The organism is Ruegeria sp. C9, assembly GCF_056537585.1.
On the sequence record NZ_JBQFRU010000004.1, the window covers coordinates 339,907 to 396,381 of the forward strand.

A 56,475-nucleotide genomic window follows, 5' to 3' on the forward strand; every position below is an offset into this window, starting at 1 on the left:
GGAATCTTGGGTTATGTTGTGCGCTGGATTGATCAGGGTGTTGGCTGCTCGAAAGTTCCGGATATCAACGACATAGGACTGATGGAGGACCGCGCAACCTGTCGGATTTCTTCGCAGGCGCTGGCCAACTGGTTGCATCACGATGTGGTCAGTCAGGAACAGGTGATGGCGGCTATGCAGAAAATGGCCGCGGTAGTGGACCGTCAGAACGAAGGAGACCCGGCCTACAGGCCCATGGCACCGGGTTTTGACGGGGTGGCGTTTCAGGCGGCTTGTGATCTGGTGTTCCGGGGGCGGGTGCAGCCCTCGGGTTATACCGAGCCTGTGCTGCACGCCCGTCGCCTGGAACTGAAGGCAAGTTTGAGCTAGGGGCAAGGGCAGGAACGAGGGGGCTGTCTGCCCCCTCGTGCTCCCCCGAAGGTATTTTTGGCCAGATGAAAAGGATCGGGCATGAACATTTCATTGCGCAAAGCGCGGACCATCATTCGGAAAGCTCTGGAAAAAGGGCGCGAGATGGAGCTGAAACCGCTCTCGGTTGTTGTCCTGGACGCCGGAGGCCACGTGATCTCGTTCGAACGCGAAGATGGCGCCGCGCCGGGGCGTTTTGCAATCGCACATGGCAAGGCTTACGGATCGGTAATGCTAGGTATGGCGGGGACCGCGCAGATGCAGCGGGCCGAAGGGCAGGCCTATTTCATGGCGGCCGTGAACGGGGTTTATGGCGGTCAGGTTGTTCCGGTTCCTGGCGGTGTGCTGCTGCGTGACCGCAAGGGCGCGGTGATCGGTGCCGTGGGTGTAACCGGCGACACTTCGGATAATGACGCAGCGGCCGCGTTGGCAGGTATCGAAGCCGCTGGGTTGACGGGCGAGATCTGACCCCTTTGCCGAACTTTATCGGGGATGTGCGTCGCTGAACACGCGCTTGCGCTACCATGCAGGGTCTGTGCCGTTGCGCGCGGCCAAACCTGCCGATAGGTTTTGCAGGAAATGAGCGATACAAGGGACTTGGAATGGCGCGCCCCGTCGTTGGAATAATCGGCAACTCTTATCTGATGAATGATCAGTATCCGACCCATGCGGGCGGAACGATGAATTCCGAGGCGGTCTCGAACGTGTCTGACTGTCTGCCGCTACTGATCCCCGCCGACCCGCGTTATGTTGCGGTTGATGAGTTGCTCGAGGTTTGCGACGGCTTCCTGTTGACCGGCGGCCGTCCGAACGTTCACCCCGAAGAATATGGCGAGCCCGCGACCGAGGCGCATGGTGAGTTTGACCGCGCGCGGGATGCAATCACGCTGCCTTTAATCCGGGCTTGTGCTGAGCGGGGCCAGCCGTTCTTTGGGATTTGTCGCGGGTTTCAAGAAGTAAACGTCGCCTTGGGTGGTACGCTCTACCCTGAGATTCGTGACCTTCCAGGGCGTCAGAACCACCGGATGCCACCAGACGGCACTTTGGAGGAGAAGTTTGCTCTGCGCCATATCGTGTCGCTAACCGAAGGTGGTGTGTTCCACCGCCTGCTGGGCGCGGCCGAAGTTATGACCAATACGTTACACGGACAAGGGATCAAGACGCTGGGCGAGAATGTGGTGATCGATGGCCACGCGCCTGATGGCACGCCCGAGGCGATCTATGTCAAGGATGCCCCCGGCTTTACCCTTTCGGTCCAATGGCACCCTGAATGGGACGCGGCGAATGACCCGGTCTCGCGGCCATTGTTCAAGGAATTTGGTCGCGCCGTATGCGATTGGAGAAACGCGAAAACGGTCGGGGCGATCCGACAGTCTGCTTAGTCACGCTAATCTGTCGATGGATCGTTCTAAGGTTTGCCGGCAACATTCGAATAAAAAGATAATTGGATATCTTCCCTGAACCGCGAATTTGCGCCGAGATACCCTTGGCAATATTCAAATCTGACTGGGTTCGGAGCAGTTCGTGCACAGCTTTTCAGGAAAGTACCCTCGCGGTTTAAGAGAATTCGTTCCTGCGGCACTTTTTTTGGCGGTCCTGGGAACTGCTGGGCATGCGCAACAATGCAGCTCGGCCGGAGACCTGCTTTACATCGGGCGCACACCTGACTCTTCATCCTCATTGTGGTTATCGCAGACGGAAAGCGGTGCTTTTCGTCTGGAAGCTGCACAGGGCAACACGACCGTTGATACCTGGAGCCGATCTCGGCCTGGAGTTCATCTAAGCTTGTCTCCCTTCGTATCTAATGGATCAGGGGGCGTTCATCGTCTGTTCAAACGCGGAGGGGCACCAAATGGGCGCGACTGTCTGATCGATACGCAAAACCAAAAAAGAGATTGGACGCTGCCGGGTTGGGGTGGTGGCAATGGTGGCGGCGGGGGAGGAAACGGAGGCGGCTCGGGTGGATCCGGCGGTGGCTCTGGGGGCGGCGGCTCGGGTGGATCAGGTGGCGGATTCGGAGGCGGGGGCGGCTTTGGAGGCGGCGGTTCCGGGGGTGGCTTCGGCGGTGGCGGCGGCTCGGGCGGATCCGGTGGTGGCTCTGGTGGCGGATCCGGAGGGTCGGGCGGTGGAATTGGCAACATAGGCGAGACAGGTCGACCCGTTAATCCGCTCTACGTAAGTGGGCGACCTTCGGGCGATGACCAAGCCTGCGTGGCGGATGCGACGGGTAAGCTTGACCCTGCCTTGTGCGATCCGGTTGTCGGCCCTCCGCTGACGGAGGGGCGCGAGTTTGGGCCAGAATCTGTTTGGAATGTATGGACCAATTTCACCTACACAGACATTGAAGACACCCGTGGAAACAGCGAACTGGATGTGAACGACAGCTTTTTCGAAATTGGGATCGACCGTCTTGTCCAAGAAAACCTCGTGCTTGGTTTGCAGCTTGAATACGAAAACACTCAGCTGGACGGCTTTCAGGGGCAGTTTTCTCAGGATACTTCGGGATTCGCGATCGGACCCTATTTCGCCTGGCGGATGTCTGAGAGGTGGGTTCTAAACGGTCTCGCCACGATCGGTCGCTTCTCCACGGATGTGGATGTGCTGGAGCTGAGCGGTGATTTTGATCGCACCCGTTGGCGCGCGAATCTCGAGGCAATCGGACAATATGAGGCTGGAGCTTACTTAATTCGTCCGTCGATCTCGTTTGATTACTATCATTACAGTGCCGAGGATTACGATCTCACCGGGACGTATCTGGGAAATCCAGCCGAGTTTATTGGTGAAATCCAAGAAGCAAAATACAGTGCCCTAACGCCCGAGGTCGAAGTAAGTCGTCCGTTCTTCAATGGCAGCTCTGTCATTTCACCTTATGCATCGCTCAGCGCGACCTATTGGTTTGAACGCGAGAACTTAGGGGGTGGAACAGTTGCAAACACTGACAATGATGTTGTTTGGTCAACCCGTTTGGGTGTGAGAGGACGCACAAGCAAGACGGTGTTTCTGGAGGCTTCAATCGGATATCTCGACATGTTCGAAAGTGATTTTGAAGCGACGGAAGCTGCAATCTTTCTTTCTGTCAACTTCTAAGGCCATCAGGAAGAGCGAGCGCCGACCCAGAACCGGGTCGGCGCAAATTGATCATACGAGCAAGTCGAACTGCTTGTTCAGCGGCAAGCTGCGCGCGCGTTGGCCGGTCAGGTCGAACAGCGCGTTGCCCAAAGCGGGCATCGACGGCGGTGTTCCCGGTTCACCGACACCGCCCAGATGTTTGTTGGTCTCGAGTATCCGGACTTCCGTGATCGGTGTGCTTTGCATCCGTAACGCATCATAATCCGGGAAATTATACTGTTCGACCTCGCCATCGGCAAAGGTGATTTCTTCTTGAGCGGCGGCAGACAATCCGTAGATCATGCCGCCGATCATCTGCGCCTCGACCGTCGCCGGATCCAAAGCCAAGCCGACATCGCAGGCGATCCAGGCCTTGTTGATGCGGATGGTGCCGTCATCGTCAACCACTTCGATCACCTGTGCGACCGGAGTGCCAAAGCTGTAGGCCATTGCCACGCCACGTCCGACACCATCGGGGGTTTTGCCGGTCCAGCCTGACATCTCTTTCACGGCCTCCAGGCACCCCGCAGCCGGGGCGAACTCGGACCTCGCCAACTCCAGCCGGAACTCCAGCGGGTCGCGCGCGGCGGCATGGGCCATTTCATCCAGGAAGGTCTCGTGGAAGAAGGCATTGTGGCTGTTGCCGACCGAGCGCCAGAAACCAACCGGTACAGCAAAATCGGCAACGTGACCACTCATTCTGTAGTTCGGCACCGCGTAGGGCTGGTTGAAAAAGCCTTCGACCAGAACCTTGTCGGGGCCGCCGCCAGAGAAACCCGTCACACGTTCGACCGCTTGGTGGGTCGGGGATTGCGAAGCAACCTTGCCGTCGATCAGAACGGCCTTGCCATCCTTCACTGCCCCTCGCATGCGCGCCATCGCGCCGGGGCGGTAGAAATCGTGACGCATATCCTCTTCGCGGCTCCACGTCGTTTGCACAGGGGTGCCTGGAATGGCCATGGCAACCTTTGTGGCGATCTCGCCGAAATCCAACTCGCCCCGGCGGCCGAAACCGCCGCCCAGATAGGTGGTGTGAATCTCGACGGCTTCGGTGTCCAGACCGGCGGTGTTGGCTGCGCGGATTTGGATGAGAGTCGGGGCCTGATTGCCGCACCACAGGTCCAGCTTGTTACTGGTATAGAGCGCCGTGGCGTTCATCGGTTCCATCGTGGCATGGGCCAGATAGGGCACAGTATATTCGGCCGTGATCTCAGTTGCACCTTCGGGTAGGGATTCGACATCGCCATCATCGCGCATTGTCGAGTTCGGCGCGTCATCAAACGCCTTGGCAATTTGCGCGAATATCGCATCACTTTCGGGCGGATAGGGGGCATCGCCCCAATCCACGTCAATCGCCTCGACCGCCTGCATGGCAAGCCAAGTGTTGTTGGCAATCACCGCGACGCCCGTGCCCAGATCGACGATCTTTTCAACGCCGGGCATGGTTTCTGCAGCACTGGCGTCAAAGCCGTTCATTGCCCCGCCCAGCTTGGGGTTCATGCGGACCGAGGCGAATTTCAGGCCCTCGGGGCGCACGTCGATGCCAAAGGTGGCGGTGCCGGTGGATTTGCCCGGAATGTCGACGCGGGGCAGGGATTTGCCGATCAAACGCCATTCGGACGGATCACGCAGGGAAACCTCGGGCGGTTCGATCTGGCCTGCGGCCTCGGCCAGTTCGCTATAGGGAATGCGCGTGCCATCCGGGGCAACCACAGCACCATTTTCGGTCATGAGTTGATCGCGATCGACCCCCAGTTGGTCCGCGGCAGCCTGCTTCAAGGTTTCTCGCGCAGTAGCGCCGGCCATCCGCATCCGTTCGAACCCGTCTTTCATCGAGGTTGAGCCGCCGGTAACCTGCAGGCTTAACGTTTTGCCCAGAACACCCAGTGCCTCACCCAGATTGTGCTGGAAATCCGAGATGTCATAGCCCTTGCCTGGCAGGCTTTCCCCCATAAGAGCATGGTTGTAATAGGCGGCAGCAGCAGGTCCGTGCAGCACACGGATTTCGTCCAGCTCAACATCCAGCTCCTCGGCGATCAGTGCTGCCCAGGTGGTCATAACGCCCTGACCCATTTCAGCGCGGGGGGCGAACAGGGTCACGCCCTGCTGGTCGATCAGAACAAAAGGGCTAAGCGCGGTTTCCCCGTCACGCGGTTTCAGCGGGTTCGCAGCTGGACGCGTGACGTAGTAGGCACCGAAGGCCACTCCACCTACGATGGCGGCAGATCCGATCAGGAATGTGCGGCGAACGATTTTACCGATACGTCCCATGGCTCAAGCCTCCTTCAACTTGGCAGCGGCATCATGGATGGCCGCGCGGATGCGAGGATAGGTGCCACAGCGGCAAAGGTTGCCTTGCATCGCATCGTCGATGTCTTCGTCCGTTGGGGCCGGGTTTTCAGCCAGTAGCGATGCGGCCTGCATGATCTGGCCCGACTGGCAGTAACCACATTGGGCCACTTGGTGGTCAACCCAGGCCTTCTGGATCGTTGCCATGGCGTCAGGCGTGCCAAGCCCCTCGATCGTGGTGACATCACCCCAAACATCCGAGAGCGCTACCTGGCAGGACCGCACGGCCTCACCATCAATATGAACGGTGCAGGCACCGCAGGCAGCCACACCACAGCCGAACTTGGTACCGGTTAGTCCAACCTCATCACGCAGAACCCATAACAAGGGCACATCATCAGGCAGATCAACCTGATGGGTCTTTCCGTTGATCTTAAGGGCCGTCGCCATGGCGCACCTCTCTTAGCTTTGGCTGGTTTCTGACATAATTAATGAAATGTGTCAGCTTGTCAATTGACAAAATGAACAAGAAGTGTCAGAGGTTCTCGCATGACGAGTGTAAGTGAAGATTCCAAGACAGCGGCCATTCTGAAATCGGCATTTCAGGCCTTTGCGACCTATGGGTTTAAGAAAACTTCGATGGATGACATTGCCAAAGGGGCAGGGATGTCCCGGCCTGCGGTCTATCTGCATTTCAAGAATAAAGAGGCCATCGTTCGCGAACTGACGCAGTTTTATTATGGCGAGAAAGTTACCCTAGTCGCTGAAGCCTTGGCCAGCGAAGGTCCTTTGCCTCAGATCCTCGCTCAGGCGATCGAGGCGCAATCAAACGGGATGGCTGAAATTTTGGCCTCACCTCATGGGCTTGAAATGCTGGACGCAACCAAATCCATGTCGACGGATATCGTTCAGGAGGGCGAGGCCAAATTGACGCGACTTTACGCCGAATGGTTACGGCGCGAGGATGCGGCAGGTCGCGCGCATTTGCCTGTCGGCCCGGATGAGGCCGCAAAGACAATCACCACATCGCTGAAGGGCGTCAAGATGACAGCCTCCAGCGCTGAAGAGTTCGAACAAGGCATTTCGCAATTGGCCACGCTTTTGGGCGCGGCGCTTGAGGTCAGGTGACGCGCTGACGGATTTTGTATTCCGGTTTGTCCCACAGCTTGTTGGTTATGATATCGGCCAGAATTTGGGCGGCCTGTTCTACATCCCCTTCATCGACATATAGCGGTGTGAAGCCAAACCGCATGATATCGGGCGCTCGGAAATCGCCGATCACGCCACGCGCGATCAAAGCCTGCATGGCAGCGTATCCTTCATCAAAATGAAACGATACTTGACTTCCGCGCTGGGCTGGATCGCGGGGGCTTGCGAGTGTCAATCCCGGGCAGGTAGCCTCAACCCGGGTAATGAATAATTCGGTCAATTCGATTGACTTGGCGCGCACATCGGCCATTTCAGCCATGTCCCAGATATCCATCGCTGCCGACAGCGCTGCCATCTGAATGACCGGAGGGGTTCCGACCCGCATCCTCTCGATTCCCGCGCCGGGGCGATAGTCGAGATCGAAGGCAAAGGGGGCTTCATGCCCCAACCAGCCCGAAAGCGCCGGGCGCACGCGATCCGACAGACGCGGAGCGACATAGACGAACGCTGGCGCGCCGGGACCGCCATTGAGGTACTTATACGTGCAGCCAACAGCGAAATCCGCGTTGCAACCGGACAGATCGACCGGGATTGCCCCCGCAGAATGGGCAAGGTCCCAGACGGTCACGACACCGTTCGCGTGGGCCAGTTCGGTCAAAGCCTTCATGTCATGCATACGGCCGGAGCGATAATCGACCTCGGTCAGCATCAGAACGGCGACCTCTTCGGTGATATGTGCAGCGACGTTTTCGGGATCGACCACGCGCAGTTCGTAATCCGTCCCCAGTGATCGCAACAGCCCATCTGCCATGTAAAGATCCGACGGGAAGTTGCCGTTGTCCGACAGGACCACCTTGCGGGTCGGGTTCAGCTCCAGCGCTGAGGCGACCGCCTGATAAACCTTGATCGACAGAGTATCGCCCACCACGACGCTGCCGGGCTCTGCCCCGATCAGCCGTCCGATCCGATCCCCCAGGCCGGTCGGCATACCCATCCACCCGGCTTTGTTCCAGCCGGTGATCAGCAACTGACCCCATTCGTCCTTCATCATGCTTCCGACACGGTCACCGGCTGATTTCGGCAACGGGCCCAGAGAGTTACCGTCGAGATAAAGAACACCCTCGGGCAGGTGAAACATGGATTTGGTTTTGGCGAAATCGGTCATGGCGAGGCTTTGTCTTTCTGAATCAGTCAGGTTGTAACTGGCTATCTGATACCGTTGTGTCTGTCTATTGGTGCGGGTTGTCCAGCGCCCTGGGTCGATGCGACACCCTGCGCTTTTGCCAATGCGGTCAGAAAACGATAGGAGAGCGATCAGAAGCGACATCTGCCACCATGTGTCGCCGCGTGAAGGGACAGCCATGCGCCTGATCGACATACCACCTGTTTGGCTTGTGGGCTTTGCCTTGCTCGCCTGGGTCCAGGCCCGCGTGTTGCCGCTGGGGTTGTCTCTGGATGGGGCGGTGACAGATCTGCTCAGCGGCATACTAATCGGTGGCGGTATCATTCTGGCCGTGATGGCGGTAATCGAGTTCCGCCGGCACAAAACCACGGTCTTTCCGCACGAAACACCCTCGACCATGGTGCAGACCGGGATTTATAAGCGCAGCCGCAATCCAATCTATGTGGGTGATGTGTTGATCCTGACCGGGCTGATCCTGCGTTTTGACGCGGTGTTGTCGCTGGTGCTGATCCCGGTTTTTGTCTGGGTGCTGGAACGCCGCTTTATCATACCCGAGGAAGACCGTCTGCGCCGCACATTCCGCGCCGATTTCGCCCGGTATGAACGCAAGACCAGACGATGGATATAAGGGTGTGGTCATCATGACACAGCGTCATAATTGCTGCGCTTGCGAAATAATCTTGCGCAGGATACATGTCTGCTTGTCATTCTATGCTGAACACCCACCTGGCCTGAATCAAAAATTAGGGGGAACCGACTGGTGAAAATTGGGACGCCAAAGGAAACGTACAAGGGCGAGAACCGGGTCGCGATGACTCCGGACTCGGCTGTGCAGTTGCAGAAACTGGGCTATGAGTGCCTGATCGAAAAGGGCGCAGGCGCTGCTGCGGGGTTTTCGGACGCCGCTTATGAAGCCGCAGGCGTTGAGGTCATGAAGACCGCCGCCTCGCTTTGGAAGGCGGCGGATATTATTGCCAAGGTGCGTCAGCCCGATGCCACCGAACTGAAGCGTCTGACCAAGGATAAGACCCTGATTTCCTTCTTTAACCCGGCTGGGAATGAAGATGGGATGGAGGCCGCCAAATCCAAGGGCGCGACCGTGATCGCGATGGAGATGGTCCCGCGTATCTCGCGCGCGCAGAAGATGGACGCGCTGTCTTCGATGGCCAATATCGCCGGGTACCGTGCTGTGATCGAGGCAGGCAACAACTTTGGCCGTTTCTTCACCGGTCAGGTGACGGCGGCCGGTAAGGTGCCGCCTGCCAAGGTGCTGATCGTTGGTGCTGGTGTGGCTGGTCTGGCCGCGATTGGGACCTCAACCTCGCTGGGTGCGATCACCTATGCATTCGACGTGCGCCCCGAAGTGGCCGAGCAGGTCGAATCCATGGGGGCTGAGTTCGTCTATCTGGATTTTGAGGAAGAACAGCAGGACGGTGCATCGACTGGTGGCTACGCATCGGTCCAGTCGGAAGAATTCCGCAACGCCCAGCTTGCCAAGTTCCGGGAACTGGCACCCGAGATGGACATCGTCATCACCACGGCGCTGATCCCCAACCGTGAGGCACCTGAGCTTTGGACCAAAGATATGGTCGAGAGCATGAAGCCGGGTTCGGTCATTGTCGACCTTGCAGCGGAAAAGGGCGGTAACTGTAAACTGACGGTGCCGGATGAGAAGATCGTGACCGACAATGGCGTGACCATTATCGGCTATACCGACTTCCCCAGCCGGATGGCGGCGCAGTCATCGTCTCTTTACGCGACCAATATCCGTCACATGATGGCTGACCTGACACCCGAGAAGGACGGCAAGGTCAATCACGACATGGAAGATGACGTGATCCGTGGCGCGACCGTGACCCATGAGGGCGAGATCACCTTCCCGCCACCGCCGCCCAAGGTGCAGGCGATTGCGGCACAGCCTAAGGCCGAGGTCAAGGAACTGACACCGGAAGAGAAAAGGGCGCAGGAAATCGCGGCCTTCAAAGCGCAGACCAAGCAACAGTTCACGTTGCTGGGCGTCGGCGGTGCGTTGATGTTGCTGGTGGGGTTGATCGCTCCGGCCAGCTTCATGCAGCATTTCATCGTTTTTGTGCTGGCGATCTTTGTGGGCTTCCAGGTGATCTGGAATGTCAGCCATAGCTTGCACACACCACTGATGGCGATCACCAACGCGATCTCTTCGATCATTATCGTTGGAGCCTTGATGCAGATCGGATCGGGGTCGTTCCTGGTCATTCTGCTGGCGGCGCTGTCGGTCTTCATGGCCGGAATCAACATCTTCGGCGGCTTCCTCGTAACCCGGCGCATGCTCGCCATGTTCCAGAAATCTTAAGGAGGCCGGGCAAATGGAATTTGGCTTCACTACTGCCGCCTATGTCGTTGCGGCTGTCCTTTTCATCCTGTCTCTGGGTGGATTGTCGAACCAGGAAAGCGCCAAGCGGGCGGTCTGGTATGGCATTGTTGGTATGGCGCTCGCGGTTTTTGCGACGCTGGTTGGTCCGGGTTCAGGCCTGTGGCTGCTGTCGTTGCTGCTGATCGCGGGCGGTGGTCTGATCGGTCAGTACGTGGCGCAACGTGTGCAGATGACCGAGATGCCACAGCTTGTAGCCGCGATGCACTCGCTAGTGGGTCTCGCGGCTGTGTTCGTGGGATTCAATGCCCATTTCGAGATCGGCAATGTGGCGCAAGTCATGGCGATTGCTGACAGTGCGTCTCAGGCAGACCTGTCCGATCTGGGGGCGTTCGCCAAGCTGATCGCGAAGAAGACCGCGGCCGAACTGGCGATCCTGCATGTTGAGCTGTTCCTCGGTATCTTCATCGGTGCGATCACCTTTACTGGATCGGTCGTGGCTTATGGCAAGTTGGCGGGCAAGGTGACCTCGGCGGCGACCAAGCTTCCGGGCGGTCATGCTCTGAACGCGGGTGCGGCTGCTTTGTCGTTCATCTGCCTGATCTGGTACACCAATACGGGCGGTTTCTTCCCGCTGTTCCTGATGACGCTGGCAGCGCTGTTCATCGGCTATCACCTGATCATGGGCATCGGCGGGGCCGACATGCCGGTGGTTGTGTCGATGCTGAACAGCTATTCGGGTTGGGCGGCTGCGGCCATCGGCTTCTCGCTAGGCAACGACCTGCTGATCGTGGTTGGTGCATTGGTGGGCTCGTCTGGTGCGATCCTGTCCTACATCATGTGTAAGGCGATGAACCGTCACTTTGTCAGCGTGATCTTAGGTGGCTTTGGTGGCCCGCAAGGCGAGCAGATGGCTGTTGAGGGCGAGCAGATTGCCATTGAGGCAGATGGCGTAGCTGCAGCGCTGAATGACGCAGATAGTATCGTCATCATCCCCGGCTACGGCATGGCCGTGGCGCAGGCGCAGCAGTCGGTGTCCGAGCTGGTCCGCAAGCTGCGCGCCAAGGGCAAGAACGTGCGCTTTGCGATCCACCCCGTTGCCGGTCGTCTGCCGGGCCACATGAACGTGCTGCTGGCCGAGGCGAAGGTGCCGTATGACATTGTTCTGGAGATGGACGAGATCAACGACGACTTCCCGGATACGGATGTGGCCATCGTGATTGGCTCGAACGATATCGTGAACCCTGCGGCGCAGGAAGACCCGAACAGCCCCATCGCCGGGATGCCGGTGTTGGAATGCTGGAAAGCCAAGCAGGTGTTTGTGTCCAAGCGTGGTCAGGGCACCGGCTATTCGGGCATCGAGAACCCGCTGTTCTTCAAGGAGAACACCCGCATGTTCTATGGCGACGCCAAGGCTTCGCTCGACAAGCTGTTGCCCATGATCGATTGATCAGAAGGGACAATCTGATTGCAAAGGGCGCCTGAGGGCGCCCTTTTCTTTTGTGATGAGATGGGGGCTTGCCTCCAACCCCCTCAAGGTTTTTTAGCCATATGAAGCAAGCGGGCTGTGTTAAACTTGGCGAGTGTTCGGGATAGTCGGAGGCAGACCATGCAGAAGGTAAATGGAATTGGCGGGATATTCTTTCGGGCCCGTGATCCGCAGGCGTTGAGTGCTTGGTATGAGAAGCATTTGGGCGTCAATCACTACGATCCTGTGCCCTGGAAGCAGCGGGAAGGATATACGGTGTTCGCACCCTTTGCGCAGGACACCGAGTATTTTGGCCGCTCCGAGCAGCAGTGGATGATCAATTTTCGAGTTGATGACCTGAACGCGTTGATCGACCAATTAAAGATCGCCGGAATCACCGTCGAGACGAACCCGGAGTGGGACAGCGAGGTCGGGAAATTCGCCCGCATCCACGATCCTGAAGGCAATCCCATCGAGCTATGGGAGCCGAATCAATAAGATAGCGGGATTGTATACCGTTGTATCCTTGTAAGTAATTGAAATAAATAAACAATTGATGTTGTGTCGGTCTGCCTTATAGTGCCGGTGATACACCGGAGCCTTACATGACGCCCATAGACAATCATCCGCTTCGCTATGCGCTGGCCAATGAACTGCATGCACGCCCATTTCCGGTTGCACCCTTACCCAGCACGGTTGTGTTTCTGGCGATCAAGAAGCCCAAAGAAGCGGTTACGCGCGATCGTGGCGAGGATATGGCCCACCTGATCAATCTGCTGGATCGCCACGGCGCGCAGCACCCTCAGCCAGAGGCCACTCACTACGCGGGTCAGATCGGGCGTCATTGGCTGAAATGGGAACAACATACCGAGTTTGTGACCTATACCGCGATCACTCCGAATGTCAGTGAACGTGCATTCAATCCGGCAGACTTTGAGGTGTTTCCTCCAGACTGGTTGAAGGCGAGCCCGGGGCAGCGGGTGACATCGGCCTTAATTCGCGTCGTCGAGTACGAGGGAGATGAGGCGGCAAAGGCTTCGCTGGCTCAGTGGTTCGAGCCGGAAAGCCTAGCAGTGGCGCGGGTGCTGGATGATGCTGCGATCTGCGCTTGTGATTTCCGAATTGATCCGGCGGGGCATATGCGGCTTGCGATGTTTGTCAAGAAAGGCACCGGGCGGCGTCGGACCGGGCGGATCGTTCAGCGGCTGTGCGAGATTGAGACCTACAAGGCAATGTCGATGCTGGGATTTGCACGGGTCAAGCAATTGATGCCGCGCATCGGCGAACTGGATGGTCAATTGACCCGCCTGATGGGGCAGATGTCCGACGAAACAGCCCACCCGGACGAATTGTTGCCGGATCTTCTGTCTACCTCGATCGAGCTTGAGACACTTTCGGCACGGTGTTCTTTTCGGTTCGGCGCCACGGGTGCCTATGAGGCGATTGTCAATCAGCGCATCGAAGTGTTGCGTGAACAAAGATTCAATGGACGTCAGAGTTTTGCCGATTTCATGATGCGTCGTTATGACCCCGCGATGCGGACGGTGAAATCAACCGAGCGACGTTTGCAGGCCTTGTCCGACAGGGCTATTCGCGCCGGCGACCTGTTGCGTACCCGTGTCGATGTCGAACGCAGCGCTCAAAATCAGGCTCTGCTGGAAAGCATGGACCGGCGTGCTGATCTGGCCCTTCGATTGCAGCACACAGTCGAGGGATTATCTGTGGTGGCGATCAGCTACTATGCGGTGTCTCTGGTCAGCTACTTGCTATACCCACTGACGCAGGCCGGGATTAGCAAAGGGATGCTGACGGCAATTGTGACCGTGCCTGTCATCCTTGCCGTTTGGTTCGGGGTGCGCCAGATCCGGAAGCGAATTGAATAAGCGGTCTATGCCGGGCGACGAATGATCTGTAGAACGGGTGGCGTTTGGCAGATTTTATGAGGATTCCCTGTGATCGGTATTGTTGCGGCGTGGCGGGCTGTGGCCGCCATGTTTATCCTGAACGGTGCGCTGTTCGGCATCTGGGCATCGCGCATACCTGCGGTTCGGGACAGGCTGGATCTGACGCACGAGGCGCTAGGGCTTGGTTTGCTGTTCATGGCTGCAGGGGCCGTGTGTTCGTTTCCGATCACAGGCCGTTTGACCGACAAGTTTGGGGCAGTGGCGATCACGCGGGTTATCGCGGTTCTCTATACCTTTTCCCTGATTCTTTTGGCTCTCGCCGGCGGGTTCTGGTCGCTTGCGGCGTTTCTGTTTGTGTTCGGAGCTTTCCATGGCTCGATGGATGTTGCGATGAACGCCTGGGCGGCAGAGGTCGAACAGGCCTATGACAAACCGGTCATGTCGTCCTTTCACGCGATGTGGAGCCTTGGAGCCGGGCTGGGGGCGCTCAGCGGATACGGTGCCGTGCAGATGGGGCTGTCGGTGTTGCAACATTTTCTGCTAGCAGGTGGCGTTGTCGTCGCGCTTGCGCTTGTTTTGTCTTGGGTACGCTGGACTTCGAAACGATCGGCTTCGAAACCTGGATCGGTGTTCGCTTTGCCATCGGGTGCCCTGATCCTTGTGGGTTTCACAGCGCTGTGCGGCGCTTTGGGCGAAGGGGCTGTTGCGGATTGGAGTGCGATCTTCCTGCGCGATGTCACCGGTGCGGCTGAGAGTATCGCGGCGTTGGGCTATGCGGTCTTCTCGGTCACGATGGTTGCGTTCCGGCTTGCGGGCGGGGTGGTGATCGCGCGTTTCGGGCCTGTTGCAACAGCACGATTTGGCGGCGTTTGCGCCGCGCTGGGCGTGTTTGGCGTGGTATCGGCGGGAGGGGCAGGATTGGCTTTGGCAGGTTTTGCTCTGATGGGAGTGGGCTATGCGGTAATCATGCCTCTGGCCTTTAGCCGTGCGGCCAACGACCCGCATGTCCCGCCCGGACAGGCGATCGCAAGCGTCGCGACTTTGGGGTACGGAGGGTTGTTGATCGGGCCGCCTCTGATCGGATTTCTGGCCGAGTTGATGACGCTGAGATTTGCCTTTGCAGTTCTTTTACCGCTGGCCGTTCTGATCATCGTATTGGCCGGCGCGCTGAAGCGCGCCGACTAAGTTCGCTTAACGTCCGCGAATACGTGGATCCAGCGCATCGCGCAGGCCGTCACCCAGATAATTTACACTGAGGACGGTTAGTGAGATCGCCAGTCCGGGCCAGAACACGCGCTCGGGGTATTGCTGCAGATAGTCGACGCCATCGAAGAGCAGCCGACCCCATGTCGGGAAGTCCGGCGGAAATCCGAGGCCGAGGAAGGAAAGCGCGCTTTCGGTGATGATCGCAGTTGCAATCCCCAGCGTGGCCGACACCATGATCGGAGACAGAACATTCGGCAGGATGTGCCGGGTGATGATCTGGCCATTGCTGGTGCCGATGGACCGGGCGGCCAGAACGAACTCACGCTCTTTGATCGCCAGCACATCGCCGCGCACGATCCGCGCTGTGGGCATCCATGAGGTGATGCCGATGGCGCAGACGATCAGGATGAAGATTCCACGCTCTAACCCGAAGGCGGCAGATAGCGGCTCGCGGAAGAGCAGCATCATGACCAGCAGCAGCGGTAGCAACGGCAAGGCCAAGAACAGATCCGTCAGGCGCATCAGTGGGCCATCCAGCCGTTTGAAGAACCCGGCCAGAACACCGATGAACGAGCCCAGAAACAGCGCCAACAGCATCGCGGTGATGCCGACTGACACCGATGTCTGACCGCCTGACATCATGCGAGCTAGGATATCGCGGCCCAACTGGTCGGTGCCAAAGGGATGCGCCCAACTGGGGCCCTGATTGCGCGAACGGATGTCGATCTGAGTGGGGTCGATGCTCCATAAGTATGGGCCCAGATAGACGCCTGCGACGATGAAGATGAACAGAATCGCTCCGATCATCGCGCCTTTGTGGGTCTTGAACTGATCCCAGACATCGCGCCATTGGCTCCGCGGTGGGGTGGCCAGTTCTTCCATCACATCGGTGGTTGGCAGCGCTGTCGAGGCGGGCGCAAGCCCTTCGTCCGGGACCAGTGTATCGGTACGATCATGATCAGTCATAACGAATCCTCGGGTCCAGAATGCCATAGAGAACGTCGGCGATCAGATTGAACAGGACGATCAGCACGGCAAAGATGAAGGTCAGGGTTTGGACCATCGGCAAGTCATTGGCCTGAATAGCCCCGATCAGCAACTGGCCGATTCCGTTCACTTTGAACACCTGCTCGGTAATGATCGCTCCGCCGAAGATGGCCGGAATACCCAGCGCGATAACGGTGACCACAGGGATCATCGAGTTGCGCAGGACGTGGACCATGACGACCGTGTATTCGCTGAGGCCCTTGGCGCGGGCGGTGCGGACATAATCCTGATTAAGGTTGTCCAGCATCGAGGCGCGCATGAATCGGCTGAGCTGTGCGGTGATCTGCAGAGCCAGAACCATGACCGGCATGATCATCTGTTTCAGCTGTACAACAAAGCTGTCCCAGCTATTGACCACATGGGTAGTGTCATAGATCGACGGGAACCACCCAAGCTGGACTGAGAAGATCACGATCACCAATACGCCCGAGAAGAACGGCGGTACCGAGAAGCCGACCATCGACACGAATGTGCCCATTTGGTCGAACCAGGAATACTGGCGATAGGCCGAATAGATACCGATGGGCAGGGCGATCAGGATGGCGACTACATAAGCGGTGCCAACAACCCACAGGGTCTGCGGGATGCGCTGAACGACGATGTCCATGACGGGTGAGCGGGTCTGCCACGAAATCACGCGCAGGTCACCTTCGGAGAAGGTTGTACCAAAGATCGAGTCGACCAGAACCTGCGGTTCGATCCAGAAGAACTGCACGATCCATTTCCAGAACCGGATATGCATCGGCTGACCGAGGCCCAGTGCCTCGCGCATCTTCTCTTTGACTTCGGGGGGGACGGTAAGTGGAACCTGCGCCATCGGATCGCCGGGTGCGAGTTCGAGGAGCAGGAAGATGACGAGGCTGATGAACAGTAGCGTGGGAACGGCCAGCACCAGTCGTCTGATGGTAAAGTTGAGCATTAAGAGGCGCCTTTATATGCGTCTTCTTGTTGGAGTGGTCTGCAAATGACCGCGCCCCGATATGGGTCGGGGCGCGGTTTTGCAAGATTAACGCTTAGGAACCGGTCTTGCGGTACCAGTCCGCAATGTTCCACAGCTCGCTGTCCCAAACGTTCAGGACAACGCCACCCAGCGTGTTGGCGTGTGCCGACAGACGACCACGGTGCACCAGCGGGATCATGCCGCCATTTTCAACCATGATGTCGTTCAGCTGACGCGCGATCTGTGCGCGCTCATCCGCACCTGCGGTTTCGGCCAGCTTGCCATGCAGCTTGTCGAACTCTTCGTTGCAGAAACGGCTGATGTTCTCGCCCTGCCACTGGCTTTCAGGCTTGGGTGCCTTGTCGCACAGGCCGTTGCCCAGATAGGACTGCGGGTCAGTGCCGTTGAAGGTGTTGGCATACATTTCAACGTCGGCATAGAACTTCTGGAAGGTGTCAGGCGAACCCGGATCACCACCAAAGAAGACCGAAGCATTGATGTTGCGCAGCTCAGTTTCGATACCGATTTGGCTCCACCATTCTTTGATCAGCGCCTGGAAGTCCTGGCGAACTGCGTTGGTAGAGGTCTGGTAGACAATCTTCAGCGGTACACCGTCTTTTTCACGGATGCCATCGCCATCGGAATCTACGATACCCGCGTCATCCAGAAGCTTCTTGGCACCTTCGATATCCTGAGTATCGCAGCTGAATGTGTCGGAATTCACCGCGGCAGGCGCAGGTACCCAATTGCAGGTAACCTTACCGGCCTGACCGTAGCCGATTTCAACCAGCAGCGGCCGGTCGATGGCCAGCGACATGGCCTTGTAAACAGCAGGGTCCTGCAGGAACGGGTGCGGATGCTTTGCAGTCGAACGCTCGCCCTCCGGCAGATCTGGCGACGGGTTTGTCTGGTTCAGCATGATGCGTTCCACCAGCGGGCCGAAGCCTGCGACCGGAGTACCTTTGCCGCCTTCCTGCATCTGCGCGATCACTTCAGGCGCAAGCTGCAAGTTCCAGGCATAGTCAAATTCGCCGGTTTCCATGACCGCACGACCAGCAGCAGTTGCATCACCACCACCTTTGAATGTCACCGTTGCGAACGCAGGCTTTGCCGGGTCACGGTAGTTATCATTGGCCTTGAAAGTGATCACGTCATTCGGCTTGAACTCGGTGACAACAAATGGGCCTGTGCCGATCGGGTTAAAGTTCTGCTCGGTGCATTCGGGCGCTTTGGCTCCCATGCAATCCGCGAACTGTGCCGCCTGGATGATCGGGCTCTCACCACCCACGAACGGACCGTAAGGGAACGGGGTCGGCGCATCGAATGTGACTTTGACGGTCAGATCATCGACAGCCTCGACATTGGTGACACCTTCAAATTTGGTCACCTGAGCACAACCGCCTTCTGGGTCCATGCAATAGTTTGCAGTGAACACAACATCAGCGGAGGTGAATGGCGTGCCGTCTGACCAGGTGATTCCCGGCGCGATTTTCCAAGTGATCGAGGTCAGGTCTTCGCTGACGCCACCATTTGCAACTGTCGGAATTTCAGATGCCAGGAACGGAACCATTTCGCCATCTTGATTGTACCGGGCGAGCGGCTCAATCACTAGCGACGCGGACTCCACATCCTTGGTGCCACCCGAAAGGAACGGGTTCAGGATCGATGGGGCTTGCCAGTAAATGATGCTGACATTGCCGTCCGATCCACGCTCGGCCATGGCCATCGGGGCCATTGCCGTGCTTGCAATCGCACCAAGCAAAAGGGTTTTGATTTTCATCATACACTCCATGTTGGACACATACGTGTCTCGATTATCTCCGCGATGCCCGCGGGTTAGGCGTGGCCGTCAAAAGGGATAAGGATTTGGAATCAAACGGAAACGATTGTATCGCCTTCGTGTATTCAGACCTCTCCCCAGAACGGTTACGCGGCGTATCGAAACAGAGTTTTGGAAAATTGCAAGCCTTGCCTTGCGAAATTTGACCTATCGGTTTGACTTTTCACATCTGCCCGCCTTAGCGTTTGGCACCCAATCCGAAAAGCCGCCAAGGGGAGAGCGCGCGTGCTGGATCAGCCAATTGCCCAGATCAAAAAACTGCGGGTCGAATTTCAAACTAAAGATGGCCCGGTGGTGGGCGTCGAGGACGTCTCGTTCGAGGTTAATCCAGGCGAAACCGTCTGTATCGTGGGCGAATCGGGGTCGGGCAAATCAGTCTCATCTCTATCGCTGATGCGCTTGGTCGAGTTCGGCGGCGGTGAAATTGCTGGCGGACAACTGCTTTTTGATCGCCGCGGCGGCGAGGAAATGGATCTGTCCCACGCCGATCAAGATCTGATGAAGCAGATTCGCGGAAATGAGATCGGAATGATCTTTCAGGAGCCGATGACGGCCTTGAACCCGGTTTTCACCGTCGGACGGCAGCTCACCGAAGGATTGCGAATCCACAAGGACATGAACAAAGCGCAGGCCGAAGAGCGCGCGCTGGAACTATTGCGTCAGGTGCGCATCCCCGAGCCCGAGCGACGTTTAAAGCAATATCCGCATGAACTGTCCGGTGGCATGCGCCAGCGTGTGGTGATCGCCATGGCCATGGCGTGTGAGCCTCGCCTGCTGATTGCGGATGAACCCACTACTGCATTGGATGTGACCATCCAGGCCGAGATTCTGGCGCTGATGGACCGCCTCAAACGCGAGACCGGAACGGCGGTGATGTTTATCACCCATGACATGGCTGTGGTCGCGCAGATGGCGGACCGCGTGGTGGTTATGTTCCGCGGCAACAAGGTCGAGGAAGGCACCGTCAAAGAAATCTTCGAAAACCCGCAGCACGATTACACCAAGGCGTTGCTGGCGGCGGTTCCGAAATTGGGCGAGATGCAGGGTAAAGCCGCGCCCGAGCCAATGAAACTGCTGGGTGAGGAAGGCCAGAAGATCGCTCCGATCCCGGGTACGAACGAAGTGTTGCTGACGGTCAAGAACCTGACCACGCGATTTGCGGTGAAAGGCGGATTGCTGCGCCGGACCATCTCGAACGTGCATGCAGTCGAAGATGTCTCGTTCACGCTGAACCGGGGGCAGACTCTCAGCCTCGTTGGCGAATCTGGGTGTGGCAAGTCGTCGGCAGGGCGCTCGATCCTGCGATTGGTGGAGCCGATGGCGGGTGAGGTTGATCTGGACGGTGTCGACATCATGAAGCTGGACCAGGCCGGCCTGCGCAAAGCGCGGCTGGACATGCAGATGATCTTTCAGGATCCGTTCGCCTCGCTGAACCCGCAGATGCAATTGGTTGATCAGGTCGCCGAACCGATGCGGAACTATGGGGTTGCGTCGGGGTCAGAACTGCAGGACCGCGTGGCGCAACTGTTCGACAAAGTGCAACTGCCGCGCAGCTTCATGCGCCGCTTCCCACATGAGATGTCGGGTGGTCAGCGGCAACGGATTGCGATTGCGCGAGCACTGGCGCTGAATCCCAAGCTAATCATCGCGGATGAGGCCGTTTCGGCGCTGGACGTCTCGGTTCAGGCGCAGGTGCTGAACCTGATGATGGAGCTGCAGTCCGAGCTTGGCCTCAGCTATCTGTTCATCAGCCATGACATGGCGGTGGTCGAGAGGGTCAGTCACCATGTCGGTGTGATGTATCTGGGCCGCATTGTCGAACTGGGCCCGCGTGCTCGGGTTTTTGAGAACCCACAGCACCCTTATACGCAGGCACTGATGAAGGCGGTACCAATTGCCGACCCGAACAAGCGCAAGTCGGAAAAAGACTTGAACTTCAAACCGATCCCGTCGCCAATTCATCCGATTGGATACGCGCCCGAACCCTCGCAATACAACGAGGTTGAACCGGGCCATTTTGTTTTGACCACTGACAGCGGATATTGACCCTCATGGCTGAGCGCCTGTCTCCGCTAGAGATCATGACTAAGCTGATCTCATTCCCGACTGTCAGTCGCGATACGAATTTACCGCTGGTGGATTGGGTCGAGGCGTATCTGCAAAGCCACGGGATCGAACCGCATCGTTGGCCTGATCCGGATCAGCCGCATAAGGCGGCTCTGTTCGCGCATGTCGGCCCGTGGGAAGAGGGCGCGATTGTCCTATCAGGTCACACTGATGTTGTTCCCATCGATGGCCAGCCTTGGGACACCGATCCATTTGTCGTGACCGAGAAAGATGGCAAGCATTTCGGGCGTGGCACCTGCGACATGAAGGGCTTTGACGCGCTGGCGATCTGGGCCTTGGTCGAGGCGCATCACGCTGACACCAAACGCCCCCTGCAACTGGCGTTGAGCTTTGATGAAGAGGTTGGCTGCACCGGCGCGCCGCCGATGATCGCCCACATGCAGGAGGTTCTGCCCAAAGGATCAGCCGTGATTGTGGGCGAGCCGTCGATGATGCAGGCCGTCACCGGCCATAAGGGCGGGTTTGGCTTTGACACGCATGTGGTGGGGTTCGAAGTTCACAGCTCAATCATGCACACAGGCGTCAATGCGATCATGGAGGCCGCGCCGCTGATCAATTGGGCCAATGATCGGAACGCCGAGAATATGGCGGCGCAACCTTCAGACATTGCGTCAGTGTTCGATCCGCCTTGGACTACCTGCCATGTTGGTATGATCGAAGGCGGAACCGCGCATAATATCACTGCCAAAGACTGTCGCTTCATGATGGATTTCCGCACCGTTCCGGACGATGAAAAATCGGTCTGGCAGAAGGCCTATTTCGATAAGGTTCGTGAAGTCGAGGCGCGGATGCAAGCGGTTCATCCCGACGCCCGGATCGAGCTGTCCGAGCATTTTTCGATCCCAGGTCTTGTGCCTGAAGAAGATGGCGAGGCTGAGACGCTGGTGCGCGCGCTCACCGGTGACAATGCGACACATGTGGTAAGCTATGGCACCGAGGCGGGGCAGTTTCAGGAAGCTGGTTATTCCGCTGTTATCTGCGGCCCAGGTGATATCGCGCAGGCCCATCAGCCGAATGAGTTCATTACGATTTCTCAATTCAACGCAGGTCAAAAATTTATGGAGCGTCTGGTAAAGAGGCTCTGCGAATAACATCTCAAAGGAGAGGTTAAAGATGCCCGTCAAGAACCGGCTCGCCGAAATGCATGGCGAGATCACCAAATGGCGCCGTCACCTGCATATGCATCCCGAGCTGATGTACGATGTGGAAGAAACGGCAGGGTTTGTGGTCGACCGACTGAAGGAGTTCGGTGTGGATGAGATCACGCCCGGCATCGGCAAGACTGGCGTGGTTGCCGTCATCAAGGGACGTCGGGATACGCTAGGCCGTGTTATCGGGCTGCGTGCCGACATGGATGCGCTGCCCATTCAAGAGGCGACGGGGCTGGACTATGCTTCGACGGTTTCTAGTAAGATGCATGCCTGTGGTCATGACGGTCATACCTCGATGCTGTTGGGCGCCGCGCAGTATCTGGCCGAGACGAGGAATTTTGACGGTACTGTTGTTTTGATTTTCCAGCCTGCCGAAGAAGGCGGGGCAGGTGGTCTGGCCATGTGTCAGGACGGGCTGATGGAGCGCTGGGGTATTCAGGAAGTCTATGGCATGCACAACATGCCGGGAATGCCGGTTGGTGAGTTTGCCATTCGACCAGGCGCATTGCTGGCTTCTTCGGATGAATTCGAAATTGTTGTAACGGGTAAAGGCGGTCATGCTGCCGCCCCGCATGAGGCGGTAGATACAACGCTGATTGCGTCGCACATTGTTGTAGCTTTGCAATCAGTGGTGTCGCGTACCGTGGACCCTATCAAAAGGGTGGTGCTGACCGTCGGGACTTTTGAAACCGATAGTGTGGCCTCGAATGTGATTGCCCATACGGTGCGGTTGCGGGGAACTGTTCGCACACTTGACCCAGAATATCGAAAGGTCGCTGAAGAACGCGTGCGCCGGATCGCCGAAGACACTGCCTCGGCCTTTGGAGCTTCGGCTAAGATGACGTGGACACCGGGCTATCCGGTGACGGTGAATTCGGACGATGAAACCATCTATGCTGCTGAGGCCGCGCAGGCCGTGGCAGGCAAGGTCAATGACAGCACCGATCCAATCATGCCGTCAGAAGATTTTGCTTACATGCTTGAAGAACGGCCCGGAGCCTACATCTTTATCGGAAACGGGGACACGGCCATGTGCCATCACCCGGAATACAACTTCGACGACGACGCCATTCCCGCCGGTTGCAGCTGGTTTGCTGAGCTGGTGGAACGACGATTACCCGTCGCCTGATTTGGGAGGATCAGATGCCAATCAAGAACCGACTTGCCGAAATGCACGAAGAAATCACCGGTTGGCGGCGGGATATTCATCAACACCCTGAGATCCTCTATGACACCCACCGCACCAGCGCCTTGGTGGCTGAAAAGCTGAAAGAGTTCGGTTGCGATGAGGTTGTGACGGGCATTGGCCGCACCGGTGTTGTTGGCGTCATCAAGGGCAAGACCGACACGCAGGGTCGTGTGATCGGCCTGCGTGCCGATATGGACGCGCTGCCGATGCAGGAGCAGACGGGCCTTGATTATGCCTCGAAAACCGATGGCGCCATGCATGCCTGTGGCCATGATGGCCATACGGCGATGGTGTTGGGCGCGGCGAAATACTTGTCTGAGACGCGGAACTTCGACGGCACGGCCATTGTGATTTTCCAACCAGCGGAAGAAGGCGGCAATGGGGCCGAGGCGATGTGCAAAGACGGTCTGATGGATCGGTTCGGCATTCAGGAAGTCTATGCCATGCACAATGTGCCAGGTGTGCCGACGGGGCAGTTCGCGATCCGGTCTGGCCCGCTGCTGGCGGCTGCGGATGAGTTCGACATTCATCTGGAAGGTCGAGGCGGCCACGCGGCGAAACCGCATGAAACAATTGATACTACAGTGATGTTGTCGCAACTGATCGTGGCACTTCAGACCATCGTGTCGCGTAACGCGGACCCTATTTTACAGGCGGTTCTGTCTGTGACTTCGGTCGATACCTCATCCAAAGCGTTCAATGTGATCCCTCAATCGGCGCAGGTGCGCGGTACTGTACGAACGCATTCGAACGAAATGCGCGACCTGATCGAGACGCGGCTAAGCGAGGTGGCTGAGGGTATTGCTGAAACCTTCGGTGGCACTGTCAAAGTCTCCTACACGCGTGGAGTTCCGGTGACGATCAACGCCGAAGAACAGACGGAATTTGCCGCTGAGGCCGCCATTTCCGTAGGTGGCAGCTGTGATGAAGCGCCGATGGTGATGGGGGGCGAGGATTTCTCGTTCATGCTGGAAGAACGCCCCGGGGCCTTCATCGTGCTGGGCAATGGCGACAGCGCCGGGCTGCACCACCCTGAATACAATTTCAACGATGAGATCATCCCGATGGGATGCTCATGGTTTGCCGAAATGGTCGAGCGCCGGATGCCGGCGGCTTGAATTAGGAGAGAGAAGACATGCCAGTTAAGAACCGCTTTGCCGAATTGCAGGCCGAAATCACCGAATGGCGACGGGATATTCATGAAAACCCCGAGATTCTGTTTGAAACCCACCGCACCAGTGCTTTGGTCGCGGACAAACTGAAAGAGTTCGGCTGCGACGAGGTCGTTACCGGGATCGGTCGCACCGGGGTTGTCGGTGTGATCAAGGGCAAATCAGACTCGAGTGGCAAAGTCATCGGTCTGCGTGCTGATATGGATGCGCTGCCGATTCACGAGGCGACGGGGTTGAATTACGCCTCGAAAACCGATGGGGCGATGCATGCTTGTGGCCATGATGGACATACGGCGATGCTGCTCGGGGCGGCGAAATACCTTTCGGAAACGCGTAATTTTGACGGCACTGTAGTGGTCATCTTCCAGCCCGCTGAAGAAGGTGGCGGCGGTGGTCGCGAAATGTGCGAAGACGGCATGATGGCGCGCTGGAATATTCAGGAAGTCTACGGCATGCACAACTGGCCGGGCCGTCCGGTCGGCAGTTTCTCGATCCGTCCGGGTTCGTTCTTTGCCGCGACCGATCAGTTCGACATCACCTTTGAAGGACGCGGTGGCCACGCCGCGAAACCGCAGGAGACCGTGGATACAACCGTGATGACGGCGCAGGCGGTTCTGGCGCTGCAGACGATTGCCTCGCGTAATGCTGATCCGATTGATCAGGTGGTGGTATCGGTGACGTCGTTCGAGACTTCTTCGAAGGCGTTCAACGTGATCCCGCAAACGGTGCAGATCAAAGGCACCGTACGCACCATGAGCAAAGAGATGCGCGATCTTGCCGAGAAACGGATCAACGAGATTTGCGCAGGAGTTGCAGCGACCTTTGGTGGCACGGCGGATGTGACCTATATTCGTGGCTATCCGGTGATGGTGAACAGTGACGAGCAGACCGATTTCGCGGCCGAGGTGGCGAAATCGGTCTCGGGCAGCTGTGACGAGGCGCCCCTTGTCATGGGGGGTGAGGATTTTGCCTTTATGCTCGAAGAGCGTCCGGGGGCTTATATTCTGGTGGGCAATGGCGATACGGCCATGGTTCATCATCCCGAGTATAATTTCAACGACGAGGCCATTCCTGCCGGGTGTAGTTGGTGGGCCGAGATTGTTGAGCAGCGGATGCCTGCTGCTTGATCGGAAGGGTGGGGGCTCTGCCCCCACACCCCCGAGGTATTTTTAGCCAGATGACGAGGGATCGGTGTGTTTTGTCAGCCGAGAGACAGGCGGGAGCAGAGCGTTTCGATCACCGCATCCAACGCCGAACTCTGTGTTTTCACGCAGGCATCGGCTGCCATTCGAGCGGTGTGCAGTTCGGCTTTGTCCGACAGCCAGAGGGTGACAGCATCTGACAATGCGTTGGCCGAGTTGATCCGGACGGCGCCGCCCGTTTTGATGAGCGGCTCAAATGTCTCGGCAAAATTGAAATAACCAGGGCCGGTGATCACCGCAGCCCCCGCCTGAACCGGTTCGAACGGGTTGTGGCCGCCGATCTCTTTCAGCGACCCCCCCAGGAAAACAATGGGGCAGAGGGCGTACCAGGTTCCAGTTTCACCCAATGTATCCGCGACATAGACCTGTATGTCTGATGCTATCTGTTGGTCAGCGCTGCGTCGTGCATGCGAAAGACCAGCATCACTCACCAATTTAGCAACGTCGTCTCCACGCTCCGGATGGCGAGGGATCAGCAGCAATAGCAGGTCGGGCCAGCGCTGCAGCAACGCTTTGTGGGCTGCCAGAACCGTTTCTTCTTCCCCTGTATGGGTCGAACTGGCAATCCACAGCGGGCGACCATCTATCTGCGCTTGGGTTTTGGTCAGGACATCCTGATTTACGGGCAGCGGGTCAGACATGGCCTTGAGGTTGGTGCCGGGTTGGACGCGCTCAGCATCAGCGCCCATGGTGATCAGGTTATCGGCTGTTTTAGAGTTTTGCGTTAGGAATACCTTGAAATGATCCAGAATGAAGCGCGCAGTGTTCGGGCGCTTGTTCCAACTGTCCACTGATTTGTCAGATAGCCGGGCATTCAAGAGCGCCAGTGGCGTGGCGCGATTGGCGGCCTCTACGATCAGGCGGGGCCAGATTTCACTTTCTACAAAGATGCCTGCATCGGGTTTCCAGTGGCCCAGAAACTCGCGCACCGGAGCGGCGCTGTCCAATGGCGGATATTGGTGGCGCGTCCGGGCAGGCAAGCGCTTAGCAATCAACGTCGCCGAGGTCGGGGTGCCTGAGGTGATGAGAAACTCAGCATTCGGCAGGCGCTGCCCCAGACGGTTGATCAGGCTTAGAACCGACAGGCTTTCACCCACACTGGCCGCGTGAAACCAGATCAGCTGCCCATCTGGGCGCGGCAAACTGGCATGGCCAAGCCGTTCTTGCTGGCGGCTTTCGGGAACACCCGCAGCGTGCAGTTTGTTGCGTACTTTTCGCCAAATCAGGGGTTCGGCAATAGATATGAGACCGCAGTACAGTTTGTACAGCAGCGTTGGCTGCGCGGGTGTGCCGGGCATCTCAGCCGCCCGTATGACTCATGTGGCGGCTCATCTGACCGTCGACGGCTTGCCGGGAATAGTCGAAATCATGGCCCTTGGGCTTGAGGTTGATGGCTGCACGGATCGCGTCTTCCAACGGTTTCTCGGTATCGGGATGATCGCGCAGGGGTGCGCGCAGATCAGCCATATCTTCCTGGCCAAGGCACATGTAGATCTCACCAGTGCAGGTCAGGCGCACGCGGTTGCAGCTTTCGCAGAAGTTATGGCTGAGTGGCGTTATGAAACCGATCTTTTGACCGGTCTCTTCAAGCCTGACATACCGCGCCGGACCACCTGTCCGTTCGGCCAGATCAGTGACCGTATAGTGGTTCTGGTATTCCTTGCGGACGTCTTTGAGCGACCAATACTGATCCAGCCGGTCTTCGTTGCCTATGTCGCCCATGGGCATCACCTCGATCCAGGTCAGATCCATATCACGTTCGGCACACCATTCGGTGATCTTGGGTAGCTCGGGCTCGTTGAACCCTTTCAGAGCGACAGCGTTGATCTTGATCCGCAGGCCAGCCTTTTGTGCTGCGTCAATGCCGTTCAGCACCTGTTTCAGGCGGCCCCATCGGGTGACTTTGGCAAATTTGTCTTCATCCAGCGTATCGAGCGAGACATTCACGCGCCGCACGCCCGCTGCGAAAAGATCATCCGCAAATCGGTGCAATTGTGATCCGTTGGTTGTCAGCGTCAGCTCCTTCAGGGCGCCGCTGTCCAGATGTCGGGTCATGCTGTTGAAGAATGACATGATGTTTCGCCTAACCAGTGGTTCGCCCCCGGTGATGCGCAATTTCTCGACGCCCAAATTGACGAAAGTCGTGCACATACGATCCAACTCTTCCAGAGTCAGAAGGTCTTTCTTGGGAAGAAACTTCATATCTTCGGACATGCAGTAAACGCAGCGGAAATCGCAGCGATCCGTAACGGAGACGCGAAGATAGGTGATGGCGCGGGCAAACGGGTCTATAAGCGGAGCTGTCATGGCTCATAGGTAAAGCGGAGGCATGTTCGCGGCAAGTGCCATCTGCGTTTTGGACTGGTACAGTTAGGCGCAGCGCTCTAGGTTTTGTGTTATGAAATATGCTTTGGTTTTAGCTTTTAGCCTCGTTGCCGGTTGCGATGCCGTTCGGTCCACGACGGATCGGGTGTTCGGAAGTTCATCCAACGAGACGGCGGCTGAACCCGTTACAGCAGAGGCGACGGAGGTAACTCCTGAGCCTGTGGCTGCCGCAGGGTGGTCTGGCGCCAAAACGACCGTTGCCGGGCTGGGCGATCCCAACACACCGGGGCGCTGGTTGCAGACGCCTCTGGTGCAAACTGAAATCAACGGCCGCGTGGTTGTGCCGCGCACGGGTGCGCAGGCCTATGTCACGCTTGTTCCCGCACCAGGCCCCGAAGGCGGTGGCGGACGGCTGTCGCTTGAAGCCATGCGCGCGCTGTTGGTGCCATATGACGAGTTGGTGGAACTGGAAGTCTATTCCGACTGAGCGCGCAGGTATTTCCCAGCCTCTTTGCGGGCAAAGGGTTTCATGTTTGCGCCGTGCGTTTCCAGAAACGCGACTACGCGCTCTGGATCATGCTTTGACAATTCGCGCAGCCACCATGCGATGGCCTTCTGGATAAACCATTCCCGATCGGAGACATACGTGGCAGCCCAGCCGAGTATACGGTCGCGACATGCCAGGTCTTCCGGTTTGGGATGGTTCTGTTTGGTCCAGGGCAAGGTGGCGACCAGCGCGGCGCGTTTGGTCCACATGTGGCCCGACGTGGTCCAACGTTCGACCTGATCCAGCCGGGTTGGATCAGCCGAAAGACGCTTTTGTATCGCCATACAGGCATGATCGGCCACGGCCCAGGCGTCAAAATCCGGTAGCCAGCTTTGCAGCAGGTCCCACACCGCGTCATCCGGTCGGATACGGGCTTGGGTCAGCAGCTTTGCTGCCGCGACCCGCGCCTCGTGAATGTTGGTCTGCCACAACCCATCGGCGACGGAGAAGCGGTCAGCGACCTCAAGTTCGCGTCGCCACGCCTTGGTCAGATCGTTCAGAACCGGGTTCGGAACACCCAGATAGGGGCGGTCTACCTTGTGATAGGCCGCCACCTGTTCTGCGCGTTCGGGATCGGCATGGGCTTTGATCTGCTCAAGATAGGCTTGCATACCTGATCACTCAACCGTGACGGATTTTGCCAGATTACGGGGCTGATCAACATCTGTGCCTTTGGCCACCGCCGTGTGGTAGGCTAGCAATTGCGCGGGCACCGAATAGAGAATCGGGGCAAGGCTGGTGTGCACATGTGGCATACGGATCGTGCTCCAAACTCCATCTTCTGCCTCAGCGATACCGTCATCATCCGAGACAAGGATAACCTTGCCCTTGCGCGCCATCACCTCCTGCATGTTCGAAACTGTCTTGTCGAAAACTGCGTCGCGCGGGGCCATGACAACAACCGGCATATGCTTGTCGATCAAGGCGATGGGGCCGTGCTTCAACTCACCCGAGGCATAGCCTTCAGCGTGAATATAGCTGATTTCCTTGAGTTTCAGCGCGCCTTCCATCGCCAGCGGGTACATGAGGCCACGGCCCAGGAACAGCACGTCGCGCGCCTCGGACAGGCGCTGGGCAGATTGGCGAATAGCGTCATTTTGATCCAGCGCAGCATTCAGAACAGTCGGCAAACCGCGAAGGGCGGCCGCGTGATCGGCGATCTCTTCATCGCTAAGCGTGCCTCGATCTGCAGCGGCCTTGAGGGCAAGCATCAGCAACACGCTAAGCTGACAGGTGAACGCCTTGGTCGAAGCAACACCGATCTCAACACCCGCATGGATCGGCAACGCCACATCGCTTTCGCGCTCAATCGAGCTTTCCGCGACATTCACGACCGAGACAATCTTGTCCGCCTTGCCCTCGCAATAGCGCAGGGCAGCAAGCGTGTCGGCGGTTTCGCCCGACTGGCTTACAAACAACGCCAACGTCCGGTCCGAGATTGGAGGCTCGCGATAGCGGAACTCGCTGGCGATATCGACTTCAACCGGCATCTTGGCCAACTGTTCGAACCAGTATTTTGCCGTCAGGCAAGCATAGAATGCCGTGCCGCAAGCCACCATGGTCAGACGGTCCAGCTTGGTGAAATCCAGACCGTCGCCGGGTAATACAACCTGATCGCCTCCGGTCGGAAGATACGAGCGGATGGCTTCGGCCACCACAACAGGCTGCTCGGCAATTTCCTTGGCCATATAATGCTTGTGGCCGCCTTTGTCGGCACGGGTCTGATCGATTTGAATCTGCCGAATTTCGCGGTTGGCAAGCTCTCCCGATTCGGTTCGAATCTCAAGCGACGTGCGGGTCAGAACCGCACGATCGCCTTCCTCAAGATAGGTGATGCGATCCGTCAGGGGGGCCAGCGCGATTGCGTCAGACCCGACAAACATCTCACCGTCGCCGTGACCAATTGCAAGGGGCGAGCCCTTGCGCGCCGCAACAATCAGGTCTTCTTGACCGTCGAACAGAAAGGCGAGCGCAAAGGCGCCCTTAAGCCGATCAATGGTTTTAAACGCGGCGTCGACCGGAGACAGCCCTTCGGACATGTAGCGTTCCGTCATCAGGGCGACGGTTTCAGTGTCGGTATCCGTCACGAAACCGACCCCATTCTCGGCCAGTTCGGCCCGCAGTTCACGATAGTTTTCAACGATGCCGTTGTGCACTACGGCGACAGGCCCGGCCTTGTGCGGATGTGCATTGTTAACCGATGGGGCACCATGGGTGGCCCAGCGTGTGTGACCGATACCGGATTTACCTGGAAGGGGGTTATGAACCAGAAGGTCGCTTAGGTTCACCAACTTGCCGACAGCCCTCCGACGGCCCAATGCTCCATCGTTCACAGTCGCGATACCGGCGCTGTCATAACCGCGATACTCAAGCCGCTTCAGTGCTTCGACCAGGATAGGGGCAGCTTCGTGACTGCCCAGAACACCAACAATTCCACACATAACTCAGGCTCCTTTGTCGCGGCGAGCCTTCTTCGCCTTCAACATTTCAAACAATTTACGCGCATAGCCGGGTTTGTTTTCCTGCTTAGAACGCGCCACGGCTAGTGCGTCTGGCTCAATATCCTTGGTCACTACGGTCCCCGTGGCGGTCATTGAGCCATCACCCAGAGTGACCGGGGCCACCAGCATCGTGTTCGATCCGATGAACACGTTTTCCCCGATGGTCGTTTTATGCTTCATCACGCCGTCATAGTTGCAGGTGATGGTTCCCGCACCAATATTTGTCGCCGCCCCGACTGAGGCATCGCCAATATAGCTGAGGTGATTCACCTTAGCGCCTTCGGCGATTTCGGCGTTCTTGATCTCGACAAAGTTGCCAATTTTGGCGTTTTCAGCCAGCTCTGTACCCGGGCGCAGCCGGGCATAGGGTCCGACCACCGAACCTCGGCTGACATGGCAGCCTTCGAGATGTGAAAACGCCCGGATCGTTGCGCCGCTTTCCACGGTCACTCCGGGGCCGAAAACCACATTGGGTTCAATGACAGTGTCGCGGCCAATTACGGTATCTGCGGCCAGATACACGGTTTCAGGGGCCATCAGAGTGACCCCCAGATCCAGCAATGCAGACCGTGCTTGCACCTGAAACACCGCATCAGCCGCCGCCAGGTCAGTGCGCGAATTGATGCCCAGCGTCTGAGCTTCGTCGCAGGCAACCGCAGTTACGGACAGCCCTTGGCTGCGGGCGATCTCGACTACGTCGGTCAGGTAGTATTCACCTGAGGCATTGTCATTTCCAACGGCATCGATCAGCGAGAACAAAGTTTCAGCATCACATGCCAAAAGACCAGAGTTACAGAAGGTTATAGTGCGCTCTTCATCTGTGGCATCCTTGAACTCGACGATCCGCTCTAGGGCGTTTCCGTTCATCACAAGGCGGCCATAACGGGCGGGGTCTGCAGCTTCGAATCCAAGAATGACCAGATCGTTTTTTGCGCGCGCTTCGATCATCCGCTGCAGGGTGTCGGGCTGTAGAAACGGGGTATCACCATAGAGGACGACCACATCCCCCTGAAAGCCCTCCAGCGCTGCACGCGCCTGCGCAACAGCGTGGGCGGTGCCAAGTTGTTCTTCCTGCACCGCAATGCTGGCGTTTTCATCTTCGGCTTCAGCCACACGCGCGACTGCTTCCGCACCGTGGCCGGTAACAATCACCGTGCGCTCGGGCGACAGGACAGCACCGGCGCGCATGGCGTGAACCAGCATTGGGGCCTGAGCGATCGGATGCAGGACTTTGGGAATATCAGAGTTCATCCTTGTGCCTTTTCCGGCGGCAAGAATGACAAGGGCAGTGCTCATGAAATCGTTTTCTCTTTTGTTTTGTCGCCGCCCGTTTTATCCGCTGTGGGCAAAGGCGCAAGCGGTTCAGCCATCAAAGAAGATTGCCGTTTGCAACACGACATGGCGGAAACCCGCCGGTTCAGGAGGTGAGCATGCGAACGGTAATCTTTGATCTGGATGGAACTTTGGCGGATACATCTGGTGATTTGCTGGCCGCTGCAAACCATTGTTTTCGCGAGATGGGTCATGGGGATGTTCTGTCGCCCGAGCTTGATGCGGCGGTATCGGTACGCGGTGCACGCTTGATGTTGTCCCATGGATTGAAGCGGGTCGGCGCCTATGACGCGGACGTTGTTGAAGCCTATTATCCGGTCTTTTTGGACGTCTATGGGCAGGCGATCGATACGCATACCTATTTCTATCCCGGTGCGCTTGAAGCCGTCGAAGCACTGAAAGATGCAGGTTATGGCGTGGGGATTTGCACCAACAAGCCCGAAGGCCTGGCTGATTTGCTGCTGACCCGGATGGGTGTCCGTGATCACTTTGCTTCACTGATCGGTGCAGACACATTACCGGTGCGGAAACCCGACCCTGAACCGTTACGCGAAGCAGCGCGTCGCGCCGGAGGGCACCCTGACCACTGCGTATTGATCGGCGACTCAGATACCGACCGAAATACGGCGCGGGCTGCGGGAGTGCCGTCGGTACTGGTGACATTCGGCCCGTCGGGCGATGAGATGGCTGCGCTGGAGCCCGAGGCGTTGTTGCATCATTTTGATGATTTACCGAAACTGGTCTCCGATTTGATCGGAGCGGCGGCCTGATCCCTTGACCCGCTTAACACTCAGCATAAAAACGGATTCATGACTGAGACATTCACAGGTAATTTCACCCAGCAAGAACCCATTCCCGAAGAGGCGATCGAGGCCGCCTTGGCCGTTTTGCGCCATGGTCGTTTGCACCGCTACAATGTTGCCCCTGGCGAGTTGAGCGAGACGGCTTTGTTGGAGCAGGAATTCGCCGCCCAGATGGGAGCGAAATACTGTCTGGCGGTCTCGTCGGGTGGCTACGCTCTGGCCACAGCTCTGCGGGCGGTGGGGGTTAAGCCGGGCGATCCGGTTTTGACCAACGCGTTCACTCTGGCCCCGGTGCCCGGGGCGATCGTGTCGGTTGGGGCAAAGCCGGTCTTTGTTGGTGTGACCGAAGCCCTGACCATCGATCTGGATGATCTTGAGGCCAAGCTGGATCAGGCGAAAGTACTAATGCTTAGTCACATGCGAGGGCATCTGTGCGATATGGATCGCCTGATGCAGATGTGTGATGCGGCGGGTGTGATCGTGATCGAAGATTGCGCCCATACCATGGGTGCCGCCTGGCGCGGGCAGCTGTCTGGGCGGCAGGGGGCCATCGGATGTTACTCGTGCCAGACCTATAAACATGTCAATTCGGGCGAGGGCGGGTTGCTGATCACGGATGATCCGGAACTGGCCGCCAAGGCTACGATGTTGTCCGGGTCTTACATGCTTTATGAACGCCATCTGGCCGCGCCTGGGCCGGAGGTGTTCGAGCAGATCAAGTACACAACCCCCAATGTCTCGGGTCGGATGGATAATTTGCGTGCAGCGATCTTACGTCCGCAGTTGCGTGATCTTGATCGGCAGGTGCAGCGTTGGAATGAACGTTATGTTGAGATTGAGCATGGCCTGCGTGAAACGCCGGGTTTGACGATGGTGGAGCGGCCTGATGCTGAGACCTATGTCGGTTCATCGATACAATTCCTGTTGCTGGACTGGACGCCCGCGCGCATTGCCGAGGTAATCCAGCGTTGCGCCGCGCGCGGGGTCGAACTGAAGTGGTTCGGGGGGGCTGAACCGTCGGGCTTTACCTCACGCTATGACAGTTGGCGTTATGCCGACAGCGCCCCGATGCCGGTCAGTGATCGGATATTGGCAGGGATCATGGATATGCGCGTTCCACTGACCTTTTCGCTGGAAGATTGTGCCCAAATTGCGCGCATTATCCGGGCTGAAGTCAGCGCTGTCTATCAATCATAGTCCAGCGGAGTGCGCTTTCAGCGCACGCTCGATTTATCTGAAAACGCCGCCGCTTACCGGGCGGCGTTTTGCGTTGGCCTGCGTGTCGTCATTGACCAGAGGAGGAAACGCTGCTATCTGATTATTGAACGCTTGTTCATTAATGCAATCGGAGGAGCCCTGCATGTTTATGGCCACAATGCAATTCGATCTGGGCGAGGACGTGAACGCCCTGCGTGAGATGGTGCACCGCTGGGCTCAGGAACGGGTCAAGCCGATGGCGGCCGAGATCGACGCGTCCAATGCCTTTCCGAATGAGCTGTGGAAAGAGATGGGTGAGCTTGGTTTGTTGGGCGTCACAGTCCCTGAAGAATATGGCGGGGCCGGTATGTCCTATCTGGCGCATACGGTGGCAGTTGAGGAAGTGGCGCGCGCCTCGGCCTCGGTATCTTTATCATATGGGGCGCATTCGAACTTGTGCGTGAACCAGATCAAGCTGAACGGAACGGATGAGCAGAAGAAAAAATATCTGCCCCGTCTGATTTCGGGTGAGCATGTCGGGGCGTTGGCTATGTCCGAGCCCTCGGCTGGGTCGGATGTGGTTTCCATGAAGCTACGTGCAGAAAAGCGAAACGATCACTATCGGCTGAATGGCAACAAATACTGGATCACTAACGGGCCGGATGCAGACACTCTGGTCGTCTATGCCAAGACCGATCCGGACGCCGGGTCAAAGGGGATCACGGCTTTTCTGATCGAGAAAGAGATGACCGGGTTTTCGACTTCGCCTCATTTCGACAAGCTTGGCATGCGCGGCTCGAACACCGCTGAGTTGATCTTTGAAGATGTTGAAGTGCCGTTCGAGAATGTTCTGGGCGAAGAAGGGCGGGGTGTAGCCGTTCTGATGTCCGGTCTGGACTATGAGCGTGTGGTTCTTGCGGGAATTGGAACCGGGATCATGGCCGCCTGCTTGGATGAAGTGATGCCCTATCTGGCCGAGCGTAAGCAGTTCGGAAAACCGATCGGGAGCTTCCAGCTCATGCAAGGCAAGATCGCGGATATGTACACAGCCATGAATTCGGCGCGGGCCTATGTCTACGAAGTTGCCAAGGCATGCGACCGCGGGGATGTAACCCGTCAGGATGCTGCAGCGTGCTGCCTATATGCCTCGGAACAGGCGATGGTGCAGGCGCATCAAGCCGTTCAGGCGTTGGGTGGTGCCGGATTCCTGTCGGATTCGCCGGTCAGCCGGATTTTCCGAGATGCAAAGCTGATGGAGATCGGCGCGGGCACCAGCGAAATCCGCCGCATGCTGATTGGGCGCGAAATGATGAACGAGATGTTGTGACGGAAAACCCCGCAGTTCATTGAACCACGGGGCTTTTTGCGATTGGATCAGAAACGATGAACGTAGGACAGGCCAATCAGGAACGGGTCGATTTCGGCGGTGCCGATGTTGTTGCCGTCAAGTTTGACGTCCGAGTCGATGTCGAACCAGCGCACGTTCAGACGCACCGCGCCTTTTTCCGTGACCATGTAATCCAGACCGGCCTGCAGAGAAACGCCGAAGGAGTTGTCCAGATCGAGATCGCCCAAAGGCGAGTCTTCCTCGAAGAAGATGGTGTAGTTCAGACCGGCGCCGACATAGGGCTTCCACGCGCTATTGGTCGGGAAGTGATAGTTCAGCGACAGAGTAGGCGGAAGATGCTTGACGCTGCCCGCGTCAACGCTGCCACCGAGAGTGACGTCATGCTTGTAGGGGGTCGAGGCCAAGAGCTCGATCCCGAGATTGTCCTGAACGAAGTATTCGACGGTGAAAATCGGACGGGTGTCCGAGTCGATTTCGGCGTCGAACCCGGCCAGAGTTCCATTGTCGGATTTGGGGTCCAGATAGCCGACACCAACACCGACAGTCCAATCGCCCTGGGATTGGGCGAAGGCTGGGGCAGCCAGAGCGACAAGTGCGGTAGAAAGGGTCAAAGCGGCGAGTTTCTTTGTCATATTCGTGCCTTTGCTTGCGTTGATGCCGATGTTTTGGATGCCGCGGCGCAGAAATGCTCTGATCTGCATCAAACTCCGGAAATTGCTGAATCGGGGAGGCTAGCTGCAACCGCTAATGAAATAAGGGAAAATCAGCATGCATCCCGCTGAGCGCATACCGGGTTTGCGCGGCGACCAAAGCTGGGCGATTTCTGATCGGCTGAACATGGCGCAGCAATGCCTGTCGCAACAATCCGATCGGGTTGCTTTGCTGGACCTGACCCGGGGCGATCCGAGCGTGGTAACACTTGGCGAACTGGAGTTTATGGTTGATGGCATCGCTCGCGCGTTGATAGCTCGGGTCCAGCCAGGGGACCGGGTTGGCGTCTTGCTCAGCCAGTCGCCGTGGTGTGCCGCCGCGCATCTGGCGATCTGGAAGATCGGCGCGATTTCGGTGCCGTTGTTCAAGCTGTTCAAACACGATGCGCTGGCATCGCGCGTCAGAGATGCAGGTGCGCGGATCGTATTGACCGATGCGGAAGGGTCTGCGTTACTGGGTGAATTGGCCCAACCGCTTTTGGTTGATGAGATTAGGCAGGAAGGGCAACCGGTGCCCTTTGCTGATACCGGCCCCGAGGATCCGGCAGTCCTAATCTACACGTCCGGCACTACTGGCAGCCCCAAGGGTGCGCTGCATGGTCATCGTGTGCTGCTGGGCCACCTGCCGGGCGTCTCGATCAGCCACAACCACCTGCGTGAAGGGGATTGCCTGTGGACGCCAGCAGACTGGGCGTGGATCGGCGGCTTGTTCGACGTTCTGATGCCCGGGCTTGCGCTGGGCGTTCCGGTGGTCGCCACGCGGTTGGACAAATTCACCCCACAGGCCTGCGCCGATGTGATCGCGCGGGCAGGGGTGCGGAACGTCTTCTTTCCGCCGACGGCTTTACGGATGCTCAAAGCTGCGGATCAGTCGATACCGGGATTGCGGTCGGTGGCGTCTGGGGGCGAGCCTTTGGGCGCTGAGATGTTGGCTTGGGGCCAGCAGGCGTTTGGTCTGACGATCAACGAGTTTTATGGCCAGACCGAGTGTAACATGGTCGTATCCTCCTGCGCCGAGGACTTCCCCGTTCGCCCCGGCTGTATCGGTAAACCGGTGCCGGGTCATGAGGTGGCGGTAATTGACGATCATGGCCAACCGACGACGGAGGAAGGCGATGTTGCCATCCGGCGCGGTTCGGCCTCAATGCTGCTGGAATACTGGAATAATCCGCAAGCAACGGCTGAGAAATTCCGAGGTGATTGGCTGATCACCGGTGACCGTGGCGTGTGGGAAGGGGACTATTTGCGCTTTGTCGGTCGCGATGATGACGTGATCACCTCGGCAGGATACCGGATTGGCCCGGCTGAGATCGAGGATTGCCTGCTGACCCACCCGTCAGTGGCAACGGTGGGCGTGGTCGGCAAGCCCGATGAGCTGCGGACCGAGATCGTGAAGGCCTATGTGGTATTGAAGCCGGGGGCTGAGGCGTCGGGCGCTGAGTTGCAGGACTGGGTTAAGGACCGTTTGGCGCAGTATTCCTATCCGCGTGAGGTGTCGTTTCTGGAAGAGTTGCCGATGACGGTCACGGGAAAGGTGATCCGGAAGGAATTGAAGGCGCGGGCTGCAGGGGAGGCAATTACATGATGCGAATTGCACTTGCTGCGACGCTAGTACCATCGCTTGTTTCCGCTCAGGGCGCTTGGGTAGACCAGTCGTATATTCAACAATGTTTTTCTCAGACGCAGCAGGGCGATAGTATGTCATCATGTCTCGGCGCAGCTGCCAATGCCTGCCAAACGATACCGGGAAATGAAACAACCCTTGGCATCGCCGAGTGTATTCAAGCCGAAACCCAAATTTGGGATTCATTTCTAAACGAACAGTATAAACTGCGTCGAGCAGAACTGGCTGAACAAAGTCCCGAACTTTCGGACCAGTTGCGAGATGCTCAACGCGCATGGATCGGGTTTCGGGATGCTGAATGTGCTCTGGCCTACGGCATATGGTCTGATGGAACGATACGCTCGATTGTTGCCGCAAATTGCCTGCTGACCGAAACCGCTGAACGCGCTGTGGAATTGCGCGACTTGGGGAAGATGGAATGAAAATAAAATCCAAAGCCATACCAACCTCTGAGGGGTTTAAGGCGAACCGAGCCGCACATCTGGATGCGCTGGCACATATTGCGGATGCCGCCGAAGCGGCCCGCATGGGTGGCGGTGAAAAATCGCGGACGCGGCATGAATCGCGGGGCAAGATGCTGCCGCGTCGTCGGGTGGCGAACCTGCTCGATCCGGGTTCTCCGTTCTTGGAAATCGGCGCGACGGCGGCGCATGGGATGTATGGGGATGCCGCGCCCTGTGCTGGGGTGATCGCCGGGATTGGCCGGGTACAGGGGCGCGAGGTCATGGTGGTGTGCAATGACGCCACAGTAAAGGGCGGCACCTATTATCCGATGACGGTCAAGAAACACCTCCGCGCGCAGGAGATTGCCGAGGAAAATCATCTGCCCTGCATCTATCTGGTCGACAGTGGCGGTGCGAACCTGCCCAATCAGGATGAGGTTTTCCCCGACCGCGATCACTTTGGCCGCATCTTCTATAATCAGGCGCGGATGAGCGCGAAGGGGATTGCTCAGATCGCCGTTGTAATGGGGTCGTGTACGGCGGGCGGGGCTTACGTTCCGGCGATGTCCGACGTGACGATCATCGTGAAAGAGCAGGGGACGATTTTTTTGGCCGGACCGCCTTTGGTCAAGGCCGCGACGGGGGAGGTTGTGACAGCCGAAGATCTGGGTGGCGGCGATGTGCATACGCGCCTGTCCGGCGTGGCGGATTATCTGGCCGAGGACGATGCGCATGCGTTGGCCCTGGCTCGGCGGGCCGTCGGGTCGTTGGGGGGTGCCGGGCTGAAGCCTAGCCTACAGTTCGAAACACCGGAAGAGCCTGCCTATGATCCCGAGGAAATTTTGGGCGTAGTTCCGGCCGATCTGCGGACGCCCTATGACATCCGCGAGGTGATTGCGCGGCTGGTCGATGGCTCTCGGTTCGACGAGTTCAAACCGCGATTTGGTGAGACGCTGGTGACCGGTTTTGCCCATGTCAAAGGCTGCCCGGTCGGGATCATTGCCAACAACGGTGTGTTGTTTTCTGAGGCCGCGCAGAAGGGTGCGCATTTTGTCGAACTGTGCTCGCAGCGCAAAACCCCGCTGGTCTTCCTGCAGAACATCACCGGCTTCATGGTTGGTCGGAAATATGAAAACGAAGGCATCGCGCGGCACGGGGCCAAGATGGTGACGGCGGTGGCGACGACGAGCGTTCCAAAGATCACAATGCTTGTCGGAGGGTCCTTCGGAGCTGGAAACTACGGCATGGCAGGACGCGCCTATCAGCCTCGGTTCCTGTGGACTTGGCCGAATTCGCGTATCTCAGTGATGGGGGGCGAGCAAGCTGCAGGTGTCCTAGCGACTGTCAAACGCGACGGGATTGATCGGCAGGGCGGTACGTGGTCCGCCGATGAAGAGGCTGAATTCAAACGCCCGACGCTGGACATGTTCGAGGAACAATCTCACCCGCTTTATGCCTCGGCCCGGCTCTGGGATGACGGCATCATCGACCCGCGCAAAAGCCGCGACGTGCTGGCCTTGTCGCTGAGCGCCGCACTAAACGCCCCGATCGAGGAGACACGTTTCGGCGTGTTCAGGATGTAAGATGAGCGTTTCATTGAATGAAGTAATGGCCCGCTACCCGGGCGCGCAGACCTTCAAGTTTGGAGACAGCGCATCGCTAAGCGCCGAGCTGCTGGCGTTGGTAAGATCAGGCCGAAAAACGGCGACATGTGGTGCTTTGCGAGACTACCCAGAAGGCAGTGCTGATACCCCGGTCGTTGGGCGGCAGGATATTGCACTGGAATGGGATGATCGCCCGGCTTTGGTGATCGAAACTATCGAGGTCTCGACCTGCCGATATTGCGATGTGACCGAAGACTTTGCGTTGGCCGAGGGTGAGAATGAAACGCTTGAGGGATGGCGCGAGGATCATCGCCGGTATTTCGAACGCAATGGCGGGTTCGATCCCAAGATGGAATTGCTGTGCGAACGCTTCCGCCTTGTCGAAGATCTGGCGGTTAAGGGGTAAGCTATGTTTAACAAAATCCTGATTGCCAACCGCGGCGAGATCGCCTGCCGGGTCATGGAAACTGCTCAGAAGATGGGCGTATCTTGTGTGGCTGTGTATTCGCATGCTGATGCATCGGCCAAGCATGCGCAAATGGCGGATGAAGCGGTGCATATTGGTGGCGCGGCCCCAGCCGAAAGCTATCTGAAGGGTGATGTGATCATTCAGGCGGCGCTGGATACAGGAGCGCAGGCGATCCATCCTGGTTATGGGTTCTTGTCCGAAAACCCGGATTTTGTGGATGCAGTCGAGGCTGCAGGTCTGACCTTCATCGGGCCATCGGCGGACGCGATCCGCAAGATGGGCCTTAAGGATGCAGCCAAGGTATTGATGGAGGACGCAGGAGTTCCCGTCGTCCCCGGCTATCATGGCGAAAATCAGGACCCTGAACATCTGGCTGGCGCGGCAGACACAATCGGTTATCCCGTTTTGATCAAGGCCGTTGCGGGTGGTGGCGGCAAGGGGATGCGGCTGGTCGAGGCGCCCGAGGAGTTCTCGGCTGCATTGGACAGCGCGCGCGGTGAGGCAAAGACGGCGTTCGGTAACGATGCTGTACTTGTCGAGAAATTCGTCGCCAAGCCCCGCCATATCGAGGTGCAGGTGTTCGGCGATGGCACCCATGCGGTGCATCTGTTTGAACGCGACTGCTCGTTGCAGCGGCGACATCAGAAAGTGATCGAAGAGGCCCCAGCCCCTGGAATGACAGCCGAGATGCGTGAGGCGATGGGGCAGGCGGGCGTGCGTGCGGCTGAGGCGATTGGCTACAAGGGTGCAGGGACGGTTGAGTTCATCGTCGATGCCTCGGACGGGCTGCGCCCGGATCGGTTCTGGTTCATGGAGATGAACACGCGCCTGCAAGTCGAGCACCCGGTGACCGAGGCCATTACCGGCGTTGATCTGGTCGAATGGCAGTTGCGCGTAGCAGCGGGTGAAAGCCTGCCGAAGCGGCAGGGCGATTTGTCGATCCGCGGGCATTCCTTTGAGGCGAGACTTTATGCCGAAGATGTGCCCAAAGGCTTTCTGCCTGCGACGGGTACGCTGACTCATCTACAGTTCCCGGAAGGCTGCCGTGCCGACAGTGGCGTGCGCGCCGGGGATACGATCAGCCCATGGTACGACCCTATGATCGCCAAGGTCGTGGTGCATGGCCCGACACGCGCGGTCGCTTTGGAAAATCTCCACCGGACCTTGCGCCAGACCGAGGTCGCCGGGACTGTCACAAATCTCGCCTTCCTTGGTGCTCTGACGCGGCACAGCGGGTTTGCGTCGGGCGACGTGGATACCGGGCTGATCGGGCGCGATCTTGAGGCTCTGGTAGAGGTCGCTGATTCAGGTCATGCGTCAACGGTGGCTGCGGCGATGACGGCGCTGGGCCTGATAGAGACTGCCTCTGAGACAGGCTTCACCCTTTGGGGGGCATTGCTCCGGGCTGTGCAGCTAATGCGCGACGGAGAGGTCATTGATTTGGACGTGCAGGTTGAAAACCCGCATCGGCAGGTTTGGACTGTTAACGGCGCGCAGGTGATTGCGCAGCGAAATGGCGGTTGGATTATTGACGGAAAGCCAATGCCCAACGTCGCCATCGCAGGATCTCAGGTCACCGTGTTCGACGACTACGGGCAGGTGTTTGACGTTATCGATCCTCTGGATCGCGATGCAAGTGCGGCGGGCGACACCAACGTGATCGAGGCGCCGATGCCCGGTTTGGTCAAGGCCGTCTTTGCCGCAGCAGGGCAAGCGGTGAAAGAGGGCGACCGGCTGGCCATTCTGGAAGCCATGAAGATGGAGCATTCTTTGTTGGCCGCCCGAGATGGGGTGGTCGCGGAAGTGCTGGCCGAGGCGGGGGCACAGGTCGAGGCCGGTGCAGCGTTGGTTCGGTTGGCCGAGGATTGATCTGTTCGGCCCGCGGATTGCGTGGCAAAGTCGGGCCATCCGCAATTGAAACGATAAGAAACCGGGAAGGGATGCGCTGATGAAAGAACGGGTCGAAATATTCGAGGTCGGGCCACGCGACGGCCTGCAGAACGAACAGCGCGAGATCCCGGTGGCCGAGAAGGTCGCCTTGGTCGATTGCCTCAGCCGGGCCGGTTTCAACCGGATCGAAGTTGCCAGTTTTGTCTCACCGAAATGGGTCCCGCAAATGGCGGGCAGCGGTGAAGTTATGGCTGGAATCACACGGACCGAAGGCGTGCGGTACGCTGCGCTGGCGCCGAATATGCGCGGGTATGAGGACGCGTTGGCAGCCAAGGCAGATGAGATCGCGGTGTTTGCTTCGGCGTCCGAGGGGTTCTCGAAAGCGAACATAAACGCGACGATTGCCGAATCCATCGAACGGTTTGTGCCCATTCTCGAAGCGGCACGACATATTGATCTGCCCGTCCGGGGCTATGTCTCGTGCGTGACCGACTGTCCCTATGACGGCTCGACCCCACCCGAGAAGGTGGCCGAGGTGGCGGACGCGCTGTTTGCCCATGGCTGCTATGAGATATCGCTAGGGGACACGATTGGGCAGGGAACGCCGGACAAGATTGCTCATATGCTGCTGGCCGTGCGCGAACGAGTGCCGGTTACCCGGCTTGCAGGACATTTTCATGACACCAACGGGCGGGCAATCGACAACATAGACGCTTCGCTTGCCTTGGGTGTGCGGGTATTTGATACCTCCGTGGGCGGGCTGGGTGGTTGCCCTTATGCGCCGGGTGCGGCCGGTAATGTCGCAACCGAAGCTGTGGCCGCACATCTGGAACGGTTGGGATATGAGACCGGTCTGGATGTGCCGGTTCTGGAACAGGCGGCGCGCATGGCGCGGGCAATGCGGGCGGAATAAGACATGTTCGAGACCATTACGCTGAACACAGACGCGCGTGGCGTGGCCACTCTGACGCTGGATCGACCCGAGAAGCACAACGCACTGTCGGCGCAGATGATTGCAGAGCTAACCCAGGCCGCTGGGCAATTGGCAAATGATGATGCGGTGCGGGTGGTGGTTCTGGCCGCCTCGGGCAAGAGCTTTTGCGCCGGGGGCGATCTGGGTTGGATGCAGGCGCAGATGGCTGCCGATCCCGAGACGCGTTTTGCCGAAGCGCGCAAGCTGGCTGAGATGCTGAATGCCTTAAATACGCTGCCCAAACCCTTGATCGGCGCGTTGCAGGGAAACGCGTTTGGTGGTGGTGTTGGGATGGCCTCGGTCTGCGATGTGGCGATCGGCGTGGAAAGCCTGAAGATGGGTCTAACCGAAACGCGGCTTGGCCTGATCCCGGCGACGATTGGACCCTATGTCATTGCCCGAATGGGCGAAGCACGTTCGCGGCGCGTCTTTATGTCTGCCCGCCTGTTCGAAGCGGCGGAAGCGGTCGAACTGGGCCTGTTGACCCGCGCGGTGCCCGCTGTGGCGTTGGCCGACGCGGTCGAAGCTGAAGTGCTTCCCTATCTGTCCTGTGCACCCGGTGCGGTGTCTTCGGCCAAGCAGCTGATCCAGTCACTTGGGCCGCGAATTGATGACGCGGTGATTGACCACACCATTCGACAGCTTGTCGCGCGTTGGGAAACTGATGAGGCGCAAGAGGGAATCGGCGCCTTTTTCGACAAACGAAAACCTGCATGGAATAGTTAGGTTTAGCCGATCACTTTGTTCCAGAAGTATTCTCCGCAATAGCCCGCTGGATGATTGTAACAATGCCGACCTGCGCGTTTCTGTTCGGTTGACCCTCTGACCCCACAGGGATAGAGAATGTCCAGTCAAATCGCCAATTGACGGCGCACCCTTTCGGGACTTGCGCAGGAAAGGAGCTATACGTGGAAGACCTGCTGCGGGAGTACCTCCCGATTCTGGTGTTTCTGGCCGTTGCCGTAGGCCTTGGAATCGTACTGATTCTGGCTGCTGTGGTCCTGGCTGTCCGCAATCCCGACCCCGAAAAGGTCAGCGCCTATGAATGTGGTTTCAACGCCTTCGACGATGCGCGAATGAAGTTTGATGTCCGATTCTATCTGGTCGCGATTCTCTTCATCATCTTCGATCTGGAAATCGCCTTCCTGTTCCCCTGGGCCGTTGGCTTCAAAGACATCAGCGATGTTGGGTTCTGGTCGATGATGGTGTTCCTGGCGGTGCTGACCATCGGCTTTGCCTATGAATGGAAGAAAGGGGCCCTGGAATGGGAGTGATGACGGGCGCAAACACCGCCGGCGTCGACAAGGAAGTCGCCACCCAGGCCCTGAATGCGGAACTGCAGGACAAAGGTTTCCTGTTGACCTCGACCGAAGACATCATCAACTGGGCCCGTACCGGTAGCTTGCACTGGATGACCTTTGGTCTGGCCTGCTGCGCGGTTGAGATGATGCACACGTCGATGCCACGATATGACGCGGAACGGTTCGGCATCGCGCCTCGTGCGTCTCCGCGCCAGTCTGATGTGATGATCGTCGCTGGAACGCTGACCAACAAGATGGCCCCGGCGCTGCGCAAGGTTTATGACCAGATGCCCGAGCCGCGCTATGTGATCTCGATGGGCTCCTGCGCGAATGGCGGTGGGTACTATCACTATTCTTATTCTGTCGTTCGTGGCTGTGACCGGGTTGTTCCGGTGGATATCTACGTGCCCGGCTGCCCTCCAACCGCTGAGGCGTTGTTGTATGGACTGATGCAGCTGCAACGCAAAATCCGCCGAACCGGCACCATCGTACGCTGAGGGAGAGGGTAGATGAGCGAAGCACTCAAAGAACTCGGCGCTCAGTTGGAGCTGAAACGTACAGATTGCGTTCTGGCCTGGGATGTGACCCATGGCGAGCTGAACGTCGATGTGGCTCCTTCGAATCTGGTGGAATTCATTGAGTTTCTCAAAAGTGAGCGGACCTGCCAGTTCTCGACCCTGGTTGACATCACCGGCGTCGACTACCCCGAACGGGCCAAGCGGTTCGATGTGGTCTACCACTTCCTGTCAATGTATCAGAACCAGCGCATTCGCTTGCGAGTCTCGATCCGAGAAGATGACATGGTGCCTTCAATCGTGGACGTGCACCCCTCTGCCAATTGGTTCGAGCGCGAGGTGTTCGACATGTTCGGCATCCTGTTCTCGGGTCATCCAGACTTGCGACGCATCCTTACGGATTATGGTTTCCGCGGCTATCCGCTGCGCAAGGATTTCCCGACCACTGGCTATACTGAAGTCCGCTATGACGAAGCGCAAAAGCGCGTGGTCTACGAACCGGTCTCATTGGTTCAGGAATACCGTCAATTTGATTTCATGTCCCCGTGGGAAGGTGCGAACTACATTCTTCCGGGGGATGAAAAACAGGAGTCGTAAGTCATGGAGTTCCTGATCTGGATTGCCGTTACGGTTGCCACGATTATCCCGATGCTGAAGCTGCTACCGCATTTCGGGATCGAGAAATACTGGGTCGTAGCCTGCGTCATCCCGATTGGAACGCTGATCCTGATTTGGATCATGGCCATGAAACTGCAAGAGATGGAGCGCCGTTGATGGGTCTGGGGGAACTGATTGCGTTGGGGGCGCTTGGGGTTCTGTTGGCTGGGGCCGCTGCCAAGGCAGCTGAGGCGGAAAAGGTCCGGGTACGGGCCGAAGCGAAGAAGAAACGAGGGCGTTGATGGACGGCTCAAGATACGATGACGGCAGCACGGACGCGCTGAGCGGAGAACAGAAGATCCGCAACTTCAACATCAACTTCGGCCCGCAACACCCTGCGGCGCACGGGGTTTTGCGTCTTGTGCTAGAGCTGGACGGCGAGATCGTCGAACGCTGCGACCCGCATATCGGCCTGCTGCACCGTGGCACCGAAAAGCTGATGGAAAGCCGGACGTATCTGCAGAACCTGCCGTATTTCGACCGTCTTGATTACGTGGCACCGATGAACCAGGAGCATGCGTGGTGTCTGGCCATCGAAAAACTGACCGGGGTTGAAGTGCCGCGTCGCGGCTCTCTGATCCGGGTCCTCTATTCCGAGATCGGTCGTGTTCTTAACCACCTGCTGAACGTGACCACTCAGGCCATGGACGTTGGCGCGCTGACCCCGCCTCTGTGGGGTTTTGAAGAGCGTGAAAAGCTGATGGTGTTCTATGAGCGTGCCTGTGGTGCCCGCCTGCACGCCGCCTATTTCCGCCCCGGCGGTGTCCACCAAGATCTGCCACCCGAACTGCTGGACGATATCGAAGCGTGGAGCCATGAATTCCCTGCCGTTCTGGACGACATTGACGGACTGCTGACCGAAAACCGCATCTTCAAACAGCGCAACGCCGATATCGGCGTCGTAACCGAGGATGACATTCAGAAATACGGCTTCTCGGGCGTGATGGTGCGCGGGTCTGGCCTCGCATGGGACCTGCGTCGTGCGCAGCCTTATGAATGCTATGACGAGTTCGAATTCCAGATTCCGGTTGGCAAGAACGGCGACTGCTATGACCGCTATCTGGTTCGCATGGAAGAGATGCGCCAGTCGCTGCTGATCATCCGCCAGGCTATCGCCAAAATCCGCGATTGCCCCGGAGACGTGCTGGCGCGTGGCAAGATCACCCCGCCGAAACGCTCGGACATGAAGACCTCGATGGAAAGCCTGATCCATCACTTCAAGCTTTATACCGAAGGCTTCCACGTCCCCGCGGGCGAAGTCTACGCCGCCGTCGAGGCCCCCAAGGGCGAGTTTGGCGTTTATCTGGTCGCCGACGGCACTAACAAACCCTACCGCGCCAAACTCCGCGCGCCGGGGTTCCTGCACTTGCAAGCCATGGACCACGTCGCCGGAGGCCATCAACTGGCCGACGTCGCCGCGATTATCGGCACCATGGACGTCGTATTTGGAGAGATTGACCGCTAATGCTCCGCCGTCTTCACGCCGAACAACCCGAAAGCTTCGCCTTCACCGCTGCTAACCAGCAATGGGCCGAAGCGCAAATAACCAAATATCCCGAGGGGCGTCAGGCCAGTGCGGTCATCCCGCTGCTGTGGCGCGCGCAGGAGCAGGAGGGATGGCTGAGCCGTCCGGCGATCGAATCCGTCGCCGACATGCTTGGTATGGCCTATATCCGCGTTCTTGAGGTTGCCTCGTTCTACTTCATGTTCCAACTGCAGCCGGTTGGTTCGGTTGCGCATATTCAGGTCTGTGGCACGACGTCCTGCATGATTTGCGGGGCCGAGGACCTGATTGCGGTTTGCAAGGAAAAGATTGCCGCGAAACCGCATGAACTGTCTGCTGATGGCAAGCTGAGCTGGGAAGAGGTGGAATGCCTCGGATCTTGCACCAATGCCCCGATGGCGCAGATCGGTAAGGATTACTACGAAGATCTGACGACCGAGAGCTTTGGCAAGATTCTCGATGATCTGGTGGCGGGCAAAGTGCCGACTCCGGGTCCTCAGAACGGGCGCTATGCGGCGGAACCTCTGAAGGGGCTGACCAGCCTGACGGAGTATGACAGCGGCAGAACGCAGTATAACGCAAGTGTTCAGCTTGCGAGCGATCTGGGCGATACGGTCAAGCGCATCGACGGAACCGAAGTTCCGATCCTGACGCCGTGGCTGGGCAAGGATGGCAAGGCTGCTGCTACAAAAGCTGCGCCGAAGCCGCCCAAAGCGCCAGCCTCGGCGAAGCCAGCGGTGAAACAAGCCGCTGAGGCGAAAGCAGCGAAAGAGGATCAGCCGGAAACGCTGAGCAGTGCGCGCGATGGCAAGCCCGATGATCTGAAGATGCTGAAGGGCGTAGGTCCGAAGCTGGAAGAGACTCTGAACGAGTTGGGCTTTTACCACTATGACCAGATCGCTGCATGGACACCCGAGCAAGTGGCCTGGGTGGATGCACGGCTGAAATTCAAAGGCCGGATCGAGCGGGACGGGTGGATCGAACAAGCCGCGAAATTGGCTTCAGGTGAAGAGACCGATTTCGCCAAACGTGCCAAGGAAGACGGCACTTACGAGGACTAGATGGGTGCCCGTTTGGGGCATCAGGACGAGATGGATAAAGACAAGGAACTGGCCATAGCCCGCAAGGGCCGACATATCGGCATCGTCATCGCCGTGACGATGGTGATTTGGCTGGCCATGAATTTGTTCATCGGCCCGGCGCTGGGCTTGACCGCGCGCTATGCGCTGCTGTTTGATTTTGCCGCTCTGGCAGGTTTCATCTATGCGGGCGTCAACATTTTTCAACTCTGGCGCATGCGTCAGGACAGCCAAAGGTAACTGAGCGATGCTGAAGGATCAGGACAGGATCTTTACCAACATCTACGGGATGCACGAGCGCACTTTGAAAGGCGCGCAGGCCCGGGGGCATTGGGACGGCACCGCTGGCCTGATTGAAAAGGGCCGTGACTGGATCATCCAGACGATGAAGGATTCAGGTCTGCGCGGCCGTGGTGGTGCGGGTTTCCCGACCGGTCTGAAATGGTCTTTCATGCCCAAAGAAAGCGATGGTCGCCCGGCTTATCTGGTGGTGAACGCGGATGAATCCGAACCCGGGACGTGCAAAGACCGCGAGATTATGCGTCATGATCCGCACACGCTGATCGAGGGGTGCCTGATCGCGTCTTTCGCAATGAACGCGAATACTTGCTACATCTACCTGCGCGGCGAATACATCCGCGAGCGTGAGGCTCTGCAGGCGGCGATTGACGAAGCCTATGACGCGGGTCTGCTCGGGAAGAATGCTGCTGGTTCCGGCTGGGATTTCGACCTGTTCCTGCATCACGGCGCTGGGGCTTATATCTGCGGCGAGGAAACTGCTCTGATCGAAAGCCTTGAGGGCAAGAAGGGTATGCCGCGCATGAAGCCTCCGTTTCCGGCGGGTGCGGGTCTTTATGGCTGCCCGACCACGGTGAACAATGTGGAATCGATTGCCGTTGTGCCCACGATTCTGCGGCGTGGTGCCGACTGGTTCGCAGGCTTTGGCCGTCAGAACAACGCGGGCACCAAGCTGTTTGCGATCTCGGGCCATGTGAACAACCCCTGTGTCGTCGAAGAGGCGATGTCGATCTCCTTCGAAGAGCTGATTGAAACCCATTGCGGCGGCATTCGTGGCGGCTGGGACAATCTGCTGGCGGTAATACCCGGCGGGTCTTCGGTGCCATGCGTGCGCGGTGAGAACATGCGCGACGCGATCATGGATTTTGACTATCTGCGCGGAGAACTGGGTTCGGGTCTGGGCACGGCAGCGGTCATCGTGATGGACAGGTCCACCGACATCATCAAGGCAATCTGGCGGTTGTCGAAGTTCTACAAGCACGAAAGTTGCGGCCAGTGTACGCCATGTCGTGAAGGCACTGGTTGGATGATGCGCGTGATGGATCGTCTTGTACGCGGTGAAGCCGAACTGGAAGAGATCGACATGCTGTTTGATGTCACCAAACAGGTTGAAGGCCACACGATCTGCGCCCTTGGCGATGCGGCGGCCTGGCCGATCCAAGGTCTGATCCGCAATTTCCGAGAAGAAATAGAGGACCGCATCAAGGCCCAGAAATCGGGCCGCATGGGTGCGATGGCAGCGGAGTAAAGTCGATGGAAGTCTATGCCGAATATTCCCACGCGATCGCCGCTTTGGTGATCTTTACCCTGATCGTTCTGTTCATGTCGCCGTTCTCGGCGCTTGCAAAAGCGGGCAAGGGGCTGGCACCGGGGGCCACTCCGGATCAGGATTATTCGGACAGGGCCTATCGTTTGAACCGCGCTTATCTGAACGGCACTGAAACTCTGCCTGCCTTTTTGACTGTTACAGTCGCGGCGATCCTGTTGGGGTCCAGCCCGTTCTGGGTGAACCTGCTGGCCTCAGTAGCGCTGCTGGCGCGGGTTGTTATGTTGGTGATTCACCTGCGCGGGATCGGCAAGCCGCATAGCGGGGTCCGGTCTGTTGCTTATGTGGTTGGATGGGCCTGCATGTTCATTCTTGGCCTTATTGCTTTGGTGGCCGCGTTTTGATCCAGCCCGAAGGATATCATCTGGCCGAGTTGAATGTCGGCCGTTTGTTGGCGCCAACAGACGATCCGCGCGTGGCTGAATTCATGGCCAACCTGGATCGCGTCAACGGGCTTGGCAAGCGGATGTCCGGCTTTGTCTGGATGATGGAAGGGTCCGGAGAACCGGGAACAGGCAACACCGAAAACAGCATCGGGGATGATCCGCAATTCGTCGCGAACCTGACGGTTTGGGAAGACGTCGCCAGCCTTGAGAAATTTGTTTGGGGGACTATCCACAAACAGTTCTACGAGCGTCGGCAAGAGTGGTTCGAAATCCTTGGCGAACAACATTTTGTCATGTGGTGGGTGCGGGAAGGGCATTGCCCCAGTTTGGCCGAAGCGCTGGATCGTCTGGAAAAGCTGCGCTCGGAAGGACCCAGCGAGCATGCCTTTGGGTGGGCAGAATTGAAACAGGCCAGCAAGTGGCGCGACAATCGTTGCGTACAGGTCGCGGCGGAGTGAACGGGATGTTGTTTCATACGCTTTCTCCTGCGCATCAGCGGATGCCACAAGCGCCAGCCACGAAACAGGAGTGGTCATGATGGCGAAGCGCGTATTCGTAATGACAATGGTATTGGTGGGAAGCTTACTTGTATCTGCCTGCGGTACAGCGAAATCGAGGGCGACCCGCGTGGCGTTTGACGGCATTTTCTTCAACGCCAACGCTAAACACGTGGATAAGAAGACGACACCTACCGATTTCACTGTGACTGTGAATGGCGTTTCGCAGTCATTGGAAGGCGCACGCGAAGCGGGCCGCTATGAGGCGACAAAATTCTGCATTCAGAATTTTGGATCGTCCAGAATTGTATGGAAGGTTGGGCCGGAGACCGAGCCGCAAAATCTACGGATCGAAAACGATAAGCTGACGTATGCCGGAAGCTGTCAGCGACCATGAGCCACCGTATCGCATATCACGGCAAAACCCATGGGCTGCTATTGCATAGCAGCCCGGCTGACCGCCGTCTTGGGAATCCCAAGACGAAAGGAAATGTCATGACTGTTGTACGACTTCTGGCCGCGATTTGCGCGATTTCGATGCCTGTAATGGCCGAAGCCAAACCACCCTTGAGGGATGTCAAAGAGATCGACAACGAACTCTACTACATCGCGATCGCAAATGAGATTTCGGAGTACTGTCCGTCGATCAGCGGGCGTCGACTTAAGGCGATTGGGGTGATGTGGGATCTGCGGTCCAAGGCGAACAAACTGGGATATTCGGACAAGGAAATCCGCGCCTATGTGGACTCGGATGCCGAGAAAGACAGGATGCGTGCCAAGGGTGAGGCATATCTGACCCAAAACGGCGTGTCTTATGAAAATCCCAATTCTTTCTGCACGTTGGGGCGGAAAGAGATTGAAAGAAACAGCGCCATCGGCGTGTATTTGAGGGCGAACTAGCGATGTCTGACCTCCGCAAAGTCAATATCGACGGGCAGGAAATCGAAGTCGATGGCGCGATGACACTGATCCAGGCCTGCGAGCAGGCCGGGGTCGAAGTGCCGCGCTTTTGCTATCACGAGCGTCTGTCGATTGCCGGGAACTGCCGGATGTGTCTGGTCGAGGTCGTGGGCGGCCCGCCGAAACCGGCGGCCTCCTGCGCGATGCAGGTGCGCGATCTGCGTCCGGGTCCCGAAGGGCAGGCACCGGTGGTCAAGACGAACTCGCCCATGGTCAAGAAGGCCCGCGAAGGGGTGATGGAGTTTCTGCTGATCAACCACCCGCTGGATTGCCCGATCTGCGATCAGGGCGGCGAGTGTGACTTGCAGGATCAGGCCATGGCCTATGGTCTGTCAGGCACGCGCTTCAAAGAAGCCAAGCGTGCCGTGGATGATTTGGACCTTGGTCCGCTGGTTGGCACCGCGATGACTCGCTGCATCAGTTGTACCCGTTGCGTGCGCTTTACCACAGAGGTCGCCGGGATCACCCAGATGGGGCAGACCGGGCGGGGCGAGGATGCCGAGATCACCTCGTACCTGAACCAGACGCTGGATTCGAACCTGCAGGGCAACATCATCGATCTGTGCCCGGTAGGGGCGTTGACCTCGAAGCCATATGCCTTCACCGCGCGCCCTTGGGAACTGAACAAAACCGAGAGTATCGACGTGATGGATGCTTTGGGCTCAAGCATCCGCGTAGATACCAAAGGGCGTGAAGTGATGCGCTTTCTGCCGCGCAACCATGACGGTGTGAACGAGGAATGGATCAGCGACAAGACCCGCTTTGTCTGGGACGGCTTAAGGCGTCAGCGACTGGACAGGCCTTATGTGCGGGAAAACGGCAAGCTGCGTCCTGCCACATGGCCAGAGGCACTGAACAAAGCTGCTGAGGTTCTTAAGGGGGCCGAGAAACCGGCTGGGATCGTAGGTGATCTGGCTCCGGTTGAGGCCATCTATGCGCTGAAACAAATGATCGAAGGGCAAGGCGGTATCGTTGAGTGCCGCACCGACGGCGCCAAACTGCCTGCGGGTAACCGAGCAGCCTATGCCGGGACCGCGGCAATCGAAGATATTGATGCGGCTGAACGTATCCTGTTGATCGGGACCAACCCGCGTGACGAGGCTCCGGTTTTGAATGCTCGTATCCGCAAGGCCTGGGCACACGGCGCCGAGGTGGCCCTGGTCGGGCCTGCCGTCGATCTGACCTATGAGTATCACCATGTAGGCAGCGACCGTGCCGCGCTGCAGACCATCGTTGATATGGGTGGTGATGATGAGATCAAGAGCAAGCGCTCTCTTGTCATCGTCGGGCAAGGCGCGCTGCAGGAGGCCGATGGCTCTGCCGTTCTGGCCGCCGCGCAAGCCATTGCAAGCAATACCGAAAGTGGGCTGATCGTTCTGCACACCGCGGCATCGCGCGTAGGTGCGATGGATGTGGATGCAACCAACGAAGGTGGCATGGAGGCGGTCAACGCGGCCGATGTGATCTATAACCTCGGTGCTGACGAAGTCGAGATCGGCGAGGGTGCTTTTGTGATCTATCAGGGCAGTCACGGCGATCGAGGCGCGCACCGCGCAGATGTGATCCTGCCGGGGGCGGCTTACACAGAAGAAAACGGTCTGTTCGTGAACACCGAAGGGCGTCCTCAACTCGCCATGCGCGCAGGCTTTGCACCGGGAGAGGCCAAGGAAAACTGGGCAATCCTAAGGGCGTTGTCTGCCGAGCTGGGGGCTACTCTGCCCTACGATACATTGGCTCAATTGCGCACCTCCTTGCTCGAATCTGTTCCGCATCTGGCGCGCATTGATGAGGTGATTGAGAATGAAGCAGCGGCGCTACAAGCCGGAAAATTGGGTGAAGCCAGCTTCCGCAATGCAATCAAGGATTTCTACCTGACCAACCCGATTGCCCGCGCCTCCCAATTGATGGCCGAACTATCGGCACAGGCGCAGACCCGCAAGACTGAGAAGATTGCGGCTGAATGAACCAGAAACGTTTCATATCGCAGACGTACGCGGTGCCCGGGTGGCAGATAGCCGCGCCGGATTTGCGTGTGAAATTGAAGATTAAGGGTGGCGTACAGACGGCAGATGCTGTTTACACCAACGCGCCGACCCAGCCGCAGATTGCGCAGGCATCTGGCCTTTGCATCGCACGCGGAAACCAAAATACCCACGGTGTGAGGACCAATGGCTGACTTCTTTAACACCCCAGGCGGAATAGCCATCATCATTCTGGCGCAAGTGCTTGCTGTTGTAGCGTTCGTGATGATCTCGCTGTTGTTCCTCGTTTACGGCGACCGCAAGATCTGGGCCGCCGTCCAGATGCGTCGCGGCCCCAACGTTGTCGGCGTATACGGCCTGCTGCAATCGGTGGCGGACGCACTGAAATATGTGGTGAAAGAGGTCGTCATTCCCGCAGGTGCCGACCGTACGGTGTTTATCCTCGCACCATTGACCAGTTTTGTCCTCGCGATGATCGCCTGGGCGGTGATCCCGTTCAACGATGGCTGGGTCCTGTCGGACATCAACGTCGCCATCCTCTATGTCTTCGCAGTCTCCTCGCTTGAGGTTTATGGCGTGATTATGGGTGGTTGGGCGTCGAACTCAAAGTATCCATTCCTTGGGTCGCTGCGCTCTGCCGCGCAGATGATTTCATACGAGGTATCCATCGGTCTGATCATCATCGGCATCATCATCTCGACCGGTTCGATGAACTTTGGTGATATCGTCCGCGCACAGGATGGCTCGTTCGGGTTCTTCAGCTGGTACTGGCTGCCGCATTTCCCGATGGTGTTCCTGTTTTTCATCTCGGCATTGGCTGAAACCAACCGGCCACCCTTCGATCTGCCCGAGGCGGAATCGGAACTGGTTGCAGGCTATCAGGTCGAATACTCGGCCACGCCTTTCCTGCTTTTCATGGCTGGTGAATACATCGCCATCTTCCTGATGTGTGCTCTGACCACACTGCTGTTCTTTGGCGGCTGGCTGTCCCCGATCCCAGGCCTGCCTGACGGCGTATTGTGGATGGTTGCCAAGATGGCGTTCTTCTTCTTCATCTTCGCGATGGTCAAGGCGATCACACCCCGCTACCGCTATGACCAGTTGATGCGCCTGGGTTGGAAAGTGTTCTTGCCGTTCAGCCTCGTCTGGGTCGTCTTCGTGGCCTTCGCGGCGAAATTCGACTGGTTCTGGGGCGCGTTTGCCCGTTGGAGCGTAGGAGGCTGATATGACTCAAATCGACTACACCCGCGCCGCCAAATATTTCCTGCTGCAGGATTTCTGGGTCGGGATGAAATTGGGCTTGAAGTATTTCTTCGCCCCAAAAGCGACCGTGAACTACCCGCATGAAAAGGGGCCCTTGTCCCCGCGGTTCCGGGGTGAACATGCCCTGCGCCGTTATCCGAACGGTGAGGAACGCTGCATCGCCTGCAAACTGTGCGAAGCGATCTGTCCTGCACAAGCCATCACCATCGATGCCGAGCCGCGCGAAGACGGAAGCCGGCGCACCACGCGCTATGACATCGACATGACCAAATGCATCTATTGCGGTTTCTGCCAGGAGGCATGTCCGGTTGATGCCATCGTCGAGGGCCCGAATTTCGAATTCGCCACCGAAACCCGGGAAGAGTTGTTCTACGACAAGCAGAAACTGCTGGATAATGGCGAACGCTGGGAAGCCGAAATCGCTCGCAATCTGGAATTGGACGCGCCGTACAGATGAGTGACAGTCCGACAAATCCGTTCGAGCTGATGATGAAGCAAGCTCAGGACATGGCCAAGGCGATGAACCCGGCGATGGAAAATTTCTCGCCCAAAGGATTCGAGGCGCTGTGGCCGACCATGCCGAAAGAGGTCATGGAGATGATGTTCGGCAATACCGTCAACAAGGACGGGCTGGACGCCAAAACTCGCCTTCTGCTGACGCTGGCCGGGCTGACCTGTCAGGGCGCTCAGGCGGACTCGGCGGTGCGTCAGACCGTGCGCCACGCGCTGGAAGCTGGCGCCAAAAAACAAGAGATCGTGGAAACGATCGGTCAGATGTCGGTCTTTGCCGGCATTCCGGCCATGACCCGCGCACTGGATCTGGCGCAAGAGGTCATGGGTGATAACGAGGATGAGGATCAATGACCGTCTTTGCCTTCTATCTGTTTGCCATCAGCGCCATCACCGGCGGGCTGTTCACGGTGATCAGCCGCCAGCCGGTGCATTCGGTGCTGTGGCTGATCCTGTCCTTTCTGTCCTCGGCGGGCCTGTTCGTGCTGCTGGGGGCTGAGTTCGTGGCGATGCTGCTGATTATCGTTTATGTCGGCGCGGTCGCGGTTCTGTTCCTCTTCGTGGTGATGATGCTGGATGTGGACTTTGCCGAGCTGAAGGCCGAGATGGCGCGCTACATGCCGCTGGCGCTGTTGATCGGATTGGTGATCCTGATGCAGTTCGTCATGGCCATCGGAGCATGGGACAGCGCGCAGGGT

Annotated in this window: 57 protein-coding genes (2 of these 57 cut by a window edge); 45 read left to right on the forward strand and 12 right to left on the reverse strand. The window is 58.0% G+C overall.

Annotated features, from left to right (window positions below):
* The 4 genes from ACR0NE_RS12830 to ACR0NE_RS12845 form a co-directional block, all read left to right on the forward strand.
* Window positions 1-369, forward strand: the final stretch of a protein-coding gene (locus tag ACR0NE_RS12830; protein ID WP_170597035.1) for a malate synthase G. The gene continues 1,767 nt to the left of window position 1, outside the view; only the last 369 of its 2,136 coding nucleotides appear in the window; its start codon lies off the left edge, out of view; its stop codon occupies window positions 367-369.
* Window positions 370-450: 81 nt separating this feature from the next.
* Complete coding sequence (locus ACR0NE_RS12835; protein ID WP_170397135.1) at window positions 451-876, forward strand: heme-binding protein; 426 nt, start codon at window positions 451-453, stop codon at window positions 874-876.
* A gap of 134 nt (window positions 877-1,010) precedes the next feature.
* A complete protein-coding gene (locus ACR0NE_RS12840; protein WP_170597036.1) occupies window positions 1,011-1,790 on the forward strand; it encodes a gamma-glutamyl-gamma-aminobutyrate hydrolase family protein in 780 nt (259 codons plus the stop codon).
* 403 nt (window positions 1,791-2,193) lie between these two features.
* Window positions 2,194-3,495, forward strand: a complete 1,302-nt coding sequence (locus ACR0NE_RS12845; RefSeq protein WP_170597037.1) for an autotransporter outer membrane beta-barrel domain-containing protein — start codon at window positions 2,194-2,196, stop codon at window positions 3,493-3,495.
* Window positions 3,496-3,546: 51 nt separating this feature from the next.
* Here the strand turns inward: ACR0NE_RS12845 and ACR0NE_RS12850 are convergent, their stop codons facing one another.
* Both ACR0NE_RS12850 and ACR0NE_RS12855 read right to left on the reverse strand, forming a co-directional pair.
* Entirely contained in the window at window positions 3,547-5,787 is a 2,241-nt protein-coding gene (locus tag ACR0NE_RS12850; RefSeq protein WP_170564886.1) for a molybdopterin cofactor-binding domain-containing protein, read from the reverse strand.
* A 3-nt stretch (window positions 5,788-5,790) separates the two neighbouring features.
* Window positions 5,791-6,255, reverse strand: a complete 465-nt coding sequence (locus ACR0NE_RS12855; protein ID WP_170397127.1) for a (2Fe-2S)-binding protein — start codon at window positions 6,253-6,255, stop codon at window positions 5,791-5,793.
* 99 nt (window positions 6,256-6,354) lie between these two features.
* On the opposite strand from ACR0NE_RS12855, the gene ACR0NE_RS12860 reads away from it, so the two are divergent.
* The gene (locus ACR0NE_RS12860; RefSeq protein ID WP_170397125.1) at window positions 6,355-6,933 is read left to right on the forward strand and encodes a TetR/AcrR family transcriptional regulator; all 579 of its coding nucleotides are present in this window, start codon (window positions 6,355-6,357) and stop codon (window positions 6,931-6,933) included.
* On the opposite strand, the gene kynU is transcribed toward ACR0NE_RS12860, so the two are convergent.
* Window positions 6,926-8,119: a kynureninase gene (gene kynU / locus ACR0NE_RS12865; RefSeq protein WP_170597038.1), complete on the reverse strand. Its 1,194-nt coding sequence runs from the start codon at window positions 8,117-8,119 to the stop codon at window positions 6,926-6,928. The genes ACR0NE_RS12860 and kynU overlap by 8 nt on opposite strands.
* Window positions 8,120-8,315: 196 nt before the next feature.
* On the opposite strand from kynU, the gene ACR0NE_RS12870 reads away from it, so the two are divergent.
* From ACR0NE_RS12870 to ACR0NE_RS12895, 6 genes are all read left to right on the forward strand, one after another.
* Window positions 8,316-8,765, forward strand: a complete 450-nt coding sequence (locus tag ACR0NE_RS12870) for a methyltransferase family protein (protein WP_170397122.1) — start codon at window positions 8,316-8,318, stop codon at window positions 8,763-8,765.
* A gap of 132 nt (window positions 8,766-8,897) precedes the next feature.
* Window positions 8,898-10,469: a Re/Si-specific NAD(P)(+) transhydrogenase subunit alpha gene (locus ACR0NE_RS12875; RefSeq protein ID WP_170397119.1), complete on the forward strand. Its 1,572-nt coding sequence runs from the start codon at window positions 8,898-8,900 to the stop codon at window positions 10,467-10,469.
* A 13-nt stretch (window positions 10,470-10,482) separates the two neighbouring features.
* Complete coding sequence (locus tag ACR0NE_RS12880) at window positions 10,483-11,937, forward strand: NAD(P)(+) transhydrogenase (Re/Si-specific) subunit beta (protein WP_170597039.1); 1,455 nt, start codon at window positions 10,483-10,485, stop codon at window positions 11,935-11,937.
* A 159-nt stretch (window positions 11,938-12,096) separates the two neighbouring features.
* Window positions 12,097-12,453: a VOC family protein gene (locus ACR0NE_RS12885; protein WP_170597040.1), complete on the forward strand. Its 357-nt coding sequence runs from the start codon at window positions 12,097-12,099 to the stop codon at window positions 12,451-12,453.
* Window positions 12,454-12,560: 107 nt separating this feature from the next.
* Window positions 12,561-13,838 carry a DUF3422 domain-containing protein gene (locus ACR0NE_RS12890; RefSeq protein ID WP_170597041.1) on the forward strand — a complete coding sequence of 426 codons (1,278 nt, stop codon included), beginning with the start codon at window positions 12,561-12,563 and terminating at the stop codon, window positions 13,836-13,838.
* 69 nt (window positions 13,839-13,907) lie between these two features.
* The gene (locus ACR0NE_RS12895; RefSeq protein ID WP_170397111.1) at window positions 13,908-15,044 is read left to right on the forward strand and encodes an MFS transporter; all 1,137 of its coding nucleotides are present in this window, start codon (window positions 13,908-13,910) and stop codon (window positions 15,042-15,044) included.
* Window positions 15,045-15,050: 6 nt separating this feature from the next.
* Here the strand turns inward: ACR0NE_RS12895 and ACR0NE_RS12900 are convergent, their stop codons facing one another.
* From ACR0NE_RS12900 to ACR0NE_RS12910, 3 genes are all read right to left on the reverse strand, one after another.
* Window positions 15,051-16,031, reverse strand: a complete 981-nt coding sequence (locus ACR0NE_RS12900) for an ABC transporter permease (protein WP_170397109.1) — start codon at window positions 16,029-16,031, stop codon at window positions 15,051-15,053.
* Window positions 16,024-17,031 carry an ABC transporter permease gene (locus ACR0NE_RS12905; RefSeq protein WP_170397107.1) on the reverse strand — a complete coding sequence of 336 codons (1,008 nt, stop codon included), beginning with the start codon at window positions 17,029-17,031 and terminating at the stop codon, window positions 16,024-16,026. The genes ACR0NE_RS12900 and ACR0NE_RS12905 overlap by 8 nt, the downstream gene beginning before the upstream one ends.
* A gap of 94 nt (window positions 17,032-17,125) precedes the next feature.
* Window positions 17,126-18,832, reverse strand: coding sequence for a peptide ABC transporter substrate-binding protein (locus tag ACR0NE_RS12910; RefSeq protein ID WP_170404084.1), 1,707 nt, complete (start codon window positions 18,830-18,832; stop codon window positions 17,126-17,128).
* Window positions 18,833-19,117: 285 nt separating this feature from the next.
* On the opposite strand from ACR0NE_RS12910, the gene ACR0NE_RS12915 reads away from it, so the two are divergent.
* Genes ACR0NE_RS12915 through ACR0NE_RS12935 form a run of 5 tightly spaced genes read left to right on the forward strand, consistent with a single transcriptional unit; the run spans window position 19,118 to window position 25,658 of the window.
* Window positions 19,118-20,938 carry an ABC transporter ATP-binding protein gene (locus tag ACR0NE_RS12915; RefSeq protein WP_170397103.1) on the forward strand — a complete coding sequence of 607 codons (1,821 nt, stop codon included), beginning with the start codon at window positions 19,118-19,120 and terminating at the stop codon, window positions 20,936-20,938.
* A 5-nt stretch (window positions 20,939-20,943) separates the two neighbouring features.
* Entirely contained in the window at window positions 20,944-22,110 is a 1,167-nt protein-coding gene (argE, locus tag ACR0NE_RS12920) for an acetylornithine deacetylase (RefSeq protein ID WP_170597042.1), read from the forward strand.
* 22 nt (window positions 22,111-22,132) lie between these two features.
* Window positions 22,133-23,299, forward strand: coding sequence for a M20 aminoacylase family protein (locus ACR0NE_RS12925; RefSeq protein WP_170597043.1), 1,167 nt, complete (start codon window positions 22,133-22,135; stop codon window positions 23,297-23,299).
* A 14-nt stretch (window positions 23,300-23,313) separates the two neighbouring features.
* Window positions 23,314-24,477, forward strand: coding sequence for a M20 aminoacylase family protein (locus ACR0NE_RS12930; RefSeq protein WP_170597044.1), 1,164 nt, complete (start codon window positions 23,314-23,316; stop codon window positions 24,475-24,477).
* 17 nt (window positions 24,478-24,494) lie between these two features.
* Entirely contained in the window at window positions 24,495-25,658 is a 1,164-nt protein-coding gene (locus ACR0NE_RS12935; protein ID WP_170404069.1) for a M20 aminoacylase family protein, read from the forward strand.
* Between the two features lie 74 nt (window positions 25,659-25,732).
* Here the strand turns inward: ACR0NE_RS12935 and ACR0NE_RS12940 are convergent, their stop codons facing one another.
* Together ACR0NE_RS12940 and moaA are read right to left on the reverse strand one after the other, a co-directional pair.
* Window positions 25,733-27,031: a 3-deoxy-D-manno-octulosonic acid transferase gene (locus ACR0NE_RS12940; protein ID WP_170597045.1), complete on the reverse strand. Its 1,299-nt coding sequence runs from the start codon at window positions 27,029-27,031 to the stop codon at window positions 25,733-25,735.
* Window position 27,032: 1 nt separating this feature from the next.
* Window positions 27,033-28,040 carry a GTP 3',8-cyclase MoaA gene (moaA, locus tag ACR0NE_RS12945; RefSeq protein WP_170511552.1) on the reverse strand — a complete coding sequence of 336 codons (1,008 nt, stop codon included), beginning with the start codon at window positions 28,038-28,040 and terminating at the stop codon, window positions 27,033-27,035.
* 91 nt (window positions 28,041-28,131) lie between these two features.
* Between moaA and ACR0NE_RS12950 the strand changes: the two genes are divergently transcribed.
* Window positions 28,132-28,545, forward strand: coding sequence for a hypothetical protein (locus ACR0NE_RS12950; RefSeq protein ID WP_170404060.1), 414 nt, complete (start codon window positions 28,132-28,134; stop codon window positions 28,543-28,545).
* Here ACR0NE_RS12950 and ACR0NE_RS12955 read toward each other — a convergent pair.
* Genes ACR0NE_RS12955 through glmU form a run of 3 tightly spaced genes read right to left on the reverse strand, consistent with a single transcriptional unit; the run spans window position 28,533 to window position 32,402 of the window.
* Window positions 28,533-29,216 carry a DNA alkylation repair protein gene (locus tag ACR0NE_RS12955; RefSeq protein ID WP_170597046.1) on the reverse strand — a complete coding sequence of 228 codons (684 nt, stop codon included), beginning with the start codon at window positions 29,214-29,216 and terminating at the stop codon, window positions 28,533-28,535. The two genes, ACR0NE_RS12950 and ACR0NE_RS12955, sit on opposite strands and share 13 nt — an antisense overlap.
* A gap of 6 nt (window positions 29,217-29,222) precedes the next feature.
* Window positions 29,223-31,046 (reverse strand): glutamine--fructose-6-phosphate transaminase (isomerizing), encoded by a 1,824-nt coding sequence (glmS, locus tag ACR0NE_RS12960; protein WP_170597047.1) that lies wholly within the window; start codon window positions 31,044-31,046, stop codon window positions 29,223-29,225.
* A gap of 3 nt (window positions 31,047-31,049) precedes the next feature.
* Window positions 31,050-32,402 (reverse strand): bifunctional UDP-N-acetylglucosamine diphosphorylase/glucosamine-1-phosphate N-acetyltransferase GlmU, encoded by a 1,353-nt coding sequence (gene glmU, locus ACR0NE_RS12965; protein WP_170597048.1) that lies wholly within the window; start codon window positions 32,400-32,402, stop codon window positions 31,050-31,052.
* A 134-nt stretch (window positions 32,403-32,536) separates the two neighbouring features.
* On the opposite strand from glmU, the gene ACR0NE_RS12970 reads away from it, so the two are divergent.
* From ACR0NE_RS12970 to ACR0NE_RS12980, 3 genes are all read left to right on the forward strand, one after another.
* Entirely contained in the window at window positions 32,537-33,208 is a 672-nt protein-coding gene (locus ACR0NE_RS12970; protein WP_170424133.1) for an HAD-IA family hydrolase, read from the forward strand.
* A gap of 39 nt (window positions 33,209-33,247) precedes the next feature.
* Window positions 33,248-34,438, forward strand: a complete 1,191-nt coding sequence (locus tag ACR0NE_RS12975) for an aminotransferase class I/II-fold pyridoxal phosphate-dependent enzyme (protein WP_170597049.1) — start codon at window positions 33,248-33,250, stop codon at window positions 34,436-34,438.
* 163 nt (window positions 34,439-34,601) lie between these two features.
* The gene (locus ACR0NE_RS12980) at window positions 34,602-35,765 is read left to right on the forward strand and encodes an isovaleryl-CoA dehydrogenase (protein ID WP_170397077.1); all 1,164 of its coding nucleotides are present in this window, start codon (window positions 34,602-34,604) and stop codon (window positions 35,763-35,765) included.
* 47 nt (window positions 35,766-35,812) lie between these two features.
* Here the strand turns inward: ACR0NE_RS12980 and ACR0NE_RS12985 are convergent, their stop codons facing one another.
* Window positions 35,813-36,418: an OmpW family outer membrane protein gene (locus tag ACR0NE_RS12985; RefSeq protein ID WP_170597050.1), complete on the reverse strand. Its 606-nt coding sequence runs from the start codon at window positions 36,416-36,418 to the stop codon at window positions 35,813-35,815.
* A 136-nt stretch (window positions 36,419-36,554) separates the two neighbouring features.
* Here ACR0NE_RS12985 and ACR0NE_RS12990 point away from each other — a divergent pair, with 136 nt between their 5' ends.
* The 25 genes from ACR0NE_RS12990 to ACR0NE_RS13110 all read left to right on the forward strand — a co-directional run.
* On the forward strand, window positions 36,555-38,081 hold the full coding sequence (locus ACR0NE_RS12990; RefSeq protein ID WP_170597051.1) for an AMP-binding protein: 1,527 nt from the start codon (window positions 36,555-36,557) through the stop codon (window positions 38,079-38,081).
* Entirely contained in the window at window positions 38,078-38,542 is a 465-nt protein-coding gene (locus ACR0NE_RS12995) for a lysozyme inhibitor LprI family protein (protein WP_170597052.1), read from the forward strand. Before ACR0NE_RS12990 ends, ACR0NE_RS12995 begins: the two co-directional genes overlap by 4 nt.
* Window positions 38,539-40,146: a carboxyl transferase domain-containing protein gene (locus tag ACR0NE_RS13000; protein ID WP_170597053.1), complete on the forward strand. Its 1,608-nt coding sequence runs from the start codon at window positions 38,539-38,541 to the stop codon at window positions 40,144-40,146. The genes ACR0NE_RS12995 and ACR0NE_RS13000 overlap by 4 nt, the downstream gene beginning before the upstream one ends.
* Window position 40,147: 1 nt before the next feature.
* The gene (locus tag ACR0NE_RS13005; RefSeq protein WP_170597054.1) at window positions 40,148-40,573 is read left to right on the forward strand and encodes an ASCH domain-containing protein; all 426 of its coding nucleotides are present in this window, start codon (window positions 40,148-40,150) and stop codon (window positions 40,571-40,573) included.
* 3 nt (window positions 40,574-40,576) lie between these two features.
* Window positions 40,577-42,505, forward strand: coding sequence for an acetyl-CoA carboxylase biotin carboxylase subunit (locus tag ACR0NE_RS13010; protein WP_170597055.1), 1,929 nt, complete (start codon window positions 40,577-40,579; stop codon window positions 42,503-42,505).
* A 79-nt stretch (window positions 42,506-42,584) separates the two neighbouring features.
* Complete coding sequence (locus ACR0NE_RS13015) at window positions 42,585-43,439, forward strand: hydroxymethylglutaryl-CoA lyase (RefSeq protein WP_170597056.1); 855 nt, start codon at window positions 42,585-42,587, stop codon at window positions 43,437-43,439.
* A gap of 3 nt (window positions 43,440-43,442) precedes the next feature.
* Complete coding sequence (locus ACR0NE_RS13020) at window positions 43,443-44,225, forward strand: crotonase/enoyl-CoA hydratase family protein (protein ID WP_170597057.1); 783 nt, start codon at window positions 43,443-43,445, stop codon at window positions 44,223-44,225.
* Window positions 44,226-44,407: 182 nt separating this feature from the next.
* Window positions 44,408-44,773, forward strand: coding sequence for an NADH-quinone oxidoreductase subunit A (locus ACR0NE_RS13025; RefSeq protein ID WP_010442778.1), 366 nt, complete (start codon window positions 44,408-44,410; stop codon window positions 44,771-44,773).
* The gene (locus tag ACR0NE_RS13030) at window positions 44,764-45,297 is read left to right on the forward strand and encodes a NuoB/complex I 20 kDa subunit family protein (RefSeq protein WP_010442777.1); all 534 of its coding nucleotides are present in this window, start codon (window positions 44,764-44,766) and stop codon (window positions 45,295-45,297) included. Before ACR0NE_RS13025 ends, ACR0NE_RS13030 begins: the two co-directional genes overlap by 10 nt.
* A 12-nt stretch (window positions 45,298-45,309) precedes the next feature.
* Entirely contained in the window at window positions 45,310-45,912 is a 603-nt protein-coding gene (locus tag ACR0NE_RS13035; RefSeq protein WP_170597058.1) for an NADH-quinone oxidoreductase subunit C, read from the forward strand.
* A gap of 3 nt (window positions 45,913-45,915) precedes the next feature.
* Entirely contained in the window at window positions 45,916-46,089 is a 174-nt protein-coding gene (locus ACR0NE_RS13040) for a hypothetical protein (protein ID WP_170397057.1), read from the forward strand.
* Entirely contained in the window at window positions 46,089-46,214 is a 126-nt protein-coding gene (locus ACR0NE_RS13045) for a hypothetical protein (RefSeq protein WP_010442774.1), read from the forward strand. The genes ACR0NE_RS13040 and ACR0NE_RS13045 overlap by 1 nt, the downstream gene beginning before the upstream one ends.
* A complete protein-coding gene (locus tag ACR0NE_RS13050) occupies window positions 46,214-47,437 on the forward strand; it encodes an NADH-quinone oxidoreductase subunit D (protein ID WP_170597059.1) in 1,224 nt (407 codons plus the stop codon). The genes ACR0NE_RS13045 and ACR0NE_RS13050 overlap by 1 nt, the downstream gene beginning before the upstream one ends.
* On the forward strand, window positions 47,437-48,537 hold the full coding sequence (gene nuoE, locus ACR0NE_RS13055) for an NADH-quinone oxidoreductase subunit NuoE (RefSeq protein ID WP_170597060.1): 1,101 nt from the start codon (window positions 47,437-47,439) through the stop codon (window positions 48,535-48,537). The genes ACR0NE_RS13050 and nuoE overlap by 1 nt, the downstream gene beginning before the upstream one ends.
* Window positions 48,538-48,567: 30 nt before the next feature.
* Window positions 48,568-48,795 (forward strand): DUF5337 domain-containing protein, encoded by a 228-nt coding sequence (locus tag ACR0NE_RS13060; protein WP_170397749.1) that lies wholly within the window; start codon window positions 48,568-48,570, stop codon window positions 48,793-48,795.
* A gap of 7 nt (window positions 48,796-48,802) precedes the next feature.
* Complete coding sequence (gene nuoF / locus ACR0NE_RS13065; RefSeq protein WP_170397053.1) at window positions 48,803-50,101, forward strand: NADH-quinone oxidoreductase subunit NuoF; 1,299 nt, start codon at window positions 48,803-48,805, stop codon at window positions 50,099-50,101.
* A 5-nt stretch (window positions 50,102-50,106) separates the two neighbouring features.
* Window positions 50,107-50,523, forward strand: a complete 417-nt coding sequence (locus ACR0NE_RS13070; RefSeq protein ID WP_170597061.1) for an MAPEG family protein — start codon at window positions 50,107-50,109, stop codon at window positions 50,521-50,523.
* Entirely contained in the window at window positions 50,520-51,023 is a 504-nt protein-coding gene (locus ACR0NE_RS13075) for a DUF3291 domain-containing protein (RefSeq protein WP_170403991.1), read from the forward strand. Before ACR0NE_RS13070 ends, ACR0NE_RS13075 begins: the two co-directional genes overlap by 4 nt.
* A 79-nt stretch (window positions 51,024-51,102) precedes the next feature.
* Window positions 51,103-51,459 carry a hypothetical protein gene (locus ACR0NE_RS13080; RefSeq protein WP_480438780.1) on the forward strand — a complete coding sequence of 119 codons (357 nt, stop codon included), beginning with the start codon at window positions 51,103-51,105 and terminating at the stop codon, window positions 51,457-51,459.
* 98 nt (window positions 51,460-51,557) lie between these two features.
* Window positions 51,558-51,962, forward strand: coding sequence for a DUF5333 domain-containing protein (locus tag ACR0NE_RS13085; RefSeq protein WP_170424103.1), 405 nt, complete (start codon window positions 51,558-51,560; stop codon window positions 51,960-51,962).
* A 2-nt stretch (window positions 51,963-51,964) separates the two neighbouring features.
* Window positions 51,965-53,986, forward strand: a complete 2,022-nt coding sequence (nuoG, locus tag ACR0NE_RS13090) for an NADH-quinone oxidoreductase subunit NuoG (RefSeq protein WP_170597063.1) — start codon at window positions 51,965-51,967, stop codon at window positions 53,984-53,986.
* A 204-nt stretch (window positions 53,987-54,190) separates the two neighbouring features.
* Window positions 54,191-55,228, forward strand: coding sequence for an NADH-quinone oxidoreductase subunit NuoH (gene nuoH, locus ACR0NE_RS13095; protein ID WP_039534288.1), 1,038 nt, complete (start codon window positions 54,191-54,193; stop codon window positions 55,226-55,228).
* Between the two features lies 1 nt (window position 55,229).
* Window positions 55,230-55,724 carry an NADH-quinone oxidoreductase subunit NuoI gene (nuoI, locus tag ACR0NE_RS13100; RefSeq protein ID WP_152458580.1) on the forward strand — a complete coding sequence of 165 codons (495 nt, stop codon included), beginning with the start codon at window positions 55,230-55,232 and terminating at the stop codon, window positions 55,722-55,724.
* Window positions 55,721-56,131 (forward strand): carboxymuconolactone decarboxylase family protein, encoded by a 411-nt coding sequence (locus ACR0NE_RS13105; RefSeq protein ID WP_010442761.1) that lies wholly within the window; start codon window positions 55,721-55,723, stop codon window positions 56,129-56,131. The genes nuoI and ACR0NE_RS13105 overlap by 4 nt, the downstream gene beginning before the upstream one ends.
* On the forward strand, window positions 56,128-56,475 hold the 5' portion of the coding sequence (locus ACR0NE_RS13110) for an NADH-quinone oxidoreductase subunit J (RefSeq protein ID WP_170397038.1). 255 nt of this gene lie beyond the right edge of the window; only the first 348 of its 603 coding nucleotides appear in the window; it begins with the start codon at window positions 56,128-56,130; its stop codon lies beyond the right edge, outside the window. Before ACR0NE_RS13105 ends, ACR0NE_RS13110 begins: the two co-directional genes overlap by 4 nt.

Coding starts and splice junctions, on each gene's coding strand:
- ACR0NE_RS12835 (WP_170397135.1), top strand. CDS start 451: ATGAACATTTCATTGCGCAAAGCGCGGACCATCATTCGGAAAGCTCTG.
- ACR0NE_RS12840 (WP_170597036.1), top strand. CDS start 1,011: ATGGCGCGCCCCGTCGTTGGAATAATCGGCAACTCTTATCTGATGAAT.
- ACR0NE_RS12850 (WP_170564886.1), bottom strand. CDS start 5,787: ATGGGACGTATCGGTAAAATCGTTCGCCGCACATTCCTGATCGGATCT.
- ACR0NE_RS12855 (WP_170397127.1), bottom strand. CDS start 6,255: ATGGCGACGGCCCTTAAGATCAACGGAAAGACCCATCAGGTTGATCTG.
- ACR0NE_RS12860 (WP_170397125.1), top strand. CDS start 6,355: ATGACGAGTGTAAGTGAAGATTCCAAGACAGCGGCCATTCTGAAATCG.
- kynU (WP_170597038.1), bottom strand. CDS start 8,119: ATGACCGATTTCGCCAAAACCAAATCCATGTTTCACCTGCCCGAGGGT.
- ACR0NE_RS12870 (WP_170397122.1), top strand. CDS start 8,316: ATGCGCCTGATCGACATACCACCTGTTTGGCTTGTGGGCTTTGCCTTG.
- ACR0NE_RS12880 (WP_170597039.1), top strand. CDS start 10,483: ATGGAATTTGGCTTCACTACTGCCGCCTATGTCGTTGCGGCTGTCCTT.
- ACR0NE_RS12885 (WP_170597040.1), top strand. CDS start 12,097: ATGCAGAAGGTAAATGGAATTGGCGGGATATTCTTTCGGGCCCGTGAT.
- ACR0NE_RS12890 (WP_170597041.1), top strand. CDS start 12,561: ATGACGCCCATAGACAATCATCCGCTTCGCTATGCGCTGGCCAATGAA.
- ACR0NE_RS12900 (WP_170397109.1), bottom strand. CDS start 16,031: ATGACTGATCATGATCGTACCGATACACTGGTCCCGGACGAAGGGCTT.
- ACR0NE_RS12905 (WP_170397107.1), bottom strand. CDS start 17,031: ATGCTCAACTTTACCATCAGACGACTGGTGCTGGCCGTTCCCACGCTA.
- ACR0NE_RS12910 (WP_170404084.1), bottom strand. CDS start 18,832: ATGAAAATCAAAACCCTTTTGCTTGGTGCGATTGCAAGCACGGCAATG.
- argE (WP_170597042.1), top strand. CDS start 20,944: ATGGCTGAGCGCCTGTCTCCGCTAGAGATCATGACTAAGCTGATCTCA.
- ACR0NE_RS12925 (WP_170597043.1), top strand. CDS start 22,133: ATGCCCGTCAAGAACCGGCTCGCCGAAATGCATGGCGAGATCACCAAA.
- ACR0NE_RS12930 (WP_170597044.1), top strand. CDS start 23,314: ATGCCAATCAAGAACCGACTTGCCGAAATGCACGAAGAAATCACCGGT.
- ACR0NE_RS12935 (WP_170404069.1), top strand. CDS start 24,495: ATGCCAGTTAAGAACCGCTTTGCCGAATTGCAGGCCGAAATCACCGAA.
- ACR0NE_RS12940 (WP_170597045.1), bottom strand. CDS start 27,031: ATGCCCGGCACACCCGCGCAGCCAACGCTGCTGTACAAACTGTACTGC.
- moaA (WP_170511552.1), bottom strand. CDS start 28,040: ATGACAGCTCCGCTTATAGACCCGTTTGCCCGCGCCATCACCTATCTT.
- ACR0NE_RS12950 (WP_170404060.1), top strand. CDS start 28,132: ATGAAATATGCTTTGGTTTTAGCTTTTAGCCTCGTTGCCGGTTGCGAT.
- ACR0NE_RS12955 (WP_170597046.1), bottom strand. CDS start 29,216: ATGCAAGCCTATCTTGAGCAGATCAAAGCCCATGCCGATCCCGAACGC.
- glmS (WP_170597047.1), bottom strand. CDS start 31,046: ATGTGTGGAATTGTTGGTGTTCTGGGCAGTCACGAAGCTGCCCCTATC.
- glmU (WP_170597048.1), bottom strand. CDS start 32,402: ATGAGCACTGCCCTTGTCATTCTTGCCGCCGGAAAAGGCACAAGGATG.
- ACR0NE_RS12970 (WP_170424133.1), top strand. CDS start 32,537: ATGCGAACGGTAATCTTTGATCTGGATGGAACTTTGGCGGATACATCT.
- ACR0NE_RS12975 (WP_170597049.1), top strand. CDS start 33,248: ATGACTGAGACATTCACAGGTAATTTCACCCAGCAAGAACCCATTCCC.
- ACR0NE_RS12980 (WP_170397077.1), top strand. CDS start 34,602: ATGTTTATGGCCACAATGCAATTCGATCTGGGCGAGGACGTGAACGCC.
- ACR0NE_RS12985 (WP_170597050.1), bottom strand. CDS start 36,418: ATGACAAAGAAACTCGCCGCTTTGACCCTTTCTACCGCACTTGTCGCT.
- ACR0NE_RS12990 (WP_170597051.1), top strand. CDS start 36,555: ATGCATCCCGCTGAGCGCATACCGGGTTTGCGCGGCGACCAAAGCTGG.
- ACR0NE_RS12995 (WP_170597052.1), top strand. CDS start 38,078: ATGATGCGAATTGCACTTGCTGCGACGCTAGTACCATCGCTTGTTTCC.
- ACR0NE_RS13000 (WP_170597053.1), top strand. CDS start 38,539: ATGAAAATAAAATCCAAAGCCATACCAACCTCTGAGGGGTTTAAGGCG.
- ACR0NE_RS13005 (WP_170597054.1), top strand. CDS start 40,148: ATGAGCGTTTCATTGAATGAAGTAATGGCCCGCTACCCGGGCGCGCAG.
- ACR0NE_RS13010 (WP_170597055.1), top strand. CDS start 40,577: ATGTTTAACAAAATCCTGATTGCCAACCGCGGCGAGATCGCCTGCCGG.
- ACR0NE_RS13015 (WP_170597056.1), top strand. CDS start 42,585: ATGAAAGAACGGGTCGAAATATTCGAGGTCGGGCCACGCGACGGCCTG.
- ACR0NE_RS13020 (WP_170597057.1), top strand. CDS start 43,443: ATGTTCGAGACCATTACGCTGAACACAGACGCGCGTGGCGTGGCCACT.
- ACR0NE_RS13030 (WP_010442777.1), top strand. CDS start 44,764: ATGGGAGTGATGACGGGCGCAAACACCGCCGGCGTCGACAAGGAAGTC.
- ACR0NE_RS13035 (WP_170597058.1), top strand. CDS start 45,310: ATGAGCGAAGCACTCAAAGAACTCGGCGCTCAGTTGGAGCTGAAACGT.
- ACR0NE_RS13040 (WP_170397057.1), top strand. CDS start 45,916: ATGGAGTTCCTGATCTGGATTGCCGTTACGGTTGCCACGATTATCCCG.
- ACR0NE_RS13045 (WP_010442774.1), top strand. CDS start 46,089: ATGGGTCTGGGGGAACTGATTGCGTTGGGGGCGCTTGGGGTTCTGTTG.
- ACR0NE_RS13050 (WP_170597059.1), top strand. CDS start 46,214: ATGGACGGCTCAAGATACGATGACGGCAGCACGGACGCGCTGAGCGGA.
- nuoE (WP_170597060.1), top strand. CDS start 47,437: ATGCTCCGCCGTCTTCACGCCGAACAACCCGAAAGCTTCGCCTTCACC.
- ACR0NE_RS13060 (WP_170397749.1), top strand. CDS start 48,568: ATGGATAAAGACAAGGAACTGGCCATAGCCCGCAAGGGCCGACATATC.
- nuoF (WP_170397053.1), top strand. CDS start 48,803: ATGCTGAAGGATCAGGACAGGATCTTTACCAACATCTACGGGATGCAC.
- ACR0NE_RS13070 (WP_170597061.1), top strand. CDS start 50,107: ATGGAAGTCTATGCCGAATATTCCCACGCGATCGCCGCTTTGGTGATC.
- ACR0NE_RS13080 (WP_480438780.1), top strand. CDS start 51,103: ATGGCGAAGCGCGTATTCGTAATGACAATGGTATTGGTGGGAAGCTTA.
- ACR0NE_RS13085 (WP_170424103.1), top strand. CDS start 51,558: ATGACTGTTGTACGACTTCTGGCCGCGATTTGCGCGATTTCGATGCCT.
- nuoG (WP_170597063.1), top strand. CDS start 51,965: ATGTCTGACCTCCGCAAAGTCAATATCGACGGGCAGGAAATCGAAGTC.
- nuoH (WP_039534288.1), top strand. CDS start 54,191: ATGGCTGACTTCTTTAACACCCCAGGCGGAATAGCCATCATCATTCTG.
- nuoI (WP_152458580.1), top strand. CDS start 55,230: ATGACTCAAATCGACTACACCCGCGCCGCCAAATATTTCCTGCTGCAG.
- ACR0NE_RS13105 (WP_010442761.1), top strand. CDS start 55,721: ATGAGTGACAGTCCGACAAATCCGTTCGAGCTGATGATGAAGCAAGCT.